This window comes from Flavobacterium pectinovorum (assembly GCF_006438875.1).
Taxonomy (GTDB): domain Bacteria; phylum Bacteroidota; class Bacteroidia; order Flavobacteriales; family Flavobacteriaceae; genus Flavobacterium; species Flavobacterium pectinovorum_A.
On the sequence record NZ_RCZH01000019.1, the window covers coordinates 1 to 57,671 of the forward strand.

The 57,671-nt window shown below is 33.1% G+C and carries 58 protein-coding genes; 12 read left to right on the forward strand and 46 right to left on the reverse strand.

Annotated elements, in window-relative coordinates; all coding sequences use genetic code 11:
• From EAH81_RS22205 to EAH81_RS22250, 10 genes are all read right to left on the reverse strand, one after another.
• Positions 1-870: transposase (locus EAH81_RS22205; RefSeq protein ID WP_241676633.1), on the reverse strand; the 870-nt coding region annotated here is incomplete at its 3' end.
• 43 nt (positions 871-913) lie between these two features.
• Complete coding sequence (locus EAH81_RS22210; protein ID WP_140511196.1) at positions 914-1,279, reverse strand: transposase family protein; 366 nt, start codon at positions 1,277-1,279, stop codon at positions 914-916.
• 150 nt (positions 1,280-1,429) lie between these two features.
• Positions 1,430-2,281 (reverse strand): neutral zinc metallopeptidase, encoded by an 852-nt coding sequence (locus EAH81_RS22215; RefSeq protein ID WP_140511197.1) that lies wholly within the window; start codon positions 2,279-2,281, stop codon positions 1,430-1,432.
• Positions 2,282-2,372: 91 nt separating this feature from the next.
• Positions 2,373-6,422: a PAS domain S-box protein gene (locus tag EAH81_RS22220; protein ID WP_140511198.1), complete on the reverse strand. Its 4,050-nt coding sequence runs from the start codon at positions 6,420-6,422 to the stop codon at positions 2,373-2,375.
• A 95-nt stretch (positions 6,423-6,517) separates the two neighbouring features.
• Complete coding sequence (locus EAH81_RS22225) at positions 6,518-7,312, reverse strand: hypothetical protein (RefSeq protein ID WP_140511199.1); 795 nt, start codon at positions 7,310-7,312, stop codon at positions 6,518-6,520.
• A gap of 119 nt (positions 7,313-7,431) precedes the next feature.
• Positions 7,432-8,760: an aldehyde dehydrogenase gene (locus EAH81_RS22230; protein ID WP_140511200.1), complete on the reverse strand. Its 1,329-nt coding sequence runs from the start codon at positions 8,758-8,760 to the stop codon at positions 7,432-7,434.
• A 76-nt stretch (positions 8,761-8,836) separates the two neighbouring features.
• Complete coding sequence (locus EAH81_RS22235) at positions 8,837-9,532, reverse strand: RluA family pseudouridine synthase (protein WP_140511201.1); 696 nt, start codon at positions 9,530-9,532, stop codon at positions 8,837-8,839.
• A 54-nt stretch (positions 9,533-9,586) separates the two neighbouring features.
• Complete coding sequence (panB, locus tag EAH81_RS22240; RefSeq protein ID WP_140511202.1) at positions 9,587-10,405, reverse strand: 3-methyl-2-oxobutanoate hydroxymethyltransferase; 819 nt, start codon at positions 10,403-10,405, stop codon at positions 9,587-9,589.
• 49 nt (positions 10,406-10,454) lie between these two features.
• Positions 10,455-11,654 (reverse strand): SH3 domain-containing protein, encoded by a 1,200-nt coding sequence (locus EAH81_RS22245; protein ID WP_140511203.1) that lies wholly within the window; start codon positions 11,652-11,654, stop codon positions 10,455-10,457.
• Between the two features lie 116 nt (positions 11,655-11,770).
• A complete protein-coding gene (locus EAH81_RS22250) occupies positions 11,771-13,198 on the reverse strand; it encodes an L-serine ammonia-lyase (RefSeq protein WP_140511204.1) in 1,428 nt (475 codons plus the stop codon).
• 313 nt (positions 13,199-13,511) lie between these two features.
• On the opposite strand from EAH81_RS22250, the gene EAH81_RS22255 reads away from it, so the two are divergent.
• From EAH81_RS22255 to EAH81_RS22275, 5 genes are read left to right on the forward strand one after another with little or no spacing between them, the layout of a single operon-like run.
• Positions 13,512-15,659, forward strand: coding sequence for a cation:proton antiporter (locus tag EAH81_RS22255; protein ID WP_140511205.1), 2,148 nt, complete (start codon positions 13,512-13,514; stop codon positions 15,657-15,659).
• Positions 15,660-15,673: 14 nt separating this feature from the next.
• Positions 15,674-16,165, forward strand: a complete 492-nt coding sequence (locus tag EAH81_RS22260) for a hypothetical protein (RefSeq protein WP_140511206.1) — start codon at positions 15,674-15,676, stop codon at positions 16,163-16,165.
• A 33-nt stretch (positions 16,166-16,198) separates the two neighbouring features.
• Complete coding sequence (locus EAH81_RS22265) at positions 16,199-16,942, forward strand: DUF2625 domain-containing protein (protein ID WP_194150833.1); 744 nt, start codon at positions 16,199-16,201, stop codon at positions 16,940-16,942.
• A gap of 53 nt (positions 16,943-16,995) precedes the next feature.
• Positions 16,996-17,421, forward strand: coding sequence for an SMI1/KNR4 family protein (locus EAH81_RS22270; protein ID WP_241676634.1), 426 nt, complete (start codon positions 16,996-16,998; stop codon positions 17,419-17,421).
• Between the two features lie 48 nt (positions 17,422-17,469).
• Positions 17,470-17,847: a VOC family protein gene (locus tag EAH81_RS22275; protein WP_140511208.1), complete on the forward strand. Its 378-nt coding sequence runs from the start codon at positions 17,470-17,472 to the stop codon at positions 17,845-17,847.
• A 110-nt stretch (positions 17,848-17,957) separates the two neighbouring features.
• Here EAH81_RS22275 and EAH81_RS22280 read toward each other — a convergent pair whose 3' ends face one another.
• The 23 genes from EAH81_RS22280 to EAH81_RS22390 all read right to left on the reverse strand — a co-directional run bounded on the left by EAH81_RS22280 (position 17,958) and on the right by EAH81_RS22390 (position 35,289).
• A complete protein-coding gene (locus EAH81_RS22280; RefSeq protein WP_140511209.1) occupies positions 17,958-18,638 on the reverse strand; it encodes a 2'-5' RNA ligase family protein in 681 nt (226 codons plus the stop codon).
• A 6-nt stretch (positions 18,639-18,644) separates the two neighbouring features.
• Positions 18,645-19,013 (reverse strand): iron chaperone, encoded by a 369-nt coding sequence (locus EAH81_RS22285; RefSeq protein WP_140511210.1) that lies wholly within the window; start codon positions 19,011-19,013, stop codon positions 18,645-18,647.
• A 252-nt stretch (positions 19,014-19,265) separates the two neighbouring features.
• Complete coding sequence (locus EAH81_RS22290; protein ID WP_140511211.1) at positions 19,266-19,733, reverse strand: SRPBCC family protein; 468 nt, start codon at positions 19,731-19,733, stop codon at positions 19,266-19,268.
• A 242-nt stretch (positions 19,734-19,975) separates the two neighbouring features.
• Positions 19,976-20,557 (reverse strand): TIGR00730 family Rossman fold protein, encoded by a 582-nt coding sequence (locus EAH81_RS22295; protein WP_140511212.1) that lies wholly within the window; start codon positions 20,555-20,557, stop codon positions 19,976-19,978.
• A 304-nt stretch (positions 20,558-20,861) separates the two neighbouring features.
• Positions 20,862-21,986, reverse strand: a complete 1,125-nt coding sequence (locus EAH81_RS22300) for a lactonase family protein (protein WP_140511213.1) — start codon at positions 21,984-21,986, stop codon at positions 20,862-20,864.
• A gap of 17 nt (positions 21,987-22,003) precedes the next feature.
• The gene (locus tag EAH81_RS22305) at positions 22,004-22,534 is read right to left on the reverse strand and encodes a GNAT family N-acetyltransferase (protein WP_140511214.1); all 531 of its coding nucleotides are present in this window, start codon (positions 22,532-22,534) and stop codon (positions 22,004-22,006) included.
• 205 nt (positions 22,535-22,739) lie between these two features.
• Entirely contained in the window at positions 22,740-23,837 is a 1,098-nt protein-coding gene (locus tag EAH81_RS22310; RefSeq protein ID WP_140511215.1) for an MBL fold metallo-hydrolase, read from the reverse strand.
• A gap of 6 nt (positions 23,838-23,843) precedes the next feature.
• On the reverse strand, positions 23,844-24,269 hold the full coding sequence (locus EAH81_RS22315; RefSeq protein ID WP_140511216.1) for a DUF1801 domain-containing protein: 426 nt from the start codon (positions 24,267-24,269) through the stop codon (positions 23,844-23,846).
• 11 nt (positions 24,270-24,280) lie between these two features.
• Positions 24,281-25,321, reverse strand: a complete 1,041-nt coding sequence (locus EAH81_RS22320) for a serine hydrolase domain-containing protein (RefSeq protein WP_140511217.1) — start codon at positions 25,319-25,321, stop codon at positions 24,281-24,283.
• 134 nt (positions 25,322-25,455) lie between these two features.
• Positions 25,456-25,824, reverse strand: a complete 369-nt coding sequence (locus tag EAH81_RS22325) for a nuclear transport factor 2 family protein (RefSeq protein ID WP_140511218.1) — start codon at positions 25,822-25,824, stop codon at positions 25,456-25,458.
• An 84-nt stretch (positions 25,825-25,908) separates the two neighbouring features.
• A complete protein-coding gene (locus EAH81_RS22330) occupies positions 25,909-26,589 on the reverse strand; it encodes an aspartate/glutamate racemase family protein (RefSeq protein WP_140511219.1) in 681 nt (226 codons plus the stop codon).
• A gap of 36 nt (positions 26,590-26,625) precedes the next feature.
• Positions 26,626-27,042 carry a hypothetical protein gene (locus tag EAH81_RS22335; RefSeq protein ID WP_140511220.1) on the reverse strand — a complete coding sequence of 139 codons (417 nt, stop codon included), beginning with the start codon at positions 27,040-27,042 and terminating at the stop codon, positions 26,626-26,628.
• 66 nt (positions 27,043-27,108) lie between these two features.
• A complete protein-coding gene (locus tag EAH81_RS22340; RefSeq protein ID WP_140511221.1) occupies positions 27,109-28,023 on the reverse strand; it encodes a helix-turn-helix domain-containing protein in 915 nt (304 codons plus the stop codon).
• A gap of 12 nt (positions 28,024-28,035) precedes the next feature.
• The gene (locus EAH81_RS22345) at positions 28,036-28,932 is read right to left on the reverse strand and encodes an NmrA family NAD(P)-binding protein (RefSeq protein ID WP_140511222.1); all 897 of its coding nucleotides are present in this window, start codon (positions 28,930-28,932) and stop codon (positions 28,036-28,038) included.
• Between the two features lie 93 nt (positions 28,933-29,025).
• Positions 29,026-29,511 (reverse strand): SRPBCC family protein, encoded by a 486-nt coding sequence (locus EAH81_RS22350; protein ID WP_140511223.1) that lies wholly within the window; start codon positions 29,509-29,511, stop codon positions 29,026-29,028.
• A gap of 276 nt (positions 29,512-29,787) precedes the next feature.
• Entirely contained in the window at positions 29,788-30,387 is a 600-nt protein-coding gene (locus EAH81_RS22355; RefSeq protein WP_140511224.1) for an NAD(P)H-dependent oxidoreductase, read from the reverse strand.
• Between the two features lie 270 nt (positions 30,388-30,657).
• Positions 30,658-31,248: a hypothetical protein gene (locus tag EAH81_RS22360; protein WP_140511225.1), complete on the reverse strand. Its 591-nt coding sequence runs from the start codon at positions 31,246-31,248 to the stop codon at positions 30,658-30,660.
• 69 nt (positions 31,249-31,317) lie between these two features.
• A complete protein-coding gene (locus EAH81_RS22365; RefSeq protein ID WP_161595844.1) occupies positions 31,318-31,827 on the reverse strand; it encodes a tetratricopeptide repeat protein in 510 nt (169 codons plus the stop codon).
• 111 nt (positions 31,828-31,938) lie between these two features.
• Complete coding sequence (locus EAH81_RS22370; RefSeq protein ID WP_241676635.1) at positions 31,939-32,376, reverse strand: GNAT family N-acetyltransferase; 438 nt, start codon at positions 32,374-32,376, stop codon at positions 31,939-31,941.
• A gap of 9 nt (positions 32,377-32,385) precedes the next feature.
• On the reverse strand, positions 32,386-33,066 hold the full coding sequence (locus EAH81_RS22375; protein WP_140511227.1) for a DUF4919 domain-containing protein: 681 nt from the start codon (positions 33,064-33,066) through the stop codon (positions 32,386-32,388).
• 74 nt (positions 33,067-33,140) lie between these two features.
• Positions 33,141-33,530, reverse strand: a complete 390-nt coding sequence (locus EAH81_RS22380) for a DUF1801 domain-containing protein (protein WP_140511228.1) — start codon at positions 33,528-33,530, stop codon at positions 33,141-33,143.
• A gap of 275 nt (positions 33,531-33,805) precedes the next feature.
• Entirely contained in the window at positions 33,806-34,705 is a 900-nt protein-coding gene (locus EAH81_RS22385; protein ID WP_140511229.1) for an arginase family protein, read from the reverse strand.
• Between the two features lie 92 nt (positions 34,706-34,797).
• Complete coding sequence (locus EAH81_RS22390) at positions 34,798-35,289, reverse strand: TPM domain-containing protein (RefSeq protein ID WP_140511230.1); 492 nt, start codon at positions 35,287-35,289, stop codon at positions 34,798-34,800.
• Positions 35,290-35,522: 233 nt separating this feature from the next.
• Between EAH81_RS22390 and EAH81_RS22395 the strand changes: the two genes are divergently transcribed.
• Positions 35,523-36,362, forward strand: a complete 840-nt coding sequence (locus EAH81_RS22395; protein WP_140511231.1) for a hypothetical protein — start codon at positions 35,523-35,525, stop codon at positions 36,360-36,362.
• A gap of 21 nt (positions 36,363-36,383) precedes the next feature.
• A complete protein-coding gene (locus tag EAH81_RS22400) occupies positions 36,384-37,547 on the forward strand; it encodes a thiol-activated cytolysin family protein (RefSeq protein WP_140511232.1) in 1,164 nt (387 codons plus the stop codon).
• Between the two features lie 98 nt (positions 37,548-37,645).
• On the opposite strand, the gene EAH81_RS28170 is transcribed toward EAH81_RS22400, so the two are convergent.
• Together EAH81_RS28170 and EAH81_RS22410 are read right to left on the reverse strand one after the other, a co-directional pair.
• Positions 37,646-37,753, reverse strand: coding sequence for a type I addiction module toxin, SymE family (locus tag EAH81_RS28170; RefSeq protein ID WP_140511233.1), 108 nt, complete (start codon positions 37,751-37,753; stop codon positions 37,646-37,648).
• 349 nt (positions 37,754-38,102) lie between these two features.
• Positions 38,103-38,459, reverse strand: a complete 357-nt coding sequence (locus EAH81_RS22410; RefSeq protein WP_140511234.1) for a winged helix-turn-helix transcriptional regulator — start codon at positions 38,457-38,459, stop codon at positions 38,103-38,105.
• A 111-nt stretch (positions 38,460-38,570) separates the two neighbouring features.
• Between EAH81_RS22410 and EAH81_RS22415 the strand changes: the two genes are divergently transcribed.
• Positions 38,571-39,710, forward strand: a complete 1,140-nt coding sequence (locus EAH81_RS22415; protein ID WP_140511235.1) for an MFS transporter — start codon at positions 38,571-38,573, stop codon at positions 39,708-39,710.
• A gap of 83 nt (positions 39,711-39,793) precedes the next feature.
• Here the strand turns inward: EAH81_RS22415 and lpdA are convergent, their stop codons facing one another.
• The 4 genes from lpdA to truA form a co-directional block, all read right to left on the reverse strand.
• Positions 39,794-41,182 (reverse strand): dihydrolipoyl dehydrogenase, encoded by a 1,389-nt coding sequence (gene lpdA, locus EAH81_RS22420; RefSeq protein WP_121329580.1) that lies wholly within the window; start codon positions 41,180-41,182, stop codon positions 39,794-39,796.
• A 348-nt stretch (positions 41,183-41,530) separates the two neighbouring features.
• Entirely contained in the window at positions 41,531-42,115 is a 585-nt protein-coding gene (locus EAH81_RS22425) for an NUMOD4 domain-containing protein (protein ID WP_140511236.1), read from the reverse strand.
• Between the two features lie 142 nt (positions 42,116-42,257).
• Complete coding sequence (locus tag EAH81_RS22430; RefSeq protein WP_140511237.1) at positions 42,258-44,012, reverse strand: ABC transporter ATP-binding protein; 1,755 nt, start codon at positions 44,010-44,012, stop codon at positions 42,258-42,260.
• 150 nt (positions 44,013-44,162) lie between these two features.
• Positions 44,163-44,903 carry a tRNA pseudouridine(38-40) synthase TruA gene (gene truA, locus EAH81_RS22435; protein ID WP_140511238.1) on the reverse strand — a complete coding sequence of 247 codons (741 nt, stop codon included), beginning with the start codon at positions 44,901-44,903 and terminating at the stop codon, positions 44,163-44,165.
• Between the two features lie 408 nt (positions 44,904-45,311).
• On the opposite strand from truA, the gene EAH81_RS22440 reads away from it, so the two are divergent.
• The gene (locus EAH81_RS22440) at positions 45,312-47,228 is read left to right on the forward strand and encodes an SPFH domain-containing protein (RefSeq protein WP_140511239.1); all 1,917 of its coding nucleotides are present in this window, start codon (positions 45,312-45,314) and stop codon (positions 47,226-47,228) included.
• Positions 47,229-47,575: 347 nt separating this feature from the next.
• On the forward strand, positions 47,576-48,070 hold the full coding sequence (locus EAH81_RS22445) for a metallophosphoesterase family protein (protein ID WP_083692918.1): 495 nt from the start codon (positions 47,576-47,578) through the stop codon (positions 48,068-48,070).
• Positions 48,071-48,077: 7 nt separating this feature from the next.
• On the opposite strand, the gene EAH81_RS22450 is transcribed toward EAH81_RS22445, so the two are convergent.
• From EAH81_RS22450 to EAH81_RS22460, 3 genes are all read right to left on the reverse strand, one after another.
• Positions 48,078-48,962 (reverse strand): sensor histidine kinase, encoded by an 885-nt coding sequence (locus EAH81_RS22450; protein ID WP_241676636.1) that lies wholly within the window; start codon positions 48,960-48,962, stop codon positions 48,078-48,080.
• 66 nt (positions 48,963-49,028) lie between these two features.
• Complete coding sequence (locus EAH81_RS22455; protein WP_140511241.1) at positions 49,029-49,691, reverse strand: response regulator; 663 nt, start codon at positions 49,689-49,691, stop codon at positions 49,029-49,031.
• A 160-nt stretch (positions 49,692-49,851) separates the two neighbouring features.
• Positions 49,852-50,262 carry a DUF4293 domain-containing protein gene (locus EAH81_RS22460; RefSeq protein ID WP_140511242.1) on the reverse strand — a complete coding sequence of 137 codons (411 nt, stop codon included), beginning with the start codon at positions 50,260-50,262 and terminating at the stop codon, positions 49,852-49,854.
• 183 nt (positions 50,263-50,445) lie between these two features.
• Here EAH81_RS22460 and rho point away from each other — a divergent pair, with 183 nt between their 5' ends.
• A complete protein-coding gene (gene rho / locus EAH81_RS22465) occupies positions 50,446-52,323 on the forward strand; it encodes a transcription termination factor Rho (protein ID WP_140511243.1) in 1,878 nt (625 codons plus the stop codon).
• A 316-nt stretch (positions 52,324-52,639) separates the two neighbouring features.
• Here the strand turns inward: rho and EAH81_RS22470 are convergent, their stop codons facing one another.
• The 4 genes from EAH81_RS22470 to EAH81_RS22485 all read right to left on the reverse strand — a co-directional run bounded on the left by EAH81_RS22470 (position 52,640) and on the right by EAH81_RS22485 (position 56,212).
• Positions 52,640-53,656, reverse strand: a complete 1,017-nt coding sequence (locus EAH81_RS22470; RefSeq protein WP_140511244.1) for a M28 family peptidase — start codon at positions 53,654-53,656, stop codon at positions 52,640-52,642.
• Between the two features lie 8 nt (positions 53,657-53,664).
• On the reverse strand, positions 53,665-54,675 hold the full coding sequence (locus tag EAH81_RS22475) for a DUF3667 domain-containing protein (protein WP_140511245.1): 1,011 nt from the start codon (positions 54,673-54,675) through the stop codon (positions 53,665-53,667).
• 179 nt (positions 54,676-54,854) lie between these two features.
• Positions 54,855-55,628: a dienelactone hydrolase family protein gene (locus EAH81_RS22480; RefSeq protein WP_140511246.1), complete on the reverse strand. Its 774-nt coding sequence runs from the start codon at positions 55,626-55,628 to the stop codon at positions 54,855-54,857.
• Positions 55,629-55,759: 131 nt separating this feature from the next.
• Complete coding sequence (locus EAH81_RS22485; RefSeq protein ID WP_140511247.1) at positions 55,760-56,212, reverse strand: Lrp/AsnC family transcriptional regulator; 453 nt, start codon at positions 56,210-56,212, stop codon at positions 55,760-55,762.
• A gap of 200 nt (positions 56,213-56,412) precedes the next feature.
• Between EAH81_RS22485 and rocD the strand changes: the two genes are divergently transcribed.
• Entirely contained in the window at positions 56,413-57,666 is a 1,254-nt protein-coding gene (gene rocD / locus EAH81_RS22490) for an ornithine--oxo-acid transaminase (RefSeq protein WP_140511248.1), read from the forward strand.
• Positions 57,667-57,671 lie beyond the last annotated feature (5 nt).

The following is a 57,671-nucleotide window of genomic DNA, read 5'->3' on the forward strand; positions in this document are numbered from 1 at the left end:
GCCCCTGAATTTTGACCTAAATGCTTTTATTTTTGCGTTGAAAGATTCTGCCGAAGCGTTGGTGCTTCTGTTGTCAAAATAATTCAATATGGTTTGATAATGATTTATAATTGTGCGAGAGATTGTACCAAAAGATTTAAATCCAGATTGATTTACTTTTTCGTGCCATTTGGCTAGTTTAGCAAAGCCTATGATTTTATCTTTTGTGTTCTCAAAGATTCCGCGGAGCTCTTGAGTTAGATTATATCCTTTTTGAATATCAGGATACAATTCAAATAGTATTGCAGCACGTTCTGTTTGATTTTTAGTCCATTTCGATTTTGTTTTGTACAAAAAATAGCGGCTTCTGGCTAGTAATTGTTTAAGAGTGTCTCCGTTAGGAAGTATCTTGGATTCGAAATTTACATTTGACTTCTTAGCGCTCTCTATGTTTTCATTTTCTAGATCTATAGCTTCCCAGCGATATTTAATTCTGATTTCCTGTAATGCTTCTGAAGCTAATTTTTGAACATGAAAACGGTCCGTAACGCGAACTGCATTTGGAAAACACTTCCTAGCAATCAATCCCATGTTTCCAGCCATATCCAAAGTGATTTCCTTGACTAGGTTTCGCTCTTTAACAGGGATTTTTTCAATAACTGCAATAACAGTTTCCGCTTTAGTTCCTGCAATCATAGCTATTATAGTTCCTTTTCTGCCTTTGCCGGATTTGTTGGTTAAAATAGTATATAGCTCACCATTAGAAAGGGAGGTTTCATCTATGGATAAACGTTTTCCAATATTTTGTGGAAAAACAAGCCATTTTTTTGCGTGGGATATTTGATCCCAGACTTTGAAATCACTTAGGAAATCTTTGTATTGACATTGCAAATTTCTACCGGAAACTCCATAAAAAGAAGCAATGGTATTGCAATCATTTGGACTGGAATCTATTGATCTCTTTTAAAAAAGACGCAAACTCCTGTGTTACACGAGTTCCGTCTGCTACTAAATTCCAATCTCTAAATACCACTTTTCCAGTATCTTCATTAAGCCATCTCCTACGAGTGATATGCAAATAAACTTGATGTCCACGAATAGGAAAATCCTGAACCGTTATCTCCTCAAAGAATCCTTTTGAACTTAATTTAGATTCTCTGTATTCTTTAGGTATTGAATTAATCTCTTTTAGATAAAGATGAAGTGTTTCACCTTCTTTTTTATAAGACGTGAGTTCAAAGTAGTCTACTATTATTTCAGGTAATAATAACTTAAGAAGGTCGATAAAAGAATCTTGCATTGGGGGTAATTTTAAAATACAAATATCTATATTTTAATATTTCTCCACAACAATATGTTTTGACCCAACTTATATTACTTATATGGTTCAATAAAAAAAAGCATGACGATTAAGTCATGCTCATTTGGTTATTATAGTTTGGTTTATGAATTATTTTATTTCTGCAAAAGTATCTCCTTGTTTAATATCTCCTGTTTTGAATCCTTTTTTAAACCAATACATTCTTTGTTCTGATGTTCCGTGTGTGAAGGAATCCGGAACAACATGACCTTGCATTTTGCTCTGAATTGCATCATCACCAACAGCATTTGCAGCGCTTAAGGCTTCGTCAATATCACCAGCTTCTATATATTGTTGGTTGTCATGTGCCCATACTCCTGCATAAAAATCCGCTTGTAGCTCCAATGCAACCGAAAGTTTATTGGCTTCCGCCTCGCTTTTTCCTTCTTGCGCCTGACGCATTTTGGCTGAGGTTCCTAACAGGGTTTGTACATGATGACCAATTTCGTGCGCAATAACGTATGCAATAGCAAAGTCACCACCTTTTGCACCAAATTTACTTTGAAGTTCCTCAAAGAAATCTAAATCCATATATACGATTTGATCTCCCGGACAATAAAATGGTCCTGATGCAGATGTTGCACCGCCACAATCAGTGTTTACAGAGCCTTTAAAAAGTACTAATTTTGGCTTTTTATAGGTGAGTCCTTTTTCTGTGAAAACTTTGTCCCAGGTGTCTTCAGTTTTAGCTAGAACAGATCTCACAAAATGTCCCATTTCTTCATCTTCCTTGCTTAAAGGAGCTGCTGCTTCAGTTTGCGTTTGTTGACCGCCTTGCAATTGTTCTAAAACAGGTGTTATCATTTTGGCATTTTCTCCACCAAAAACATTTACTAATAAAATGATAATACCAATGATTCCACCGCCAACGACTACTTTTCCACCAGAAACCCCTCTTCTGTCCTCAACATTATCACTTTCTCTTGTTCCTCTCCACTTCATAGTATATTGTATTATTGATTGTTATAAAATTTGTTGTACGAATTTATATATTTTTTTGAAAATATACTTCATTCAAACGATTAACTTTAATTTATTTTAACCATTTTGTCAATGCGTCTTCTACAGTTCCTTTCATGATTGGTTTTGAGATATAATCGTTCATTCCGGCTGAGATGCATTTATTTCGTTCCTCTTTTTCGGCTCCTGCAGTTACCGCAATTATTGGTATATCCCGACCATTAACGGTGTTTCTAATTGCTTTTGTGGTTTCGTAACCATTCATTATTGGCATTTGAATGTCCATAAAAACCAGATCAGGATTGATGCTTTCATATTGCTGTACGGCTTCGTAACCATTTTCACATTCGTAAATAAAAGCATTATTGTACAAGTTTTTAATTATAGTTTTCAAGAGCATCATATTGACTTTGTTGTCTTCTACGATCAAAAAAGTTATTCTTTTACTGTTTAATTCATTAGTGCAAGCAGATTTTGAATTTATCTTTTGTAGTTCGGCATTGTATTTTTCGTTAATGCTTTGGTTACTTGTTTTTAGATTTAGATCAAAATAAAAATTACTGCCAATATCTATTTTGCTTTCCAGTTGTAAGCGGCTTTCCATAAGGGCTAATAATTGGTTAGAAATGGTTAATCCCAAACCTGTTCCTCCAAATTTTCTCGTTGTAGAACTATCTTCTTGCGAAAAAGCCTTGAAAATCTTCTTTTGATTTTTTTCCAAAATTCCAATTCCCGTGTCAATCACAGAAAATCTGATGATGCAATTATTGCTTTTGTATTTTTCCAAAACCGAAACATTTAGCTTTATAGAGCCTACATTGGTAAATTTTACGGCATTCGAAAGTAAATTGATCAGAATTTGTTTGATTCTGACAATATCTGTCCAAATATATTTAGGAACATCCGGATCTACATTTAATTCTAATTGAAGGCTTTTTTGATTCGATTCATAAACAATCAAATCAAAAACCTGACCGAGCACTTTTTTAATATCATACAAATCGATAAAAAGTTCCAGTTTTCCGGCTTCAATTTTAGAAAAATCAAGGATATCATTTATAATCTCCAACAATGAATGTGCGGATTGATTAATGGTGGTCATGTATTTTTCCTGAATTTCTTCAAGATCCGTTTTCATCAATAGATGTGTAAAACCAATTATACCATTTAATGGCGTTCTGATTTCATGTGACATATTAGCCAGAAAATCTGATTTCGATTTATTGGCAGCTTCCGCTAATTGTTTGGCTTTTATGGCGTCTTCGGTTTCTTTTTTGTTTGTAATGTCAAAATAAATTCCACCAACAAATTCAATTTCATCACCTTTCTTGATTACATCACCAAATTCTTCTACCCAAATATACTCGCCAGTTTTTCGCTGAATGCGATATATGTTATGGAGCGGTGTTCCGCTTTGTAAATTATCAACCTGATTGTTGATTACTTCGTCTTTATCATTCGGATGAATTAGGGATAAAAACGATAAATTATTCTCAATAAACTCTGATTTTGAATAACCGGTTAAATTTTGAATTTCATCGTTCAGGAATATTTTGGTCGAAAAAGCATCAAATTTTGACAAATAAACGGTTCCGGGAATGTTATTGGCTATTAATTTGAATTTCTCTTCACTTTCAAGAATTTTATTTTCATTCCGATTTCGCTCTAAAGCAGATGAAATATTGTTGGCAAGAACCTGAAAAATATAGATTTCTTCTTCAGACCATCTTTTTTCATTTGTACAATCATCAAAACCTATAAATCCTGTAAAAATATCATTTATATACAGCGGTAAAATCAAAATCGATTTGATCTCATTATCAATTAATAGTTGCTTAAAAAAGGTGTTGTCAAGCTTTCGCGTAAGCGTATTAAGGATCTTTTTGTTTTTAGCGATTTCGTAAATTTCTTTTAAATTATCTTCTGTGAGTTGTGTTAATTTTGTGATTTGATGTGCAACTCCTTTTTTAGACCATTTGTATTTTTGACTGACAGTATTAGTTGTAAAATCTCTTTCGTAGTAATACATATGATCTACTTTTGCTGCTTTTCCAATTAAATCATACGTTTCCTGAAACATTTCCTGAGTCGTTTTGCTCAGTAAAAATTTCTCTGTACAAAGCGAAAGCGCATATAACAATTGACTTTTGAATTCTAATTTACGTTCCGCTTCTAAACGCATTTGCGACGAAATTGCCAGCGAAATAACATCAGAAATAGTTCGGGCATAATTGATATCCTCATTGTCCCATTCTCTTTGTTCTTCGGTACTTTCAAAACAAACAACGCCGGCTAATTGTCCGCTCAAAAAGATTGGAACATCAAGCATTGATTTAATATGATTTTTGGTAAAATAAAGCTTCTGAAATTCAGAGGTTTCCAGTTTATTAAAAACATCCGGAGCATTAATAATCGCTTTGTTTTTTAAAGTTTCAAAATAAATAGGATATGATTCCTTATCTAATATATTCTTGTCGCTTAAAGTTTGATTATCAAGGCTGAATAGGTTTTTACAAGTAATTAAATCTTTATAATATTTCCAGAAACTAACTCTGTTTGTTTGGCTTACAGTTGCGGCTTCCCGCACTATATAATCGATAACAGTGTTTAAGTTATCATATTTACTAAAATCGGTTGTGGATAGTTTTTTTGTCGAATTGTTGTAGGCTTCAATCTTTTCGAGACGTCTTTTTTTCTCGTTTTCTATGTTTTTAATTTCTGTAATATCTCTGGCAATTCCCGCAAATCCAATTGTTTCGCCAAGATCATTTTTACGAACAATAATTTTTTGTGAAATCCAGACTTCCAATCCGTTTTTCTTTATAACCGGAATTTCTATTGTTGGGAAATTATTTTCATTGATGACCAGATTTTCGTAAAAATCGACGGCACCTCTAATATAATTTTCGTGTATGAAATTTGAATAGTGTTTGGATATAATTTCATTTTCGGAATAGCCTAAAATTGAGAATCCAAATTCATTTACAAAAGTAAAGTGTCCGGCAGCATCAATTTCAAAAATGATGTCCGTGGCCGTTTGAATCAGATTTTTGTATTGATCCTGAACATTGATTTGTTCTGTAACATCTTGACCAATACTGATAATTAAGTCATCAGAGAATTTTTTGTCTTTCCATTGAATGTATTTATATTCGCCATTTTTACTTTTTAATTTCCGAATATAAAGTTTGTTTTCTTCATAATTTACAGGAAAATTATTTTCTATAAATCCTTCGTCTTTCGTTAATTTCCAGAAGTTAAAACCCATTACTTCGTCTGGTAAATAACCTAAAATTGGACTTATGGTTTCGCTGCAAAATAATATTGCTCCTTTTTGATTTGTAGCAATGGTCAATGAATTTCCTTTGTGAACGATTTCATTTGCAAACCTGAAATTGTCACGATTGTTTAATAAAACAGCATATTTTACCTGATTGATTATAAATATCAGAATGCAGAAATTAATTAATAATACAGAGGATTTTACGGGAATTAAATGTAAAGCAATTGTTGTAAGTAGAAATATAAATACCAGAGCAACGAAAAACCAGTAGATTTTTATTGGTTTTAGAATATTATAAGAGAAGAAAAACGAGATTAAAAAAACAATGACGGGAACTACATCATTTGAAAGATGGATAATATTGTAGCAAACATAGGATATATAGATAAAGAAGGAGAAAATAAAAATTTGCTGAATTCTATCTTTAAGCCATCTAATTTTGTCTGTTATTATATAAATAAGCAGAACTGAAAAACCTATGGAAACGTTTACAACTAGTAAACTTTTTGGTCTGATTTTAAAGATTTCATTAATAATTTCGATTAAAATGACTGCAATACCAAAGAACAAAATATACAATTGATATTCTTTGCCTGCAGTTTCGGCTTCTTTCTTTTTTTCAATAAAATAACCAATTCTGGCTTTTATTCGAAAGAACTGATAGACCAATAATGCAAGAAAAGCAAAGAGAGATAATCCTAAAGCAATGATTTTAGGATTGTTGTAAAAAATGATGTTGGAGTTGAAAACATACCAATTTGTTATAATTGATTTCAGGATATCGCTAATTAAGGCAATTCCTGAAATCAATGTATTGAAGAAACTATAGTTAACTACCATAGAATTCGGGGGGTATGTTGGTTTAGTAAAATAGCATTTTTGAAAAGTTCTAAAAAGAGTAGGTTAAGCTCTTTGTTTATTTAGAAATTTCGGTTTTATTCTAAATCTGATTGTCCGATTGAGTCGATTGCATCTTTCTTTTCTTCTTCACTAAAAATGGCGAAATAAGTAGCGTAAGTTATAGAACTATTAAAAACAACTGTAAATATTATTCCGATACAACATCCAAAAACACCTATAACTGAACCGACGAAACCGGTAACAAACAAGGCGAATATCAAAAATGGATTTTTACTTACTATAATTAAGCTTGATTTTATGGCATCTATTGCATTCAGTTTTCCAAAAACTACTAATGGAACAGCTAAAAATGTAAAAAAGGATATAAAGATTGAAATAGCATTTCCTAAAAGAATGATTCCAAGGCTGTCAATCGCAACTGAAATTGCATTACTGATCAATCCAATAATTAAAGTCATTGTAAACAACTGGGAAAAATACGGTGCTTTGTAATACGTAAACATAGTAGAAACATTGAACTCTTCATCTTTATCAGCGCAATCTGCCATTTTAAGAAATCCTGCTCCAAAAGGGGCTAGCAATGCTGCAAATGCTGAAAGAAAGGCTACTGAAAAAAGCTGCTCTAAATAGGTTAATTTCTGATTTTCGAGATTTTGAATAAAATCTTTACTCAAAGCCTGTACGCCATAGTAAGTAACAGCAACTCCCATAACCAGAACTGCCATAATTACAGAGAAGACCAATATGATAAGTCCGGAATAAAGGGCTATTTTTTTGTAGTTTTCGAAAGCGTAATTAAAAATGGTTCCAAAATCAATGGTATAGCCATTTTTTTTGATGTCTTCAATTTGGTCAAGTGTAGATTTCATTATATGTAAAATTGTTTTATATTTTTGTAATTTAAGCCGTTTAATCAGACGTAAATATAATATTTTTAATCAATTTCTAATGATAATCTACAAAACATTACGAAATCGTTTTTTTGTGCTTACATCCAGTCTAATAGACGTTTAATAGAAGCCAGTTTGTCTTTGTAAGGTGCATATCGCATTGGCAAATCAAGCCAGTTTCCTTTTTTTACGACAGCTTTGTGGTGAGAAAAAACATCAAAACTCAATTGACCGTGATAAGCGCCAATGCCACTATGACCAACACCACCAAAAGGAAGTCTTTTATTCGAAAAATGAACTACAGTATCGTTGATACAGCCGCCGCCAAAAGAATAAGTGGTAATTAGTTTTTTTGCAAATGATTTATTTTCGCTAAAGACATAGAAAGCAAGGGGTTTTTCGTAACGGCTAATTACGTTTTGAATTTCAGATTCGGTTTCATAAGTCAGGATTGGTAAGATTGGACCAAAAATTTCTTCCTTCATAACCGGACTGTCCAATGCTGGTTCTTCAAGTATTGTGGGAGAAATATACAGTTTGCTGGCATCTGTTTCTCCTCCAAAAACTACTTTTTCTTTTTCGATCATACTGTCCAGACGAACCCAGTTTTTAGTATTGATAATACGCGCAAAATCAGGTGATTTTTCTATTTTTTTGCCGTAAGCCTTGATGATTTCTTCCATTAAAAAAGAAAGGAAATTAACTTTCATATTTTTCTGAATCAGGATATAATCTGGAGCAATGCAGGTTTGTCCTGCATTTATGAATTTTCCCCAGACAATTCGTTTTGCAGCCAGTTTTAAGTTGGCAGTTTCATCAATAATGCAAGGATTTTTTCCGCCTAATTCTAATGTTATTGGAGTCAGATTTTCGGCTGCGGCTTTGGCAATGATTTTACCAACAGCAACACTTCCTGTAAAGAAAATGTAATCCCAGCGTTTTGCCAGCAATTTATTAGAAACTTCGACACCGCCTTCAAAAACTTCAACATGATTGACATGAAATGTTTTTTGGATAATTTTAGCAATTATAGAGGAGGTATTTGGAGTAAGTTCTGATGGTTTTAAAACAACTCTGTTTCCCGCAGCTACGGCAGAAATCAAAGGACATAACGCCAGTTGAAAAGGATAATTCCAAGGTGCTATTACCAGAACATTTCCGTACGGTTCTTTAAAAATATAATCTGTAGAAGGAAAGTTAAGAAGGGAAGGGAAAACGCGTTTTGGTTTTGCCCATTTATGAATATTTTTGATGGTGTCTTTAAGTTCCGAAATGACATAATTTGTTTCGGTTAAAACAGCTTCAAATTCGGGCTTTTTAAAATCATCGTATAAAGCTTTTACAATTAAATCTTCGCTTTTTTGAATGTTATACAACAATTTTTTGAGCGTTTCTTTTCTGTATCCGATGTCGTTTTTATAGTCCATTTTTATGATTCACTTGATTTTTGACTATGCAAGTTAATCGATAAAATTTAAAAAATTAACAATTGTATCATAAAAATCATAAAGCATTCCAAATTGTTTCGTCTGGAGTAGGCGCAATGATTGTAATGTTTTCTTTAGAAACAGGATGTACAAAAACTAATTTTCTGGCATGAAGATGAATTCCGCCATCAGTATTACTTCGGTCAAAACCATATTTTAAATCTCCTTTAATTGGAGATCCAATTGCTGCCAATTGCGCTCTAATTTGATGATGACGACCGGTATGCAAATTAATTTCCAGAGCCACATAATTTTGAAGTTCTTTGAAAACGGTATAATCTAAACTGGCGATTTTACTGTCCGGAACTTCTTTTAAATGTGCTTTTGAAGTATTGTTTTTTTCGTTTCTCTTAAGATAATGAACCAATTTGGCAGTTGTTTCCTGAGGTTTATTCTTAACAACTGCCCAATAGGTTTTTTGAGTTTCACGATTGCTGAACATTTCGTTCATACGTGTTAACGCTTTACTGGTTCTGGCAAAAACAACAATTCCGGTTGTAGGTCGATCCAAACGATGAATCACTCCCAGAAAAACGTCGCCAGGTTTATTATACTTGTCTTTAATGTATTCTTTTACAACATCAGATAATGGTTTATCTCCGGTTTTATCACCCTGCACAATATCGCCTACGCGTTTATTAACCACAATAATGTGATTGTCTTCATGTAAAATTTGTAGGTTTCCCTTGTTAGAGATGATCTTATTGGACAAAATAGATTTTTTTAGGATGTTGAATACTGAAAACTGCGACTGAAAACTGATTACTTAGTACTGTTCCCCTGCATTAGGAAAATCACGAGACTTCACATCAGTAACATATTTACCAATTGCCGAAGTCATTTGGTTGTACAGATCTAAATAGCGACGTAAGAAGCGCGGGCTGAATTCATTGTTCATTCCTAACATGTCGTGAATAACCAAAACCTGTCCGTCAACGCCACCTCCGGCTCCAATTCCGATAACAGGAATCGAAATACTTTCAGCAACTTTTTGCGCTAAATCGGCTGGTATTTTTTCTAAAACAATACCAAAACAACCAATTTTCTCTAATAGTTTTGCATCTTCGATTAGTTTTTCAGCTTCTTCCTCTTCTTTGGCACGAACGCTGTAAGTTCCGAATTTATAAATCGATTGTGGTGTTAAACCCAAGTGTCCCATAACAGGAATTCCGGCGTTTAATATTTTTTTGATAGATTCTTTTATTTCTTTTCCTCCTTCAAGTTTCACAGCGTGACCGCCGCTTTCTTTCATGATTCTAATAGCAGAACGCAAAGCTTCTTTTGGATCAGACTGGTAACTTCCAAAAGGTAAATCTACCACAACTAAAGCTCTTTCTACAGCGCGAACTACAGATGAAGCGTGATAAATCATTTGATCTAAAGTAATTGGCAATGTCGTTTCGTGACCCGCCATAACATTTGATGCTGAATCGCCCACTAAAATCACATCGACTCCTGCGGTATCAACAATTTTGGCCATTGTAAAATCGTAAGCGGTAAGCATTGAGATCTTTTCTCCGTTGCTTTTCATTTCGATTAATGACTTTGTTGTGATTCTTTTATAATCTTTTTTTGCTACTGACATTTTGAGTTTTTTTGAAGGTGTAAAAGTATTGAATAATTATAAATTGAAATCAGCAATAGAAGATTATTTCTACAGTAAATAACTTTCCGTCCCTGAATTCAATTGTAAATTCACTATCTTCTAATTGAATAGAATAAAAATGCGGTGCTTTTATAGAAGCACCAATATAAGTTCCGTATTTTTCGATAAAAGTTTTCTCAGACAAAGTGTTGTCTAAAAGTGCATTGGCATTAAAAACAACTTTATTGTTTTCGTTGATGAAGACTTTTGTAATTTCTGCCTGATTTTTGTTTTCATCTACAGAAGCCACTAAATCCGGATAATAATAAAAAAGTTCACTTAGATAAATGCCACATTCGTCACTTACAGTTGCTTTTTTAGAAGGTTTTCCAAATATCTTTACCAAATCTTTTTGAGTGAAATATAAAGATTTCGTTTTTGTGCCTTTCAGTATAAATTCTACTTTTTTGGTAAAAGCCGTAATTTCTTCCGGTTTTTTATGTTTTGACAATCCTTTGGCTATAGCCATATTCAGCTCCGTATCTGCAAGAAGTTTAGGATCGTTTAACTGTTTTACGACTTCGTAATATCTTTGATAAGCAGGCGTCAATGTTGTTTTGTCGCTATTCCACGCAAGTTCGACGATTCTTTCGCCAATGGTTTTGCGTTCTGTACTATTAGAAACATCCAATTTATCAAAATCTTTTACTAAAGCATTAAAATCAGGTCTTTTTCCGATGAATTTTCGAAGGGTAAATTGTGCATATTCATCATCAATACGACCATAAATATTGACCCATTCGTCTGGATTTTTAGGTAAATAATTTACAGCAACAGGATCTCCTGTATATAAAATTTCTCTGGTTTTTGAGTTCTTATCAGGTTGTGCTCTCGCTTTTAAACCGGCGACCAAAACAAAAAGATGATTCCCGCCATAATAAGCGTCACCGCCTTCTATAATTGGGTTTTCACTGTCTTTTATCTGCACATCTTTAGCATTTAATCTTTCGGCAATGAATTTTTCAGGAACATAACCTTCAGATAAATTATCTGCTTTTACTTTGTACCAGCCGTTTTCATTTTCTGAAAGTAAGCGGACTTCTGCACCGTATTTAAAATAACCCAAAAAATCACCCGAAGTACTTTTAGAAGTATATAATCTCGTATCTGAATTTAGAAAATAACGATCTTGAGAATGTAGTAAAACCGAGCAAAATAATAGTGCTAGAAGAAAGCAGTATTTTTTCATAAAGTAGTTTTTTTTGCCACGAATTGCACGAATCTGCACTAATTTTTATCTGCGGAAAGCTGATTTTAAATATTAATTCGTGTAGATTCGTGAAATTCGTGGCAACTTTTATCTTTTTAACAATCCGCCATATTTACGGCAATTGCCAATCCACCTTCTGAGGTTTCTTTGTATTTGGAGTTCATGTCTTTTGCCGTTTGCCACATGGTATCGATTACTTTGTCCAAAGGCACTTTTGCATTTTTAGAATCCGTTTCAAGAGCCAGTTCGGCAGCGTTTATGGCTTTTATGGCACCCATCGTATTTCTTTCGATACACGGAATCTGAACCAAACCGCCAATTGGATCACAGGTTAAACCTAAATGATGTTCCATTGCAATTTCGGCAGCCATTAAAACCTGAGCAGGAGTTCCACCCATTAATTCGCAAAGTGCTGCTGCAGCCATTGATGACGAAACGCCAATTTCGGCCTGACAACCACCCATTGCGGCTGAGATTGTAGATCCTTTCTTGAAAATACTTCCAATTTCTCCGGCAACCATTAAGAATTGTTTGATTTCTTTTTCGCCTGCATTATGATTTTCAATAACGAGATAATACATTAAAACCGCCGGAATTACACCCGCGCTTCCGTTTGTTGGCGCTGTAACAACACGTCCCAAAGAAGCATTTACTTCATTCACGGCAAGTGCAAAACAGCTTACCCATTTTAGGATCTGGCGAAATTTCACTTCGGTTTTTCTAATTTCTTCCAGCCACGTTTGCGGATTCGAATAATTGGATAAACCTATTAAGTTTTGGTGCATGTCAAAAGCTCTTCTGCGAACGTTTAATCCGCCGGGAAGAATCCCTCCGGTATGACAGCCAATGTACATACATTCTAACATTGTGTTCCAGATGCGCATTAATTCTGAATGAATTTCGGCCTCTGGACGCATTGATTTTTCGTTTTCATAAACAATCTCTGAGATCAATTTGTTTTCTGAAATCGTATAATTTAAAAGCTGAACAGCATTTTGAATCGGGAATGGAAAAGCACATTTTATTTCCTCTTTGATCTTGGCATTTGTGCGTTCTTCTTTAACGACAAAACCTCCTCCAATAGAATAAAAAGTAGATTCATACTCAGAATCATCTGCTTTATAAGCCGTAAATTTTAATCCATTTGCATGGAAAGGAAGAAACTCTTTATTGAAGACAATATCCTGAAGAAAATAAAACGGAACTTTATATTCGTTTGCCAGAACAATTTCGTTCGTATCTTCGATCGTTTTAATAATCCCGGCAATATTATCAACCGGAATATACTCAGGATCCTGACCACTTAAACCTAACATAACCGATAAATCAGTGGCGTGACCTTTTCCGGTTAAAGAAAGAGATCCGTACAAATCGACTTTTACTCGTTTAATCTGGTCTAAAATTGACTCGTCTTTCAGCTCTTCCAAAAAACGTTCTGCGGCTCTCCAAGGTCCTAAAGTATGAGAACTTGAGGGACCAACACCAATTTTAAGCATATCAAAAACAGAGATACATTCTTCCATTGCGTAATTTTTATTAAGACAAAGATAATTGAATAATGCAAAGATGATTTACTTTAAATTAGAAATCTTGCGATTTTGTTAAAATAAATATTAAATATTATTAATTTGGTAACGAATCAAATTTTATTACTTAATATGCGGTTTTCGTGAAAAGTTCGCATTTTTTTTAGGTATTTTTGTAATGAAGCAATCACTAGAGAATCCGATTTTTTAGTTTCGAACAAATCGGTAAATAATAACTTCTGAAATCTCATTTTAATTTGAAACTCCTTTCACGAAAAATTAAAATACATCAAGAAGATAAAATTATAATATGATAGAATTTTTCAAGCATTTCATACACGAATTCGAATTACCTCTTAGCAACCCAGTATTGATTTTTTCGTTGATACTTTTTATTATACTGTTGTCCCCTATTTTACTTAAAAAAATAAATATTCCCGGAATTATTGGACTTATTATTTCAGGAGTAATCATAGGACCTCACGGACTGAATATTTTGGCAAAAAACTCTGCTGTCGATTTATTTTCGACCATTGGACTTTTATATATTATGTTTATTGCCGGTCTTGAACTTGATATGAATGAGTTTAAAGCCAATAAAAATAAAAGTTTATTGTTTGGATTTTTCACCTTTATTTTTCCATTATCAATTGGTTTTCCGGTTTGTTATTATCTTTTAAATTACGATTTCAACGCCAGTTTTTTAACAGCTAGCATGTTTGCAACACACACTTTGGTTGCGTACCCAATTGTGAGTAAACTAGGAATTGCAAAAAATCAGGCAGTTGCCATAACAGTCGGAGGAACGATTTTAACCGATACTGCCGTTTTGATTATTTTAGCCATTATTATGGGAAGCAGTCAGGGAAATCTGAATCAGGCTTTCTGGATAAAATTAACCGTTTCATTGGCTATTTTCTCGGCGATTATGTTTTTGGTTATTCCGAGAATTGCAAAATGGTTCTTTAAGAAATTAGAAAGTGAGAAACATGCCCATTATATTTTTGTGCTTTCAGTTGTTTTCTTCGCAGCTTTTTTAGCCGAAGTAGCAGGAGTAGAGCCTATTATTGGAGCATTCGTTGCCGGTTTGGCACTGAATCCATTAATACCGCATTCGTCAGCATTAATGAATAGAATTGAGTTTATTGGAAACTCTTTGTTCATTCCGTTTTTCCTGATTTCTGTGGGGATGCTGGTAGATATTAGCGTGATTCTTAGCGGACCAACTGCTCTTATTGTTGCCGGAACTTTGAGTGTTGTGGCTATTTTTGGAAAATGGATTGCGGCATTTTTTACCCAAATTGTTTTTAAATATACGAAGACCGAAAGACAACTTATATTCGGATTAAGCAGTGCACACGCTGCGGCAACTTTAGCGGTTATTTTGGTTGGGTTTAAAGCTAAAATTCTGGATGAAAATATCTTAAACGGAACAATTATTTTAATTCTAATTACTTGTATCGTTGCTTCATTTGCCACTGAAAAAGCAGCTAAAAAGATCGCGATTTGCGAAGAAGAAGTTTCACATGAAGATGCACACAGCGACCAGATTCTGGACGAACATATATTGATTCCGTTAGCAAAAACTTCGGCGACAGCCAGTTTACTAGATTTTGCCCTTTTGATAAAAGATAAAAAATCATCTAATCCGGTAACTTTGTTAACGATTGTTCCGAATAACGATCAGGCGGAAATTAATATTTTGAAATACCGAAAAGCCGTTGATAAATTTGTAATTCAGGGATCTGCTTCAGAAGTAAAAATTAATACGATTGCCAGAATTGACCATAATCCTGCAAGCGGAATTGCCAGAACTTCTAAAGAAATCATGTCAGATATTGTAATTGTTGGCTGGCCTAGAAAAACAGGTTTCCTGGATAAAATATTTGGAGAAAACGTAGATTCAATCATCAATAATGTAGACAAAAGTTTATTCATTTGTAGGTTTCAAAAAACATTTATTGAAGAAAAAAGACTGGTATTTATTTGTCCGCCTTTTTCTGAAAGAGGAGTTGGATTTCATCTTCTGTTACAAAAAATCTGTCGATTATCACAGGAATTAAGCATTCCGATTGTGATTTATGCCGAATATAAAACGCACCAAACTATTCAGCAAATTGCAACTAAATTGAAGCTGAATGCCAAATTAGGATTTAAAAGTATTCTGGATTGGGAAAATTTTGATGCCATTTCAGATGAAATAAAACCAACGGATTTAATTGTTTTCAATTTATCCAGAAAAGGTTCTGTTTCGTACCAATCGATTTTTGATAAATTACCGCAAAAATTTGAAAAATTCTTCAACGATAATAACCTGATTTTGGTTTATGCGCAAGACGATCGCAAAGAAACTTCGATGGATGCTTATGAAGATTTTAGTGCAACACCATTAACAAAAGGTCTTGAAGCGATCGAGCAAATTGGTCGTGGTTTAGGGAACATTTTGAAGAAAGGATAGGTTTTGAACTTCCAATGAAAAAAGTACTTTTAATAGCTGCGGTCTTCGTTATTTTGATTTTAATATTTATGAATTCAATTCTTGGAAAGTTTCTAACGGGAACAGCAAGGATTATTGGTAAGGAAATTAAAAGCGAAATATATATTGATGGAAAAAGGGAAGATAAAGCTAAACTTTTTATATCAAAGTCAAATTTTGAAGGTAATGAAACACGGGATTATTTAATTTTATATTTGCGTGATGTAAAGAAAATTAAGGAATATCCTGTACTTGTAATTGATAGAAAGTATAATGATGTAATGATACCGAATGCAAGTAAGAATGATTACAATTTGGTTTTTAATTACTTATTTCAAAGTGATTCTGGGGCAAATGTTATGGTTTTTGTAAAGGATGATGTAAAAGGATTGGGATTTGAACCAGATTTGCGAATTGAAAATAATGTAATTAAATTTAAGATGTTATTTGCAAAAAAGCCTTCTGATATTATAATAAAAATTAGATAGTTTAATATAAAATAATTATTTAGAATTGAATTAATGACACTCAAGTTTCCCTTAATTACATTGCTGTTTTTAGCTTTTACAGTAACTGCACAAAACAAAATGAAAAGTGCTGAAGAACTTATAGATAAAAAAGATCCCGCTTGGGCAATTGTTGAAGACTGGATTAAAACGGCAAAAAACAAAGTTGAAATTTTACCAGCAGATGCATCAAAAGCAAAAGAAACATTATATAATACCCAAGTTACAACACATTCTTCAATGGGAGCAGTTATTTTCATGACTGGCGGAATTTTGGTTGATGACGGCTGGATTAGAATTTTGGGCTCGGGAAATTCAAAATTTAATCGCACACTTTCGGATTGGAACAAAGGAAAATCGTTTAAAGAGTTTGGTGAAAAACCTTCATTTGTATTAATTGCCGACGATGCAATTGGTGGTTTTTATCTTTTAAATGGTGGCGGATTAGGAACTGATTTGGGGAAAATTTATTATTTTTCTCCTGATAATCTAGAATATGAACCACTTGATATTACGTATTCTGAATTTTTAGGATTTTGTTTTAATAATGATTTAGACAAATTCTATGAAGGCAATAGATGGAATGGATGGAGAGAAGAAGTTTCGAAATTAAAAGGAGATGAGGTTTTTAATTTTTACCCGTTTCTTTGGACAGATGAAGGAAGTGATATCAGTAAAAATTCCAGAAAAGTAATTCCAATTGAGGAACAATATAGTTTAAATCTGGATTTACGAAAACAACTTGGTTTTGAGCAATAAACTTAGTTTTGAGATGTAATACTCAAATATAAAGGTAAAATAGAATTTAAATCATGGAAGATCTACAAGAAATAATTGTTAAATATAGTTTTCCTATAAGAGATATAAATACTTCTGTTACTATTTCTGAGGTTGAATCATATGCCAATTTAAAACTTCCTGAAGATTATATTTTTTATCTTGAAAACTATTTTGGAATCGATCAGTTTATTGGAGTTGAATTTATAAAACTATGGAGTTTAGAAGAAATTATTGAAGCCAATAAAAGTTATAATATTGTTGAAGAATTGACTAGAACTATTGGTATTGGTACTAACGGAAGTGGAGAATTTATTGGAATTGAAATCGATCAATTTGATAATGTGAAAATAATTCTCTCGCCTTTTATCGATTTAAATAGTAAATATAATACTGAAATAGGGACATCATTTACTGATTTTCTTGTCCGTCTTGATAATAAAATTGAATGGTTTTCTTAAATTTGATAGTCGTTAGAAACTTGGATATCAATCGTAAAATTCAATAAAATGAAACACAAAGCAGTATCAATCAGATCCTTTATTGGGGCCAAGGATTTTGAAATCTCCAGAAGTTTCTACAAAGATTTAGGTTTTGAAGAAGGAGTTTTGGACTCAAAGTTTTCTGTTTTTAAAACGGGAGATTTAGCCTTTTATCTCCAGGATTATTATGATAAAAGTTGGAATGAAAACACCATGATTTTCCTTGAAGTCGAAGATGTTGATTATTATTATAACGAACTTCTAAAACTCAATCTAACAGAAAAATACGGCGTAAAATTAACTCCAACTAAACATTTTGATTGGGGAAGCGAATGTTTTCTACACGATCCGTCAGGCGTTTTATGGCATTTTGGAAATTTCTCAGGGAAAGAGTATAAAAAATAGTTGCCACAAAGGTGCTAATTTTCACTAATTGTATTGGTGTAATAAAGATATTTACTTAAATTATCAAACATTTTAATTCGTGCTAATTCGTGAAATTCGTGGCGAAAAAACTAGATGTCAAAATATTCTAATTGAAGTGTATTTCTTTCTCTTTGATACCAATCATTATAAACCAATTCTATTTTATCAACCATAAATGTTCCGAAATCAAAATCACGGAATTTATCTGTAATTTCTATTAATTGTTTCGGATTTTGAAGTTTTTCCAGAAATCGCACAACCGTTAAATGTGCCGTTGAAATCGCATAACGTCTATCTATACTTTGTTCTAAAGTTGATTTTTTGAAATTCTCCCGCAATTTATCCCTTAGATTATTCAATGATTCATCTGTTGGAAAACCCTGAATCATTATAGCAGAAGGGGAAGCTGTAACACCTCTAAATTCGATTTTTATTTCGTTTAAATCAAGTAAACTTTTCCGGATAATTTCGACATATTCAGGAACCCAAATTTTATCTAAACTAAAACCTTCATAACACGAAATAATCGACATTACGGTAATATGAATGTCTGAATCAGGATAATAATATTGTGAAGGATCAATTGCTTTTAATTCGTCTAAAAATAACTGAATATTGGTTTTAATAGCTTCATTTGGTCGAATTAATAAGGTAATCCCAAAACGGGAATCTGTTTCGTCATTAATTTGAGAATCTAACGTGTATTTACCGGCTAAAATAATTTCAGAAGATTTTTTGTAGAGTTCGTTATAATGTTCTTGTAACTGCATTTAATCTTATTTGGTTTTCGCTTTTTCGAGATTTTCCTTTACCCTGAATTTTACAATTTTGGTGATTAACTCAAAAGGCATTGGTTCATTTAACGGAAATTGCACAGAACCTTTTCCGGATTTATATTTCGAAAGTTCTGCCGCAAAAGCTTCGTGACCGCTTGGCAAAGCATACAAACCAATATGATTTTTGAATGCAGCAAAATAAACTACGATTCCGTTTTGCTCAAAAGCCGGCATCGAATAACTGATTTTTTCTTTAGCATTCGGAGCCGCTTTCTGAATGGTCATTCGAATTTTCTCTAAAATCTCCTGAACATCATTTGGGAATGCTCCAATGTATTCGTCGATATTTTCTGGTTTTTTAGTCTCCATTATTATGCGATTTATTTTTAAAGTTACGTTAATGAATCTCTCGCAAAGTTTTTTTTTGTTTCACGCAGATTTAAAAAGATTTTGGCTGATAGAAGCAGATAATTATATAATATTAAAAAAAATCTGCTAAAATCTTTTTAAATCTGCGTGAAAAAAATCTTTCAATCCTTTTAATCTGTGGCTAAAAAATAAAACTTTTCGACTCTGCGGCTTTGCGATATTAAAGCATAAATAACTTAATTTATAATTTTTTTAAGCGAGACCTTTTGGAAATCTGTCCAGTACTAAATTTAATAGAATTTTATGTTCTAGGTAAGCTTTTGCTCCAGCTAAAACCAATGTAAAACCTTCAGTAGAATTACGAACCTGATCGATTATTTTATCTGAATCTCCTTTTAAACCGGAATTGGTAATGCTTACAAAAGTTTCATTTTCGTTTAACGGAGTAAAAATCCATTCGACTAAAGTTGACTCTTCCGGATTTCCCCATTCGAGTACAATCTTATGATTTTCCTGCAAAACATGAGTGGTAACGGTCAATGAAAAACCATACATTTCCCATGTCCATTCGGTTTTTGTGTCCTGTTCTAATTTTCCGGAACCTTTGGTAAACCAAAATTTACTTGTAATTTCCGGATCAATAAAAGCCTGAAAAACTTCGGAAACAGGTTTTCTAATTAGCATCTCGGCTTTTGCGAATTTATTGTTTTCTGTTTTCATTTTTTATGTGTGAAATGTTTGTTGTAAAAAGTAAGTTGTAAATACGAAATCAAAAAAAACTTTAATCTGATATATTTTTTCGGACCACTAATTTAAGAAAGAAATCTCAAATAGGTTTATAATAAAAAAAAATCCGAACAGTTTAATTCGCCCGGATTAATCAATGTTATAATTTATCTTTTATTCCCATATTGAAGTTTTGTTGTATAAAGCAATTTTCAGCTTAAAAATAATTACGATTCTTAGGACTTTTCTTTATCAATCCACTTTCCAACAGTTGGCGGTTCATAATTTCTCATCTGATTTAATAAATCGTCGATGTTATCACTAACCAGAAGCATTTTTTGATTGGCAGCTTTCAGTAAGCCTTTTTCAGTCATTGTTTGGGTTAATTCGATTAAAGAATCGTAGAATCCGTTGATGTTTAAAATGGCGATTGGTTTTTTATGTAAACCTAGTTGCGCCCAGGTCAGCATTTCAAAAAGTTCTTCCAGAGTTCCAAAACCGCCCGGAAGTGCAATTACACCATCGCATAAATCGTTCATTTTGGTTTTTCTTTCGTGCATGCTTTCAACCAAAATTAATTCGGTTAAACCAAGATGTGCGATTTCTTTCGATCGTAGAAAATTTGGAAGAACTCCAATTGCTTTTCCGCCTTCATTAAGAATGCCATCTGCAACAGCGCCCATTAAACCCACATTTGCGCCGCCATAAACTAATTCTATATTTTGTTTTGCAAGTGTTTGTCCAAGCAAAGTTGCTTGTTCTTTATAAATTTCTTCGGTACCAAAACTGGATCCACAGAAGACTGTTATTCTTTTCATTTTTTATTGTTTTATATTTTTTTTGCCACGAATTTCACGAATTTTCACTAATTTTTTTGCCATAGATTAAAGAGATTGAAAAGATTTTTATCTGCTGAATCTGCAAAATCTGCGTGCTGTTTTCAGCAAAGTAACCACAAAGTTTGTCATTTCGATCCTGAGGCTTCGGGAGGAGAAATCTTCGCAAGAAACTCCGTGCAGAGAATCGCCAATCTTTATCGATTCACGAGTGTGATTTCTCCTCCGTCGAAATTGACACAAAATGAGAATAAAAATCAGTTAAACCCGCCTAATCCGTGGGCAATTAAATTTGTTTAATCTGAATGCACGAAACATTCTCCATCTTAACCTCTTTTCCTATTTTTTTAAGCAATCCTGTTTTTGAATTTCTTTTAAAAACTACTACATTTCCTGTGATAACATTACTTGCAACCAAGAATTTTCCGCTTTCATCGATCGCAAAAATTCTCGGATGTTTTCCTAGAGTCGATTGATATCCAATGTTTTTCAAAAGACCATTTTCATCAATAGAAAAAATCGCAATATTGTTTTCTTTTCCTCTGTTTGTCGCATATAGAAATTTTCCGTCAGGCGAAATATGAATGTCCGAACTTTCAAAACCTTCGGTAATTTTATCCGGATGTGTATTAATGCGTTGAATTTTTGTCAAAACGCCATTTTGATATTGATACACGCTTATTGCTCCAGCCATTTCTTCGATGCAATAACCATATTTTTGATTGGGATGAAAAGTAAAATGTCTTGGTCCGGCTTCTAAATCTGTTTTTAGAAAAGGATGATCTGTTTCGACCAAAGGTTGTTTTTGAGTTTCATCAAAACGATAACAACGTATTTTATCTGCACCAAGATCCGGCATAAATAAGTAATCGTTTTGAGGCGAAAATACAGTCGAATGAATATGTGATCTGGCTTGCCTTTCTTTATGAATACTTCCGTCCATGTATTGAAAATTTTGAGCAATAGAATCTATTTTTCCATTTTCTAAAAGCGGATGAACCGAAACGCTTCCTTCTGTATAATTGCCATTTACGAGCCATTTCCCGCTTTTATGAACAGATACATAAACGGGATTCTCGCCACCACTTCTTTGACTGTTCAAAAAGGTTAAAGTTTTATTCTCCGGATTAAATTCAAAACTGCTGACACTTCCTGCATTTGGCGTTTTGGTATCGGTGCAGGCGTACAAGTATTTTCCGTTTGGAGATAAAGTCAAATACGACGGATTTACAATATTCTTTGCAGAAGTTATTTTGCTCAGTTTCCCATTTATGGTATCTAATTGATAGACCTGAATTGATTCTGCTGTTTTATCACGATTATAAGATCCCAGAAAAACATAGGTATTTTGTGAGAACACATTTATAGCAACCAGAAGTGCAATCGCTACGAAAGATATTTTTAGTTTCAAGGTTTTATAAATATTAGTTATGAGTCAATTTTTAATCTAAATCCAAAAACTGCCAATTCTCCCTGCATAAAATCTAAATCTTCGGATCTTTCAAAACCTAAATTTTCATACATTTTCCATGCATTTTTCATTGCCAGAGTAGAGTGTATTATAAGTTGTTGTCGTTTATAATCAGTTGCTTTTTTGATGCATTCTTCTGTCAGGAATCTGCCAATTCCTTTTCCGCGTGCCTTAGTATCAACGCCTAGCAATCGGAAACCGCCTGAATTTTGTTCCTGAGTTGCAATTCCGCCAGAGCCGTAATGTTTCATATCATTAAAATAAACAACGGCACCAAGAATCGTATTGTTTGCATCAACAGCGACTAAAAGTTCCGTTTCAGGATGGTTGGTAAAATCACCAATATTGGCCAGCATTTTATAATAATTGGGCATCTCATTTTCTTTCGGAAAACCTTCTAATTGCGAATAAACATTGATAAGCAATTTTCCAATTTCTTCAAATTCTGAAGGGAAAGCGTTTCGAACGATATAGTCTGATTGATTCATTTTTTGTTTTATTAGTGATATAATGTTGAATTTATTTCACGCAGATTTTGCAGATTAAAGCTGATTTTTATTCTCATTTTTGTCATTTCGATCGAAGGAGAAATCACATTACGGATTTAGGGTTCGTTGCTCTCTGGATGTGATTTCTCCTTCGATCGAAATGACAAACTCAGCGTGTTTCAATCTATATTCTATAATCTATAATCTACCTAACTCCTTTCCACCATTGTTTAAATTCTTGTTTTTCATTTTTTAGCTCCACTAATTCTCCAATCATTGGTGTGACTAACGGGATCGGATTTTGTGAAGCTGCGTTTAATTCTGTTATCTTAATCAAAGGTTCATCCCAGGGATGGAGCGATAATGAAAATTTTGACGAATGAACCGGAAAAACTCTTTTTGTGTTGAGATCTTTCATGGCTTTTATTACATCTTCCGGTAAATTATGAATGTATTTCCACGCAGGATTGTATTGACCGTTATCGATAAGAGCGATATCAAAAGGACCATATTTTGCGCCAATTTCGGCAAAATGAGTATCGTAACCGCTATCACCGCCTAAATACATTTTAAAATCTTTGGTTTCCAAAACAAAAGAAGTCCAAAGCGTATTGCAACGTTTAATGCTTCTGCCGGAAAAATGCCTTGACGGAGTGGTATAAAGCGTAATATTTTGATCGAGAGCTACTTTTTCGTACCAATCTTTTTCAATAATATTTTCAGTTGGGAATTTCCAAAATTCAAAATGTGAACCCACACCAAGAGGGCAGACTATTTTTTTGATTTTAGGTTTTAATTCCATTATAGTTGTATAATCCAGATGGTCATAATGATCGTGTGTAATCAGTAAATAATCAATTTCGGGAAGATCATCGGCGGTATAAATATCAGTTCCTTTAAAGGCTTTTGTGGTTCCGATAATTGGAGAGGCGTTGCCACTGAAAACAGGATCTATTAAAAAACGTTTTCCTTCAAGCTGAATGAAATAAGAAGAATGCCCAAACCAAACTAAAACATCTTCGTTAATATCAAGTTCCAGTAAATTTGTTTTTATAGATGGGATTATGTCAGTCGGAACTTTTCTGTCTACTTTTTTAAATAAAAAATCTGATATTACATCAAAGTAGCCATAACCTTCTGCAAGTTCAGGCGTAGGATTTATATTTTCGAATTTTCCGTTTTTATATTGCGGAGATTTTTGAATTAAAGCCAGTCTTTCTCCTGATGGCCTTTTTCCATATCTTGGATGTAGTAGAAAGAACGAAAGTATTGCGATTAAAATAATAAGTATTGTAATGACCATGGTGTCTTAATTTGAGGGATATAATTTATTTAAGTATTCAACTGAACGGGCAATCATTTTCTTAAGGATTTCAATATCTATATCGGCTACTTTTTTGATGTAAATGCAGCCTTTTGATGCTTTGTGTTTTCCAAGTTTCGAAAGCAATTCCTCCTTTTCATCAGCCGAAGCATAAGCATATAGTGAAATCGCTGTTTTTCTGGGCGAGAATCCTACAAGTGGTGCATCGCCTTCGTGTCCGCTCGCATATTTATAATGATAACTTCCAAAACCAATAATACTTAGTCCCCACATTTTGGGTTCAAAAGCGGTAACTTCCTGGATTATTCTAATGAGTTCAAAAGAGTCTTTTTTTTTAGTTTCATCATCAACAAAAGCACTTATAAAATCAATGACACTGCTTTCTGTTTCTGTTGTTTTATTTTTTGCCATGTCACTTATTTTTAATTCAGCAAATTGCTTTTCAGCAGCATATTTTTGATTTTAATTTCCGAAGTATAAAACAAATCACGATTTTGATTCATTTGGTTTTCTAAAATAATTAAACTTACATCGCTTTCTGGAAAATACAAATTTACTGAAGAAAACCCATCACCTAAACCAGTGTGACCCACATATTTTACAGGTTCATTATCTACGATTCTAAAACCATATCCGTAACCTATCTTTTCTTTTCCAAAGAAGCTATTTTGGGCAGTTATATTATACTTAAACAGTAGTTGATAACTTTCGGGTTTCAGCAGTTTTCCTTTATGGAGATTTTTATTCCAAATGGCTAAGTCGCCGGTGGTCGAAACAATTCCGTTAGAAGAAGTGCTTTCTAAAGTAATCATCGTTTTTGATATTATTTTAAAAGAATTATTGTTGTTAATATACCCAGTAACTAAATTTTTAATTGGCGCAGCAGAAAAGCAAAGTGTGTTTTTCATTTTTAGCTCGCTGAAAAATGCATTTGCTATTTTGGCATAACTTTTTTTAGTAACAGATTCAATTATTTTTCCCAGTAAACTATATCCTAAATCACCATATTTAAAATCAGTTCCAGGTTTAAATAGCAGTGGTTTTTGTAAACTGATTATTCCGTGCGTATGATTTAAAAGTTGATGAACGGTAACTGAGTCTGCCCAGGTTTGAGTAAGTTCCGGTAAATATTTTTTTATAGGTGCCTGCAAATCAATTCGTCCTTGTTCTACTTCTTTTAAGATTAAAACGGCGGTGATTTGCCTTGTATTCGACATGATTTCAAATTGACTGTCCGTTTTTAAACGTTTTCTGGTTTCAAAATTAGTAAAACCATATGCTTTATTATAAACTGTTTTTCCGTTTTTAGAAATCAGAACTACTCCATTAAATATTGGATCGCTAATTTTTATTAAACTATCAATTTGAACGGAATAATTGTCTTTTTTCTGAGCAAAAGAATTACAACTTAATAAAAGGAAAAGGAAGGAAAGTAAAGAGGAAATTCGAAGAATGGAATTCATTTGGTTATTGGTTGTTTTTTTAGTTTCAAGTTTTCAGTCTCAGTTTTCAGTCTCAGTTTTCAGTCTCAGTTTTCAGTTTTCAGTTTTAGCTGTGATTGAGACTGCGACTGAAAACTGAAAACCGCGACTAAATACTAAAACATTCCGTTTTCGTTAATCGTTTCTTTCGGAATAGGCTGACCTAAATCCCAAAGTTCTACAATTTTGTCTGATTTAATTTTGAGGATATGAACTACTGCAAAACCTAATTCGGCAGGTGTTTGTTTTAAGTGAGAATGTACAGCAACAAAATTTCCATCTTCAAGGATATGATGAATTTTAAAAACTTTGTTTGGGTTTGTTCGTGTTGATTCTTCCATTGCCAGCATTAAAGTTTCGGCATCACCTTTAAAATAGGCATTATGATGTTTGAAATTCTTGCCTACATAAAGTCGGAAAGCTTCGTGACAATGCCCTTTTGCTGCGAGTTTTAAAAATTCCTGGGCGATATCTTTCTTAGTCATGATTTTAGAATTTAAAAAGCTAACTAAGTTATGAAATTTACTTCTTGCAATAAGAAACAATTGTGGTTTTATTGGGTTTTATTTTTAGGATAGAATAAAGTCGACAATGGCTTCTGAATGGATTTTTGTGGTATCAAAAACAGGAACTGAAAAATCAGATTGATCGATTAACATCGGAATTTCGGTACAACCCAAAATAATGCCTTCGGCTCCTTGCGAAATCAATTCGTTGGCAATTTTAAGATAGTTTTGTTTTGAATCCGGATTTATAATTCCTCTTCCTAATTCTTCTTTTAGGACATATTGTATATAATCACGCGTTTCTTGTTTTTCAGGAATGAGTACATTCAATCCAAAACTTTTGAGGCGATCTTTATAAAAATCCATTTCCATCGTAAACGAAGTTCCCAAAAGTCCAATTGTAGTAATGTTTTTTTGAGTTATTGCTTTTGCCGTTTCAGTCCCAATATGAATTAGAGGTAATCCAACTTCTTTCTCTAATTGGTCTGCATAAAGATGTGCCGTATTGGCGCATAAAACAAGTCCGTCAACACCACTTTTTTTTAGACTCAAGCAGGCATTTAGTAAAAGCTCGTAAGAGTCTTGCCAGGTTTTTTCCTGTATATCGCCGAAGTTCAAGGAATAAATCAGGCATTCTGCAAATTGCAATCCGCCTAGTTTTTTATTGACGCCTTCGTTGATTAATTTATAATAATCGATGGTCGAAACCCAGCTGATTCCGCCAACAAGTCCAATTTTTTTCATTGATTTTTATTCGGATATATGAATGCCAAAGAGGTTTTATGATTTTGTTTTAGCAAATAATTTTATTGCCAGATATGCCATTGGAATATAAGCAAAAACTAAATCTACAATTGTAAACCAAAGTGGAGAAGGCAAGGTGTAAGTGTTTACAATACCACCTATTAAAAAGAAACCGCCAATTACGAATGCGAGTTTTGTTTTATGCGTTGAAGCAATTAAAACGGTAGCTATTGTACCGGCAAAAGTTCCGATAGCGTGTGCTAAAAATGGAAAGAGAAAGTTTTTTGGTTCAAATAGGGGCAGAGCAGTTTTTAAGCCTTCTGCTGTGGAAATGTCAATACCATTCGGAGCCGGAATAATAGAGATACCCAGTAAAAGAATGAACATATTTACAATACATCCCACAAAAAGGCCAATAATAACGGCCAGAACATTTTTAAAAATCGGATTCATTTCTTTCGTTTAATGGTAACGAATTTATGAAATTTAAAACTTGTATTTGTTGAAACGAGGTTTTAATTAATTAAAAGATTGCCTAAATTCTAAAGGCGAAACATTTGTCTTTGTTTTAAACAATTTGCTAAAGGATTGCTGATGTTCAAAACCCAGTTCAAACGCAATTTCACTGATCGATAAGTCAGTTGTCGACAGTTTTTCTTTGGCTTTTTCGATTAATTTATCATGAATGTGTTGTTGCGTGCTTTGACCTGTAAGCTGTTTTAATAAACTGCTTAGATAATTTGGCGAAACATTAAGGTTTTCGGCAACATATTGAACTGTAGGTAATCCATTTTTTGATAAAGAATCGTCTACAAAATAATCTTCTAATAATTTCTCTAAACGTTCCAAAATCTTATGATTGCTTATTTTTCTGGTGATGAATTGTCGGTTGTAAAATCGTTCAGAATAGGTCAGTAACAATTCGATTTGGGCAATAATCACGTCCTGACTGAATTTATCAATATTGGATTGATATTCGTGCTGAATGTTTTTGATGATACCAATAATCATTTTTTCTTCTTTATCCGAAAGATGTAAAGCTTCATAAACGCAATATCCAAAATACTCGTATTGTTTTATTTTCTTGGCAAGAGGCGTATTCCACAAAAAATCAGGATGGACCAATAAGGACCATCCTGTATGCTGAAGTTCTGCATTTCCTTCTATAGAAAAAACCTGACCCGGCGCAATAAATAGCAAAACACCTTCATTAAAATCATATTCCTGCTGACCATATCGCATAGTCGCATTTGCATGTCGTTTTAATGCAATCGAATAAAAATCAAGCATCAGACTTTTTGGTTCCGCTTCGTTCAGATGTTTAAGATCTTCAAAGTTATAAACGCTCACTAGAGGATGTTCAGGCTTTGGCAAATCTCTAAATTCATGAAATTCGCTGATACTTTTAATACGATGAGGTTGGTGATTTGCCATGCTGTAAGTTACTTAATTTTGATTGTATAAAACAGCAAATTCTTTTGCATATTCTGCCAGTTTTGTTTTTCCCATTACGGCAGGTCTGTTTTGGAAATAATCTTCGGCAAGTAAACCGTTATAAAGTCCGGCATACATTTCGACCAAACCGGCGGCAATTTTTGGCTGCATTCCAACTTTTACCAAACCGTCCAGAGTTTCCTGATCTGTTGTTAAAACCCATTTTAAATCTGGTTTTCCAATCGCGTTTCCTATAATTTGAGCTGTTTCATAACCTGTTAATTCCTCGCTTCCTACATAACGAATTTTTTTTCCGTCAAGCGGAGTTGTGATTTCGTCTGCAATAGCTTCGGCGATATCATTTGGAGAAACCCATGGAATCATTCTGTCTGCGCCATAATTTGCAGCAATAAAACCGTGATTTTTTATAACCGGAATATAGGCCAACAAATTATAAAAGAATGAGGTTGGACGCATAAAAGTAATCGCAACATCTGAAAGTTTATTCAAAACACTTTCAATCTCATTATAACGCTGAATTATTCCTGAATTTTTCTCTAAATGAGCACCAACACTACTTAGAAATACAACACGTTTTACACCTGAATTCGTAATTGCTTCTGCATAATTGTTTCCTATTTTGCGTGTAAAAGCATCTAAATCCATAGTAGGATCAAAATAGTTGGCTCGAGGAATCATGCAATAAACGGCATCTGCGCCTGTAAAAGTCTGCGTTAGAAACGCTGCATCTTCTACAGATCCAATTGCTGCTTTTGCGCCTAAAGTTTCAATTTCTTTTTGTTTTCCGGAATCGCTGGTAATTATCGTAACCTGATGTCCTTTTTGTGCCAATTCTGTTGCCAATGGCTTGCTGATGTTCCCTAAAGAACCTGTAATTATAATTTTCATAATTGTATTGTTTTGTTGGTACAAAGTTGCGTAACAACAAAACAATAGCTTTAGCCAAATCTACGATTGTCGTAGTCTAAAATAGGAACAAGACTATTTTGCCGATAATTTCTTTTCATTTTCTGTCTGGGGTTTTCCGTCTGCATTAGGTTCACCTTTTCCTGTTGTAATTAGCTTTTTTAAACTATTTTGAATGTAGTTTGTCCAGGCGCCTCTGCAAATTTCGAAACATTCGTATTCCGGAACCAAGCCAACATGTGTAAAACAAAGTTCGGTTTTACCGTCTTTTTGAGAGATCTCAAAAGTAGGTTTTGTACCGGTCCATTCGGTTTCATCTTTGGTCATTTTAAAATAATTATCTTCAACGAACCAAACGATTTTCTGATTCGGAATCACTTCGATTAATTTTACTTTACAGCGATGTATATCTTCATAATGATAGTTGAATTCGTCATTAAGTTTAGCCGTAGAACCTTCAATTTGCTCTGACCACCAACCGCGAACATTCGTAACAGCGTTAAAAACTTCCTGAGGAGATTGGTCAACGATTAGAGTTGTCGTAAAATCTGATGCACTCATAATTAATTGTTTTTAGAGATTAGTACAACAAATTTACGATCTAATTATCAATATGTTAGGGTGTTAAGCTGACAATTGTAAGGGGGATTTAGGACAGAATTAGGATTTTAGATTTCTGACTTTAGATTTTAGATTGTTGGACTCAATCTTGTCAGAAATGACAAAAAATGCGTTATAAACCTAACAGGTTTTCAAAACCTGTTAGGTTTGTCGTTGTAAAACTGTTAATCACAAATCATGCTTAAATTCTTCGTCCAAAGTTCATCTGACGATTTTTTATTTTTCAAAGTAATTTTTAATTTTCTCTGCAAGGGCATCAACTTGAGAAAAATGTTTTTCTATCACTTTCTCCAATTCCAAAGTTCCGCCCAAAATCAGCATTTCTTTATTTTCAAATCGTTTTCCAAGGCGATCTTCGAGCATAATGGTTTGCATGCTTTGCGCCATTTCTATTTCTTCGAGAAACTCGTTTGGATGTCCCGCAGTACAGATTACAATCCCAACCGGAATTGTTTTTATTTTTCTCGAAGTTTCATTTTGTCCGTAAGCATATCCAACGGAGTAAACACGATCAAACCAACCTTTTAGTTTTGCCGGACAATCGCTCCACCAAACCGGATATAGAAAAATAATACAATCGGCTTTTTCGATTTTTTCTTGTTCTGCTAAAACATCGCTGGAAATTGGGAGATCTGTTTTTGCAAATCCCTCTCTTTCGTATTCTTCTTCAGACATGTCGCTCTGAAAATTCATCGCATATAAATCAGAGATTTCAACGTTCCAGTTTTGTTTCGCCAAGACGGATTTCAGATGTTCTAAAACCTGAAAAGTATATGACTTTTTGCTTGGATGACAATAAACGATTAAAATATTCATATGTATGTTTTAAATTTAAAAGTACATCAAACTAATAAAGAGGTTTTTAAGTACCTTAAACGATTATTGAATTCAACAAAAATAAGAGATTTTATTTTTTTAAGGAGCAGAAAAAATAATTTCATCAAGAACACTTGTCCCGATTGAAACGATATCCTTTTTCCCGCTAAAGAAGCAGGAAAAAGGATATCGTTTCAATCGGGGCTATTTCAGAAATCTATCATTTACAAAACCTTTGATTTTGCAGCTTAAAAAGAAATTCTATTTTTCTTAATTGGCTTTTATCAGGAGTAATTTTCTGCCTTCGTTAATCATTCTCACACCATATGAAATCGTTGCAATTGCACAACCCAAACTAACCACAACGTTTGCAAGATTGACAGTCGTTGTTTTTTGCGTTATCAAATAAATACCGATAAAAGCGAATAGGCAAGTCCAGGTTCCCATATAATAATCGAAAGTTCGGTTGAAAATTTTTGCTAACGGAAAAAAGTGTAAACCCACAGCTAATGCAAAAAACGAAATAAACAATTCGTCATGATTGATGTTCATCAAAACATTCTTGGCAATAAGTATTCCCAAACCTTCTAAACCAAAGATGATTAAGAACCATTTTTCTTTACTTTTTTCTTCGGCAGTTTTTTCTTCGAAACTATCAGTCAATGTCTTTTGTACTTTGGTAAACGTAAAATAAAAGTACAAAAAAGCTGTAATGATAAAGCCTAAGAGAACTCCAATAAGTCTGTAATCTTTATTTTCCAGATAATATTCCGCTATAAAAGTCCAAATTATGGTGTTAATAATCATGAAGAATAAGCCTCCAATTGGTTTATCGATGTCTTTTTTGGTAATTGGTTTCATTTTGGTTACTGTTGGTTTTAAATGATATTTTTTTAATATATAGGAAAAATTTATATTTCGTAAAATATTTTAAATAGAATCTTTGAAAGTTGGACGTTTAATTTCTTTTGATATTACTGCATTTATTTTATTTTGAATATTTTTATTAATGCTATCGTTTGGTTCCAATTTTACTGCTTTTTCAATTATTTCCTTCGCAATTTCATCTTCTCCTGCAATTAATAAATTCATTGCATGATTTCCCATTAAGGCAAAATTATTAGGACTTCTTTGCAATGCTTCGTTAGAATATTCAATTGCTTTGTCAATTAAATTTAGATCCATAGCAACCAAAGAAGCTTCTTGTGGAAGATTATAATTTTCTTTTTCAATCTCTAACGCTTTTTCAAAATATAACAATGCTTTTTCATATTCACCAAAACGTTGATATATTTTACCAATAAAAAATAAACTTGGAAAATGCTCAGGGAAAATAGCCAAAGCATTCTCAAAATGGCGTATAGATTTTTTAGCTCTCCTCTTTTCAAAAAAACCGATTTTTTTTGGTCTGTAATTTTCTAAAATTACAATTCCTTCCATTTTTTTTATGGCAACTTCATAATTATAATTGAACTGATTTGCTTCTTGTTCGGTTAATTCCATATTTGTTATTGTGTAATTTATAATATTATTTTAGAGTTGAAATATTAATTATAATCCTTTTAATAATTCAAATAATATATATCCGCCATGCTCTGATTGCCCTCTTTCTACTGCGAAGAAACCTTTTTTTAGGTAAAATTCAACTGCTTTTGTGTTATTTTCGAGGCATTTTAAAGTAATTGGAAGTTTGGTTTTCTTAATCGCGGCTTTTAATAATTGAGATCCAACGCCTTTTCCCTGATGGTTTTGATCAATATACAAATGATGAATAAAATTATCCTTCATCCAGATCGAAATAAAACCTACAGGAATTTCATTAAGAATAGCAACCAAGATAAGTTCTCCTTTTGTATAGCGGTCAAAATCTTTTAGTTGAAATTCTAAAGGATCAAGCCAATAAAAGGTATTTTGGCGTTCTTTTAAAAATAAATTTCTTAAAGTATCGTAATCACTTTTTCTAATCGATACTATTTTTATTTGATGCAAAGGAATTATCTATTTTAGGGATTTTGATTCATTTTCGAGCATTTTTTCGATATTAAAGAAAATGCCATCTACGTTATATTTGCCTTTTTCGAAACTTAAATAATCGCAATTGCCAACGAGAGATTGCGATTTAGATTCGATTTCGAAAACATTTAGCAATACATATTCGTGTTCGACTAGTATAACATGAAAACCAGTTTCGCATTTTTTTCCATCTCCGGTAGAAAAAATAGCATTCATGATGTTATGGAATTTTAAGGACGTCATATCAGATGATTTGTCATCTCCTTTTAAATGATAAACATAGGTAAGAAAATTGAGTTGTCTTAAATCAAAAGGAAAATCACTTAAAGAATGATTGGCAAGTTTTATGATTTCGTCATAATCCTGTGGTTCGAGTTTTTGCTTGCTATAAAATTCACGAAGTTTTAATTCGTCTGGTGATTTCCAGAAAGCATTGTACTTAGGCTGAAAAACATAGCCCAGATATAAATGCTGATAATCATCTGTGGTCAAAAGTGTATCGTTACTAACAAATCGTTCCATTAATTTTGGATAATAAAAGGGAGATTTTTTGTCTTTTATCTCTTTTTCTATGGTTTTATAATTCGGGATTTTAAAATTATCTTCTTGTGAAAAAGATGTGATCGTTATTAATAATAGAGTTAGGAGTAAAATTTTTCTAATCATGGTTTGTGGTTTAGATTTTGACTGAAATAATACGTATTATCGAAGTTAGAAGGATTTTTGTCTTTAGTCTTTTGTTATTTTAATCTTTCTAATACTCCTTTGCGTTTTACGATGTTTTTATAATCCCATTGTATTTCTATTGCTTTTTTGAGCCAGAGTTTTAAGTCTTCATTGTTTATTTGTTCGGGAGCTGTATAACGGATTTCTGAAGCTTTGAAAGAGCCTTCATTTGCAAGTTTTTCTTCGTCAAAGGATTGTCCGCTCCAGAATAATAATCGAATACAATTTTTGAGTTTACTGTAACCTACAATTGGATTTCCGTCCAAAAACCAAACCGGATGTGCGTGCCAAATTTTGTTTTCGGCATCAGGCAGGTTTTCGTTGATTATAATTGCTAAATGATCGCAGATTTCCTTGTCTGAGCTACTTTGCGAATTATTATATTCTCGTATAGTAGGATTCATGATAATTGATTTGAATAATTAGCTTTTAACATGATTTTGAAAAGGTATTCTAATAGCTAAAATAGTCTTTTTTATTAAGAAAGTTTAATCTAAAAAGAGATTGTTTTTGTAGAAACGGCTCGCGTGAAGGATAGAGGCGGTATCCTTTTGTGAAGTGGAACGGAATAAAAGATATAGCCGAAAGCCTGACCCGGAGGGACACGCCCAAATAAAAAAAATCCGACTTGCTTTCACAAATCGGATTTGATATTTTATGTTGAATCTTGTTATTAAATTTAATTAGTAAACGAGATAAAAGTACGGGTAATATTGGTTACAAAATCTTTTGTGTATTGACCTGTTGGATCTAAATCCGGATCAAGAATTGTTATTTCCAATCCGCTTAGTTTTTTACTTTGAAATAAATAGGAGGTAAGTTCGTTAAACTCCTCATAAGTCAAACCATCCGGCGTTCGACTGTCTACACATGGCATTATAGAATCGTTGAGAACATCGACGTCTATATGAAGCCAGAAACCATCGAGATTTTTGTTTTCAACTTCAGAAAGGAATGATTTTATACAATTTATAATGCCTTGTTTTCGTAATTCGTGAAGGCTTATATAGGTCGCTGAAGAATTTCTGATTTCATCTTCGTATTCATCATCATATTCGCGATTGCCTACACACCAGAGATTTTCTTCTTTTATATAAGGAGATAAATTAAGAATATTGGTTAGTTTTTCAGGTCCGTTTCCGGTTACAATAGACGCTGCCATTCCGCCAATTCCGCCAGTTTCGGATAGGGAAACATCCATGAAATCAGTGTGTCCGTCAAGATAAAATAAGCCGTAATTGCCTTTTTGCTTTAACGCAATTGCAGGGCCTAAAAGAATGCTGCAATCACCGCCAAGTACAAAAGGAAACTTGTTTTGACTCAATAAATTATTAATTAAATAAGCTTGTTCTCGGGCATAATCGACTAATGAATTTGCGTTGAGAATTTGCGTTTCGGTATCTCTAATATTGGAATATTTAGGAGGATCGAGTCTTAGAATGTTTTTGGGATCAATAGCTTTATGCAAATTATGTTTCCATAACCAATCTGGTAATTTTTTTACTCCGGGTTCTTTTCCGGATTGAGGTTCTTTTAAACCTAAATTAGATGGAAATTCAACAATGCATATTTCTTTCATGACTTCTTATTTAGTTATAAAGTTATTAAAATATGATTTACATCTAAGTAAAAAAGAACTGACTTTTATAAAGGAAATAATCTCTTGTGTTTTTATTCTAAATTTTTGATTAACTGATGTGTACCATCCAATAAGCCTTTGTAGTAATCTCCTTTTTTTAATTCTGGAATTATATAAGCAGATACAATATCTTTTATTTCCTGATCGCTCATTTTCGTAGTTCTTTTGTCGGTTCCCTGAACTCTAATTTGTCTTAATTGTTTGCTAATCACAATTAAAACGGATGTGTCTATTTTTAAATTAGACATTAAATATTTGTCTAATTCTAACGAATAATCGGCCAGATCAGCATATGGAGTAATTGAAGAGGTTGTTACAATCACGATTTTATTTTTACTTTTTGTTTCGCTTGATTTTAAAAAATCGTTTAAAGTCTTGACCTGATCTGAAGTAAGAATTTTTTCGAAATCATTTACATAATTGTATGATTTTGCAAAAATAGTTGAAGATTCGGTTTTTGCTTGTGCAAGTAAGTTGTGGGATAAAAAAAGGGAAATGGCTAAAAAGAGCACTATTTTTTTCATGGCAGATTTGTTTTGGGCGTTGCAAAATTAGTGCTTTATTATTAAAAATCAGCTTTGAGATTATTACCATAATTAAATTTTTATTTTTATAGAATTGCATAAAAAAATCCGATCTGTTTTCAAAAATCGGATTTTTTCAGCACCTCTCAAAAAAAAGCTTATTGTGTTATTTTAAAAACTTATTGCGCACGAAAACGATATAGTAAAGACGTTAATTTGAAAGAAAATTAACTATGAGAAAATATTTATTTTTTATTCTTGTTAGTCTCGCTTCGTGCAGCGACGAAAAAAGTTCATCAGAAACTATTCAGCAAAATGAAGCCAATTTTGCTTTATCTAAAAATAGTGAACGAACAGTTTGGAACAATATTCAAGTAGGAGAAAGGGTAAAATTTGATGTTAAAATCAAAAACTTCGATTCGTCTACTGATGTAGTTTATGTATTAAAACCAATAACAGCAGATGCGACTAAACATCAGCAAAACAAAATTGACTATAATTTTCAGGAAGAAGTAAAAATTCCTTCCACAAATGCATCTGTAAAAGATAGTGTCCTTACAAAAAAAACGCAAGACAGCATTATCCTTAAAAAAGCAAATTCTTCTTTTTTTGTTTCGATTTTAAAGGCGGGAAATTTTGTACAGCAATACGAGCTTCGCAAAATGCAATCGAACAAATATGTTGCGGGATCAACACAGGAAATGTTGTTTTCTGCGGTAAAAATTGACGTATATACCAGAAATGTGCAAACAGATAATTCTACTATGTTTTCAAGTTCAAAGCATAGTCGTTACTATGAATTTACTATTGACGATGGAGATCAGACAAATGATGTCTATTTAACAGATAGTGATTCTAAACAAAACACCTATACAGCATTATACAATGGTAAAAAATACGACGGAAATATTGTTATAAATAATGTAATGACATTTAGTGAGAAAGTAAACACTGAAAAAGGCGCACAAATAGTACCTGACTGGATATTAGCTGAACTTAAAATAACACAAAAGAGAAATCATGAACCTGATAACATCATTTCATATTATAATTTGAATATTAAACAGAAATAATAACTTTTAAAATAAACTAACATGAAAGACCAAATGAAAAAAAATGTAATTGTGGCTTTAGCTATTAGCGCCGCATTATTTACTTCTTGTAGTAGTGATAATAATAAAGAGGCAGATTCTGCTGCTTTAGATAAATTACAACCTGTAGTTTTTGCAGCTAAACCGGATAATGTGCTAAGTTCTAAAAAAACCGGATTACAAGAACTAAATCCTACGACAGGTAATAATGAATATGTTTATCTTACAGAAGTAGAAAAACAAACAACACTTTCGCCTTTGTCCATCATAAACGAGGCAAATCTAGATGTAATTTATCCCGGAAGTATTTTGCGCGGCTCCAGTTTTATGAATGCAACTTATGATCCGCTAGTACTTAAAAATTCTTTTAAGCCTGTTACTTTATCAATGTCTTTAAGAGGAGATTTATCTGTTAGTGCACAAACGTTACCTATTCCTAGTGAAGTAAATACGGTTATAAATGGTTTAGTTAGTAAAAATAAAAATCTTATTGACTATAATGCTGTACCAACATATTATGAATATCAAAGTGATGAGATTACAACCGAAAATAGTTTTAAAAAAGCACTTGATGCGCATTTAAATGTAAACGTATTAGGTGGTTTAGTAAAGGCAAATTTTGGTTATACTCAAAATAGCGGTTCAAGCAATATCAAGTCTTATGTAATGGTAAAAGTGAGACAACGTTTGTATAGTATGACTATTGACCCAAAATATTACCGAGACTGGATTGACGGAGATATTAATGGAAACAATTTTGGAACTCATGAACCTGTTTATGTGAGTAATGTTGATTATGGCCGTGTTGCTTATATATTAATTGAAACTGCAAAAGATGAATCTTATAACAATATGATGGTTAAAGCGTCAGTAGGTGTGGCTTTAAAAGTTGTAGATATTGGTATAGACGTAAATTATTCTGAAGAGTTTAAAAAATTATTTGCTCAAAATAAAGTAAAGGTTATGATTGTTGGAGGACCTTTGGCTTTGGGAGGAAAAGTAAATGATTATAATAGTTTTGTGAGTTTTTTACAAGCTCCAAGTTCTTCAGATCTTGTTTCTTCATCTGCGCCAATATCATACAAAATACGTAGATTAAAAGACAATACTGAAGTAGAAGTAAAAGATATGTATACAGAACAATTTAAAGAATTAAAAGCAAATTAAACGAGTTAACATCATTATTAAAAATCCGATTTGTGAAAGCAGGTCGGATTTTTTTATTTAAAAATTTCTATTATCATAAATATTGGAATTTAATAATCTCATTTCTGTTCTTTTTCAATAGTAATAATCAGCTTATTTTTCTTTTGTTCGATGTTTATCATTTCCCCTTCTTTAAAACCGAGTTTTTTAAGCCATTTACCCTTCAAGTGTAATTACAGGAGTTGTGGTAGCTTTATAAATTCATGCTTTGTATTTTGTATGAATTTTTAGTTTTCTAGAATTTTTCATTGTCATATAATTACTTATTCTTTTTTAGCTCGCAAGCATGAATCAAATGTCAAATAATTTTGTGAGAATGTTGTCATATTAAAAGTTGACAAGTAAGTTTTTAATAATATTTGTAATATTTTGTGTTTGAAAATCAATAATTTGTATGTTTTTTTCTAAATACATTAAGAAATGATAGGAACATTTCCAATTTAAAAAATCCGATCTGTTTTCACAAATCGGATTTTTTAAATTGAAAATTATATAATCTCGAGAGATACGAAGCATTTATTTTAAAGGCGGATATTCTATTCCTGCTTCTTTAATAAGATCATATCCATATTTCATTATTACTTCGATTACCGGAATAGCTTTTTTTCCTTTTTCCGTGATATTGTATTCTACTTTTGGTGGTACCTCCGGATAAACGGTTCTATGAATCAATCCTTTACTTTCCAACTCTTTTAATTGACTGGTAAGCATTTTGTCTGTGATATGAGGAATGTCTTTCTTTAATTCGCTAAAGCGTAAAACATTGTTTTGTAATCTCCATAATATGGGCATTTTCCATGTGCCGCCAATATGTGCTATTGCAAATTCTATAGGAGTATAATAAAGTTTTCTGTCGTGAAAAAAATCAGGCATTTTTCTAAGTGTTTAAAAATCAATTAACTTTCAAAAGGGTAAGTGTATTACATAAATGTAAGTAACGTATAAGTTATTTATTACTGCTGCAAATTTGCAAAAAATAAATTTATGAAACGTATACATTATCTATTAGCCTTAGGAACATTTGGAATTGGAACAACTGAATTTGGAGTAATTGGAATTTTGCCTCAAATAGCGGCCGCTTTTTCTGTTACAATTGAAAAAGCAGGACAGCTATTGAGCTTGTTTGCTTTAATTGTAGCTGTGTCTGGTCCATTTGTAATGCTTCTAATGTCTTCAGTGAATAGAAAAAAATTGATGCTATTTGTCTTAGGTATTTTTGCTATTTCAAACCTTCTTTCTGTTTTTGCGACTAGTTTTAATATGCTTTTAATTGCCAGAATATTGCCAGCATTTTTACATCCGGTTTTTTGGTCAATTGCTCTTTCGATTGCTGCAAATAGCTTGTATGGTGAAACATCTTCAAAAGGAGTTGCTATTGTTTTTGGTGGATTTACAGTATCTAGCGTTATCGGAATTCCACTGGCAACCTTAATGGCTTCGGTATTTAATTGGCAGTCTTCTTTTGTGTTATGTGCTGTTATTAATATTTTATCTTTTGTGGGAATATTGTTTTTTTTGCCTTCAATTAAAATTGCTGAAAAACAAACGGTATCCTCACAAACTAAAATTCTGAAAAAGCCTATTTTATGGATTAGTTTTACTTTATCATTTTTGATGATTGCGGCGATGTTCTCCACTTATGGTTTTATGGCGGTTTTTTTAGCCAGAGTTACTAAAATGAACGGGACACAAATTAGCTGGATGCTTTTAATTTTTGGTTTAAGTGGTGTTGCGGGCAATTGGCTTGCAGGTTTTTTGTTAAATAAGAGTATTTTGAAAACCGCTTTTATGTTCATTATTGCTTTAATGTTAATTCATTTGCTTTTGTATTGTTACGGTTTGTATTTTGTTCCAATGATACTATTAATTGCAATTTGGGGTTTTGTGCATACGGCAGGTTTTTTAATTAGCAATGTGAATCTTACTTCATCAGCTCCTGAATCTCCGGAATTTGTAAACAGTATTTTTACTACTTGTGGTAATGCCGGAGTAACTTTCGGGACCATACTTGGTGGATATTTTATATCTGGTTTTTCTGTTCAAAATGTTATTTGGTCTAGTATTGGGTTACTTATAATGGCACTTCTGGTTTGGATTCTAAAAAGATTTGGCAATTTCGAATAGATTAAATAAAAAAAATCCGACTTGCTTTCACAAATCGGATTTTTCAAATTGAAAATTATATGTAACCGTAAAACGGTTTTGTATTACAAGTGAATTACTTCGCCGTAAGCATCAGCCACAGCTTCCATAACAGCCTCGCTCATTGTTGGGTGAGGGTGAATAGATTTTAAGATTTCATGACCTGTAGTTTCAAGTTTACGAGCTACAACTGCCTCAGCAATCATATCTGTAACTCCGGCACCAATCATGTGACATCCTAACCATTCACCGTATTTTGCATCAAAGATTACTTTTACGAATCCGTCCGGAGTTCCGGCAGCTTTAGCTTTTCCTGAAGCTGAGAATGGGAATTTACCAATTTTTAATTCGTATCCTTTTTCTTTAGCTTGTTTTTCTGTTAAACCTACAGAAGCGATTTCAGGAGTTGCGTAAGTACAACCAGGAACGTTTCCGTAATCGATTGGGTCTACGTGTAAACCAGCAATTTTCTCTACACAGTTAATTCCTTCAGCAGAAGCTACGTGAGCCAAAGCTTGTCCTGGAGTAACGTCTCCAATAGCATAATATCCGGGAATGTTAGTTGCGTTGTAAGCGTTTACTAAGATTTTATCTCTGTCAACAGCGATTCCAACTTCTTCTAAACCTATGTTTTCAATGTTAGTTTTAATTCCAACTGCCGAAAGAACGATGTCAGCTTCAAGAACTTCTTCACCTTTTGCAGTTTTAACAAATGCTTTTACTCCCGCACCCGTTGTATCAATACGCTCAACAGATGAGTTAGTCATAATTTTAATTCCGGCTTTTTTCAAAGAACGCTCAAATTGTTTTGAGATATCTTCGTCTTCTACAGGAACAACGTTTGGCATAAATTCTACAATAGTAACCTCAGTTCCCATTGAGTTATAAAAGTGTGCAAACTCAACTCCAATTGCACCAGAACCTACAATAATCATAGATTTTGGTTGTGTTGGTAATGTCATTGCCTGACGGTATCCAATTACTTTTACACCATCTTGTGGTAAGTTTGGTAACTCACGAGAGCGAGCTCCGGTTGCGATGATAATATGGTCAGCGCTATATTCAGTAACTTTATTGTCTTTATCAGTAACGTCAAGTTTTTTACCTGGTTTTAGTTTTCCAAAACCTTCAATAACGTCAATTTTGTTTTTTTTCATCAAGAACTGAACTCCTTTGCTCATTCCTTCAGCAACACCACGGCTGCGTTGTACAACTGCCGGGAAATCTTTATCGAACTCAGAAACTTTCAATCCGTAGTCAGAAGCGTGTTTTAAGTAATCAAAAACCTGAGCTGATTTTAATAATGCTTTTGTTGGGATACATCCCCAGTTTAAACATACACCACCTAAGTTTTCTTTTTCAACTACAGCTACTTTAAAGCCTAATTGTGAAGCTCTAATAGCTGTTACATATCCGCCAGGACCACTTCCTAAAACAATAACGTCGTATTTCATTTTTTTGGTTTTTAGTATTTAATATCGAAAATGAGGTTTAATTCCGAAACTCATTGATCGATTTATTCTTTTGTTATTTGTGATTGCGAATTTAAGGAATTATTTTAAAAAACACTTCAAATTTTATTTTTACCCACACCGATTTTGATCTTTTCACAGAGATGGGGCAAATTGTTAAGTGTTAATTGTGAATTATTAATTGAAAATTCAAATTTGGAAATTAAATCTGAAATTAAAATGTTTGTCAAAATACACGAAGCCGAAGGCTTTCGTATTGAAAACTCTTCGACTTCGTTTAGAATGTATGATAACATTAATAATTTATAACTAATAATTTATAATTAAAATTTAAACTTTAACATGTCCCCAGTTTTCTCCACTGGCGATTCGTCTGATTTGCATTTCGCTTACGCCAAATTGTTTCGCGATCATTTTAAGACGTGTTTTTTGTTCCGGTCGGGCAAGAATTTTCTTGATTAACATCACTTTTGTGGTGGTTAATTTTCGTCCGTCGGCTTTTAGGTTATGTTCGATAAGGTTCTTTTTAGCCTGAATCACTCGCGGACTTTTGCGGCTGTGTTCCATCATCTCCGCTTTTGTCGCCCAACGTAGGTTTTTTTCATCATCGTTACTTCGGTTGTAATCCATATGAAGGACATAAGTTTGCTCTTCGGATGTTTTCGGAATAAAATACTGAGCAACTAACTTATATAAAAAGAGGTATTTGTTGACAATTTTGTCATCTTTTTTTACTTTAAATCTAAAAGTTGGATATCCATCACTTAGTCCGCCTTTCAGGAGACGTCCGTTTTCCATTTCATCAGTGAAGCTTATTAATCTGCCTCTGTTCGAAATGGCATATCTAAGTTGTAATGAGGCGTTTATTTCTATTTCTTTGAATTTTTCGTCTGGATAAAATCTGTTTTGTGGCATTTTCTTTTGCATTTGAATTTTGTCTCTCAAAGATAAAAAATTCAAAAACCATAGTAGTTATATAATTTCGCTCAGATATTACATTTATGATTCCTATAACGCTAATTTAACTTTTTTAAGAAATTTTTTAGCATTTGAAAATCTAATTGGCGACCGAAAATTGCGAATCGTATAGATTTTTGTAATATCCGTCGATTTTATTAAGCAATTCGTGGTGCGTTCCTTGTTCCACAATCAATCCTTTATCCATAACTACAATCTTATCCGCATTTACAATTGTAGCCAATCTATGCGCAATAATGATCGAAGTTCTTCCTTTAGTAATCGTTTCTGTGGCGCGCTGAATCAATTCTTCAGAATAGGTATCAATCGAAGAAGTAGCTTCATCCAAAATTAAAATACTGGGATTACTCACATATGAACGTAAAAAGGCGATTAATTGACGTTGTCCTGAAGACAGCATTACACCGCGTTCTTTTACGTCGAAATCATAGTTATCCGGCAAGCTCATAATAAAATTGTGTACGCCGATTTTCTTGGCAGCATCCAAAACTTGCTCACGCGTAATCTCAGGATTGTGCAAAGTAATATTGTTGTAAATCGTATCAGCAAACAAAAATACATCTTGTAAGACTACCGCAATTTGTTTTCGAAGAGAAGCCAAAGTATAATTCTCGATATTATGACCATCGATAAAAATAGTTCCGCTATTGATTTCGTAAAAGCGATTCAGTAAATTAATAATAGTAGATTTACCTGCACCCGTCGAACCAACAATTGCAATCGTTTGTCCGGAAGCAACAGATAAATCAATGCCTTTTATTACTTCTTCTTCGGGAATATAACTAAAACGGACTTGTTTAAATTCGATACTTCCATCAAAAACAGGAGCTTCAAGCGTTCCCGTATCCTGAATATGATCCTGAGTGTCGATAATATCAAAAACACGATTGGCAGCAATCATTCCTAATTGCATCTCGTTAAATTTATCCGCAATCTGGCGTAATGGATTAAATAACATCCCAATAAACATCGTATAAGAGAACAAATCTCCGAAAGTTGTAAAATGATCTCCATTCAGGATTTTAAATCCGCCATAAACAACAACTAATCCCAAAGTAATAGACGAAATAATATCGGCAATAGGGAAAAATATCGAGTTGTAAAGAATCGTTTTGATCCACGCAACTCTATGTTTGTCGTTGATAACTCTAAAGTTTTCGGCTTCAATTTTTTCACGATTAAAAAGCTGAACAATTTTCATTCCCGTAACACGTTCCTGAACAAACGAGTTCATATTAGCAATTTGCGTACGCACTTCTTCAAAAGCAACTTGCATTTTGCGCTGAAAAATTCTAGTGATATAAACCAAAATAGGCATTGCAACCACCACAATCCAAGTCAGTTTCCAGTTCATGTAAAACATAAAAATAAGAACAACCAGCATTTTCATCAAATCGCTTATAATCATAAACAATCCCTGACTGAAAATACGTGCAATCGATTCAATGTCCGAAACTGATCTGGTAACCAATTGTCCAACCGGAACCAAATCAAAATATTTCATTCTAAAACTCAAAATATGCTTGAAAAGTTTGGTTCTGATGTCTTTTACAATATCCTGACCCAACCAGTTTGCCCAGAATACAAAATAAAACTGAGAGAAAACTTCGCATAATAGAACCACGCCCATTAATATAATGTACATCAATAAACCATGCTTGTCATGCGTCTTGATATAGCCGTCGACCGTTTGTTTTAATAAATAGGGGCGAAGTGCGGCAAAAATCGAAAGGGAAACTGCAAAAATAATAACGCCATAATAGCGCCATTTATAAGGTTTAGTATATTTTAAAATTCGTTTGAATAATCCGGTATCAAATGCTTTTGCTTTCATTTATTTTTTTTGGAGCTATTTCCTGCTTTCCGTTTCAAGTTTTTCTCAAAAATATGTTTTTGTATTATTTTTATAAAGCTTCCGTTGGTCGCTCTATAAAAATTACAAAAATTATATTTTTTTCAAAAAAGCTTTTCACTTCAATCAGGGCTATTTTATGATGTAATCGTAATCAATTTCGGTTAAATACAATCCGTGTGCCGGAACCGAGAACCCGGCTTTTTCTCTGCTTTTACTCGCGATGATATTTTCAAAATCAGTCAGAGAAATTTTGTGTAAACCAATGTTTACCAAAGTGCCCACAATAGAGCGAACCATATTCCGTAAAAAACGATTTGCCGAAATGGTAAAAATCAGCTTATTATTTTCGTGTTTCCAATAGGCCTCAAAAATCGTGCAATCAAATGTGTTTACATCTGTATTTACTTTCGAAAAACACTGAAAATCGGTATGATTCAGTAAGATTTTTGCAGCTTCATTCATCAAAGCTACATCTAATTTTTGATTAAAATACCAACTCAATTCCTCCAAAAACGGATTTTTAACAATGTTGATATGATATTCATACGTTCGCTTTGTCGCATCAAATCTACAATGCGCATCATCATGAACCGGAATAAGATCAAAAATTGCAATGTCCTTTGGTAAATACGAATTCAGTTTGTGCACTAAATTCGAAACATCAATAGGAGTTTCAAAATCAAAGTGACCGTACATTTCCTGTGCATGAACACCAGTATCCGTTCGTCCGGCACCCATAACATTTATAGGAGAATTTAATAAAACCGAAAGCGCTTTGTTTAAAGTTTCCTGAACAGAAGATGCATTAGGCTGAAATTGCCAACCATGATAATGTGTTCCGTTATAGGCGAATTGAATAAAATATCTCAAGGTGAAGGTTCATAGGTTCTGAGGTGCAAAGGTACAAAGATTTTTTTCTTTATAGGTTCAAAGTCGCAAAGGTGCAGAGGTTCAAAGTTTTTTTCTGTAGAATATACTAATACTCATCCATGTGAAATAGATGAATTACTAAATCCCTCCTGTTTTGTGTTTGTGAATAGAAACCTTTGAACCTTTGCCTCTCTGAACCTATGTACCTTCCTCTAAAAACTGTTAACGTCCAAAATACCAATCATAGTTTACCCAGCAAAAAATCGTGTCACAAATTGACAATTCCATCGATTTAATCAAAGGTTTTTTTTAACATTTTTTTTAAAAAATTGGCAAAAGTTAATTTTTAAAATATTTCATTTTAACAGGAAGTATTTCTATTATGTTTGTAGCTTAAATATCAAAACTATGAATGAAATTACTTCTTATTGGTGGATAATTTTAATCCTATTCTCTATTATTTTTTACAAATTTATTTTACGTGTTTTCTTCGGAATGGTGATGGTTCCGGAAGATAAAATTGGTTTAGTCACCAAAAAATTCGTTTTGTTCGGCGCAGACAAATCATTACCGGATGGTCGAATCATCGCAACAAAAGGAGAGGCTGGTTATCAGGCAAAAACGCTTGCTCCGGGTTTATACTGGGGAATGTGGATCTGGCAATATTCAATTGATATGTCTGGATTTACAGTTATTCCAGAAGGTAAAATTGGATTGGTTTTAAGTAAAGACGGAAAAGAAATTCCAACAGGACGAATCTTAGCTCGAAAAGTAGACAGTGATAACTTCCAGGATGCTACTTTTTTCTTAGACAATGGTGGGCAAAAAGGGCGTCAAACGGCTTTTATTACCACAGGTTCGTATCGTATAAATACGTTCTTGTTCGAAATTGTAATTGCAGACCAAATCAAGATTTACGAGAACATGATTGGTATCGTGACAGCTCTCGATGGAGATCCAATTCCGCAAGGACAAATTGCCGGTAAATTTGTTGAAGGTCATAATAACTTTCAGGATTTTGACAAGTTTCTGGACACTGGCGGAAATCGTGGTTTACAACCGCAAGTAATGTTAGCAGGATCATACTATATTAATACATGGGGAATTCAGATCGAACAAAACCCAATGACAGATGTGCCTATTGGATATGTAGGAGTTGTGATTTCTTATATTGGAGAAGACGGACAAGATGTTACAGGTGATACCTTCAAACACGGAAATATTGTTTCGAAAGGACAGCGTGGTGTCTGGATGGAACCACTTGGACCAGGAAAATATGCTTTGAATAAATACACGACTAAACTAGAAGCTGTTCCAACAACGAATTTAGTTTTGAACTGGGCAAATGCCAGAAGTGAATCACATGATTTAGATAAAAATTTATCTACGATTACCGTTCGTTCAAAAGATGGTTTCCCTTTTAATCTTGACGTAGCTCAGATTATTCATGTTCCTGCTGCCGAAGCACCAAAAGTAATTGCCCGTTTTGGAAGTATGAACAACTTGGTTTCTCAGGTTTTAGAGCCTACAATTGGTAACTATTTCAGAAACTCGGCTCAGGATAGCGATGTGATTTCGTTCTTATCGACAAGAAAAGAGCGTCAGGAATCAGCAAAGAGTCATATTAAGTTAGTTCTTGACGAATACAATGTAAACGCAGTTGATACTTTGATTGGAGATATTGTTCCACCAGATTCATTGATGAAAACTTTGACAGATAGAAAATTAGCTGAAGAAGAGCAAAAAACATATCAAACGCAAAGAATGGCGCAGGAACAACGTCAGGGAATGGAGAAAGAAACTGCTATTGCAGATATGCAAAAAGAAATCGTTCGCGCTTCGCAAAGTGTTGAGATCGCACAACGTACTGCAGATGCAACGGTTAAAAAAGCAGAAGGAGATGCAACCAGTTTAAAACTGAATGTAAACGCTGAAGCGGAAGCAACAAAAATGCGTGCAAATGCAGAAGCCGAAGCTACAAAAGCAAGAGCAGGAGCACAGGCTGAAGCTACAAAACTAAATGCAAGCGCAGAAGCAGAAAGAATCTCTAAAACTGGTCTTGCCGAAGCAGAGAAAATTATGGCAATTGGTAAATCTACAGCTGAATCGTACCAACTTCAGGTTAGTGCAATGGGAGGTGATAACTTTACCCGATATAAAGTGACCGAAGAAATTGGTAAAGGAAACATCAAAGTGATTCCGGATGTCTTAATTACTGGAAACGGTGGATCTGATGGTTCGATTAGTGGTTTATTAGGTTTGAAACTAATGGAAATGATGGATACCAAAGATTCTAAAGATGGTAATAAAAACATTAAAAAATAATAGTTATCAACGTGTTTAGATTTCCTAACAGGTCTCCAAGGCCTGTTTGGTATAATTGTAGATGTTCGTAATAAATAAAGAATACCTAACAGGTTTTAAAAACCTGTTAGGATATACAAATCCGGTCTGCATCAGTAGATCGGATTTTTTTATGTTTAAAAATAAAAGAAAACCTTATGAAAGACGCACTGCTGTGCGTCTCTACAGAAAAAACATTTGAACCTCTGTTCCTTTGCAACTTTGTACCTATAAAAGAAAAACTCAGAACCTTAGCAACTCAGAATCTTAGAACCTTTAAAAAAACCTTTGTACCTTTGCACCTCTAAGCCTCTACACCTGTAAAGAAAATGAAAAAAATCCTCCTCCTTTCCGATACTCACAGTCATATTGACGATACCATTTTAAAATATGTAAATCAGGCTGACGAGGTTTGGCATGCGGGAGATATTGGTGATTTGAATGTTACGGATACTATAAAAAAACTTAAACCTTTACGCTGTGTTTACGGAAACATCGATGACGCACAAGCGAGATTGGAATTTCCTTTGCATAATAGGTTTCTATGCGAAAATGTTTCTGTTTGGATTACGCATATTGGTGGTTATCCGGGTAAATATAATCCTGCGATAAGAGAAGAGATGGCTTTAAATCCACCTAAATTATTTATTTGTGGACATTCCCATATTCTGAAAGTAATTTTTGATAAAAAGAACAATTTGTTACATATGAATCCAGGTGCAGCAGGAAAAAGCGGTTTTCATCAAGTTCGCACAATGCTTCGGTTTGTAATTGATGATGATAAAATTAAAGATCTTGAAATTATTGAAATAGGAAAAAAGTAAAATTTAATTAATGAGGTAGAGGAACTTGTATTTTGATAGCGGTTCCTTCGTTTTCTTTTGAGATAATAGAGATTGTTCCTTTGTATTTTTTAATTCTTGCTCTAATTCGGTTTAAGCCAAAACCTTCGGCTTCTTTTAATTTTTGAGTTTTAAAACCTTTCCCGTCATCGTGAATCATAATTGTGAAAAGATTTTGTTTTTCGGACAATGAAATTTCGGCATTTTGGGCATCACTGTGTTTTATGATATTATTGAATAGTTCGGTTACAATAAAGTAAAGCTTCATTTCAAATTTTTCAGTATATCTTTTTTCGGTCGAAATGGTACTTGAGTACCCAAAATGAATACTCGAATTGGAGTTTCTTTCACACAAATCTTCTAAGGCATAAATCAATCCAAAGCGTAGTAATAAGGTAGGGACTTGCTCGTGTGACATATCTCGCAAAAGGTCATGAGCTTCTGCTAAGATACTTTTTGCTTTCTGAATTTCTTCAGATTTTATATTATTCTGCATCGTAAAAGCATTCAAATGTAGTCCCACAGAAGATAGTAAGGAATTAATATTATCATGTAGAAATGATGCGATTTTTTTTCGTTCAATTTCCTGACTGTCGATTCCGGCATTTATAACGTTAAGGAGTATTTTTTGCTTGATATCTTTCCGTTTAATTTTTTCTTTTAGCTTATTATTTTGATAATAAAGATAGAATAAGAATGATAGTATGATTACAAGTATAATTGATAAGCTTATTATTTTTTTATTACCTAATTGATTTATTTTTTGTGGTTCTGAAATATCGCTTTTATTGGAAATCTCAGTGGGGATATTGCGAGATTCTATGAAGTGATTTTGCTGACTAAACACAAAATTTCCATTGGAAGAAATAAACATTAAAAGCGTTATAAAAACTCTGAAAATAGACATAAAACGATAGGAGAAAAAAAAATTAGAATCAGATTAAGAATTAATCAAGTTGTTTTTTAGTGCATATTTTACAAGACCAATTGTGTTTTTAGTTTGTAATTTCTTCATGATATTTTTTCGGTGAGTTTCAACGGTATGGATGCTAATGAAGAGTTGTTCACTAATTTCTTTTCCACTGTATTCAAGTGAAATTAAAGTAATAATTTCGATTTCTCTCGAGCTTAAAATCTGATTTTCAGTATAGATTTTCTTATTTAATTTAGTATTGTTTTGTGTGAAACTAAAAAATATTTTTTCTCTTACAGCATCACAATAATATTCCTGACCCTGATAAACGGCTTCAATAGCTTCGATAATATTTTCGCCGGCACATTTTTTTGTGAGGTAGCCTTTAGCACCTAGTTTCATTACTTCTTTTATGATTTTTAAATCATCATAACTGGATAGGATAATTACTTTACAAAGAAATCCTTTTTGACTAAATTCTTTAAGTACTTCAATACCGTCCTTTTTAGGCATACTTATATCTAAAACTAAAACATCAGTGTTATTTTGCATAACATCCTGATATATAGTAGTGCCATCCTTAGAATTACCTATGACTTCAAAATTTTCGACTGTATGTAATAAGTTTGTCAAACCATCAATAAGTACCTGATGATCATCGGCAAGATGTATCCTTATTTTATGTTTCATTAGTGCTTTTTGGAAATAAACAGCAAATTTATCAAGGATTTCTCTTATGGGATTACCCTTAAAAGGTTAATTTATATCTTGATAGGGTAAAAACAAGGCACAAAAAAACCCGAATATAAAATTCGGGTTCTCTTCGCACAAAAAATTTAAGTTTATAGGTCTACCTCAAACGGTCTACAGATTTTACGAGATCTTCATCCTTCTTGATGGCTTTATTAGCTAAAACTAATAATACGATAGAAACAATAGGTAGAAACATCCCAATACCTTTCTCAGAAACCGCAGTTTCTCCAGATAAATTTAGAGATCGATATACAAATAATCCTAATAAAATTAAATTTAATATTATGTTCAGTCTGTTCATTACAAACTGATTTTGTCTTTTTTTGAATGAAATGATACTCACTATAGTAAGCATCGTACTTAATCCAACTATTACAGTATATATAGGATCTTGATTAAAATAAAATAATGCTCCGCCTTTTAATGTCCATAACGGAATAAAAAGCATCAAAACACTTGTTGCAATAAATGCAAGAATTAAATATATAGTCTGAATTCTTTGTATCATTATTTGAAATTGTTTTACAAAAATATATTTTCTTTTTTTAAAATACTATTGTATGATTAAATTTTATTCGTATTATTGCATCATAATACCGTAAGCACTTCATACTGCGGGCAATTGAAATAAAATATCTACCTATTCTTTTTACAGTATTTCCTTTAAAATAATTAAATTCATAGAACATTCATGTTTGATATTTCTGCATTAAAAGAAATGAAGCTTTCTGAGCTTCAAGAAATAGCTAAGTTAGCTAAAACTATAAAGTTTAATGGCGTTAAAAAAGAGACTTTAATAAGTCAGATTTTAGCACATCAGGAAGCGACTGTAGCACCGCCAGTTAATGCTGTGGCCGAAAAAGAAGAGGACGATAAGCCTAAAAGAGCAAGAATAGTTCCTGCAAAAAAAGTCGCTATTTCAAAAGCTGCTCCGGTTTTAGAATTTGATGAAGTAGAAGAAACTCCTGAAAAAGTTAAAACTCCTGCGATTTCAAAAGCAACTCCAAAAGCTCAGCAAGCTCCAAAAGCAGAAGAAATACAACAAGAAGAAGCTACACAAGAAGTTCAGGAAGTTCAGGAAGTTCAGGAAACTCCTGAAAACAATGAAATACAAAAAAAAGGACCAAAAATTGTAAAGTTTAATAAATCAGCTTACGAGAAAAAGGTTGCTCTGCAAAAAGAAAAAGAAGCTACTAAAGAAGTAGGTTCTGAAGAAGCTGGAGAAACAGCTCCTGAAGATCACAATACTGTAGGAGAAAATAAGGAAATCATAGAAAAAGCCGAAATTACTGCTCCGGTAAAAAAGATAAATCCAAATCAGAACAAAAATCAAAATCCAAACCAAAACCTAAATCAAAATCCAAATGGGAACGGAAATGGAAATGTGAGTAACGGAAATCAAAACCCAAATCATAAAAATAAAAAGAATAATTTCAGAGATTCAGACTTTGAGTTTGACGGAATTATCGAAAGTGAAGGTGTTCTTGAAATGATGCCTGACGGATACGGATTCTTACGTTCATCAGATTATAATTATTTAGCCTCTCCGGATGATATTTATTTATCAACTTCACAAATCAGATTATTCGGTCTTAAAACCGGAGATACTGTAAAAGGAGTGGTTCGTCCTCCAAAAGAAGGCGAGAAATTTTTCCCTTTAGTTCGTGTACTTAAAATCAATGGTCACGATCCGCAAGTTGTTCGTGACAGAGTTTCTTTTGAGCACTTGACACCAGTTTTTCCTTCTGAAAAATTCAAATTAGCCGAAAAAGGCAGCTCAGTTTCAACTCGTATTATCGATTTATTCTCTCCAATAGGAAAAGGACAACGTGGTATGATTGTAGCACAGCCGAAAACGGGTAAAACAATGTTGTTAAAAGACATTGCAAATGCCATAGCAGCAAATCACCCTGAAGTTTATCTTATTGTTCTTTTGATCGATGAGCGTCCTGAAGAGGTTACAGATATGCAACGCAGCGTTCGTGGAGAAGTTATTGCTTCTACATTTGACCGTGAACCACAAGAACACGTGAAAATTGCGAATATCGTTCTTGAAAAAGCAAAACGTCTGGTAGAATGCGGACACGATGTTGTGATTCTTTTAGATTCGATTACACGTTTGGCAAGAGCTTACAATACAGTTCAGCCTGCATCAGGAAAAGTTTTAAGTGGAGGTGTTGATGCAAATGCATTACAAAAACCAAAACGTTTCTTTGGAGCTGCAAGAAATGTAGAAAACGGCGGATCATTAAGTATCATCGCAACTGCATTAACTGAAACAGGTTCTAAAATGGATGAGGTTATCTTTGAAGAATTTAAAGGAACTGGTAACATGGAGCTTCAATTGGATCGTAAAATTGCCAATAAACGTATTTTCCCTGCAATCGATCTTACTTCGTCAAGTACACGTCGTGATGATTTATTATTAGACGAAAAAACATTACAAAGAATGTGGATTATGCGTAAGTATCTTTCAGATATGAACCCGGTTGAATCTATGGATTTTGTAAACGAACGTTTCAAGAAAACAAGAAATAACGAAGAATTTTTGATTTCTATGAATGACTGAAAAAAGGGACAAAGGTTCTAAGGTTTTTCTTTTGGAATCTATAAATATAAAAAGAGGGATGAGTTTTAAAACTCATCCCTTTTTGTTTTTGTAAACTTTAGACTTGTAATAGACTATTGTCTATTATATGTTGTTTTCAATTTTTTTGTAATTCCTGAGGATTAATAATCGACACAATATTGTCAGACTGAGCGAAGTCGAAGTCCTACAAAGTGATTCAGTATTCGAATATTCCTCTCAGACCTTTGCGACTCTAGAAAGACGCACTGCTGTGCGCCTCTACAAAAAAAACTTTGAACCTTAGCAACTCAGAACCTTATTTCTTATCAACTACAGGTCTATTTTCTCTATTTGCTAAATCCCAGGCAACAACAAATGCAAGTTGTGTTCTTTTTGTCAAAGCATCGTATTCTATTTTTTGAGGTTCGTCGCCTTTTCCGTGGTAATCTTCGTGAACTCCATTGAAGAAGAAAACAGCTGGAATACCATGTTTTGCAAAGTTATAATGATCAGAACGCTCATAAAAATGGTTTGGATCTTTAGGGTCGTTAAATTTAAAATCTAAATCTAATTTAGTGTATTTGTCATTTTGCGCTACAACAGCATTGTGTAAATCGGTAGATAACCTGTCAGCACCAATTACATAAACATAATTGTTTGTTTTAGCATGTTCTACATCACGACGACCAATCATATCAATATTGATATCAGTAATAGTATTCGCAATTGGAAACAATGGATTTTCTGAATAATAACGAGATCCGTGCAAACCGTGCTCTTCACCAGTTACATGAAGAAATAAAATAGAACGTTTTGGACCGTGACCTTGTTTTTTAGCTTTTGCAAATGCTTTAGCCATTTCCATAACAGCAACCGTTCCGGAACCGTCATCATCAGCACCATTATAAACCTCACCATTTTTAATTCCAACGTGATCGTAATGTGCTGAAATTACTAAAACTTCGTCCGGTTTTTCAGAACCTTCGATATAAGCCCAGATATTTTCTGAATCCTGTAAGTTTTCATTGCGCTTTGCGTTTAGGTATGCAGCGGGAATGTGTTGGTAATAATCAGTTGCTCCTTTAGGAAATGACACGCCATTTTTTTTGTATTGGTCAATCATATAAACACCTGCTTTTTTCTGACCTTTTGATCCGGTTTCACGACCTTCCATTTCATCAGAAGCTACGACATAAAGCATTTTTTTTAGATCTTTCTCCTTAATGACTTTTATGTATTTAGTCGGGTCTGAGTTATCTTTAGAAGCAACAGCTTGCATGTTTTTACAAGAAAACGCTGAAGCAACTAATAATAGAACTACAATTTTTTTCATTGATTAGTTTAGTGTAAGTTGATAAATATATATAGCATATAAAAAACGAGTAAAAATAGGATAAAATTAAAGTTTATAAAAAATAAGATTACACTTTTAACAAATGAAACTATTCTGCTTTCGCCGTAAAAACGATGATGTGCCGGATAAAAATAATAAGACATCCATATTATACCCACAAAATTGATAATATCAGTGACTATTGCCATTGGGCTGTCTTCTCCAAATAAGCCAATTACTTTGTTGACAATGAATAAGATGAGAAATATTAAAAGTAAAAAGGAGAAGTAATGCAAAGTAAAAATACCATGATCAAAATAGTACCATTTCTTTTTATTATGAAAAATCCATAAGAAGAAAGCGAAGAAAGGCATTATAATGAACAGAATTTTGGGGATATTATGAAGAAAAGATTCTATGAATTTTTCAATGATTTCCTTTTTAGTATTGTGTTCGGTGACATGAACAGCCTTTTCGTAAATCCAATATTGAAATTCTGTAATTTTTTCGCTTTCCTTACCATACTTTTGAATAGAGTCGATCTCTTTCATTGACTTTAATTGAAAGTATTTTTTATCGAGCTGTTTCATCGTTTTTTCCTGCAAGTAGTTTTTATCACGATGCTTTTCAGTTTTGTCTTTGCTGGATTCTTCAAAATTTGAACTAATTTCTTTTTCACCTTTGTTAAGATTCTCAGTTATTTTATTTGGAAACAAGGCAATTAAAAGAAAAGTAATAAAACTGATAAAAATATACAAACGAACAGGAGCCAGATAAGACAATCTTCTACCTGAAAGATATTCTTTAGTTAGAGTAGAAGGTTTAAAAAGTAAGTTTTTAATGGTTTTCCAGAATGCATTTTCATAATGCGTCAAATCTTCAAAGAAATGGATAAACAAATGATGAAATGTTTTTCGGCTATCAGTATTTTCCTGTCCGCAATTTGGACAAAATTTTTGTTCAACAACGTGCCTGCAATTTAAGCACGTTTTGTCTTTTCTAATCGGACTGTGTGACATTGGTTATTATTGATTGATTTGGTTTATGGTTTAGTTTATGTTTTTTTGCCCACGGATTTGACGGATTAAACGGGTTTACGCTGGTTTCTTTTTGCCACAGATTACACAAATTAGCACAAATTTTTAGAATAATAATCTGTGCCAATCTGTTTAATCCGTAACATCCGTGGGCTATTTTTTTATTTTTTCAATACTTCATTTAGAAATAATTGTAAATGCTCAAATGCTCTTTTTGCAGCAACGGGATTATACGCAGCGCCTTTAGAATTATCGCTTCCGGCTTCCGGATTTGTAAAAGAGTGAACCGCATTTGCGTAATAAATCATTTGCCAATCGGCTTTAGAATCGCGCATTTCTTGTTGAAAAGCGGTAATTTCTTCTTTAGATTCAAACGGATCATCAGCGCCGTGGCAAATCAAAACTTTGGCTGTAATAGGTTCTACAGGGCGACTTGCATCTCTGGCTAAGCTGCCATGAAATGAAGCAACTCCTTTTACATTCAAATGTCCGCGGGCAGCTTCAAGAACTCCAGTTCCTCCAAAACAATATCCAATAGCCACAATATTATCTGCATTTGCACCGGATTTTATTAATTCCTTTAAAGCTGCATCGATTCTTTTTTGGTATGCTGCAAAATTGGTTTTGTAAAAGCCAGCTTGTTTTCCGGCTTCCGAAGTATTTTTAGGATAGTTTCCTTCACCATAAATATCGGCGATGAAAACGGTATAGCCTAATTTTGATAAATTTTCAGCAATATCTTTTGATGCTTTGTCAATTCCCAGCCATGCAGGCAAAAGTAAGATTCCAGGGTTGTTACTGCTTTTTTTAGCAGCTTTTATAGATAAACCGTTTAATACCTGATTTCCATCGGCGTATTTTACAGGTTTTAATTGTGCGTTTATAGCGTTAGAAAATAATATAGTAGCAAAAAGTAGCAGAGCAGAATTTTTCATGATTTCACAATTTTTAACAAATATCAGAAATATTATGTTACAAAAAAACCTCAAAAGTGATTTCTTCTGAGGTTTATAACATTTGTTTTCTGAATTATGAATCCATTGGAATTTAAATTATTCTGAATGTTTTATAAAGTAATATTTCGCTTAAAAGCACATCCTAATTCTATCATAGAATCTGTTTTTGCAATGCCGGGAATATTATCAATTTTTTCATATAATATCCTACGCATGTGTTCGTGGTTTTTTGCCGTTATTTTTAGGTAAAGCGTGAAAGATCCGGTTACAAAGTAGCATTCGGTAATTTCAGGAATTTCTTTTAAAGCCTCAATAATTCTTTCAGAATCTGAATCTTTATTGAGCGTAATACCCGTAAAAGAAGCCCAATCGTAGCCAATTTGTTTTTCGTTTAAAATAGGTTTGATGCCCGTTATAATTCCTTGTTCAAACAAACGATTAATACGTTGGTGCACCATAGTATTTGAAATTTTCAAATTAGTAGCAATGGTAGAATAGGCAACTCGTCCATCTTTTTCTAATTCTTTTATAATTTTAATGTCAAACTCGTCTAAGATATCCATGCACTATTTTTTTCGTTTAATTTATGTAAAGATAAAAATAACTATGATTTGATGTTTAAAACCAAAAGATAAAATGACTTATAATTGTGTTAAAATAAGTTATTTTGTTTTTATAAAAGCTATTATTGAGTTAAAACATGTTGATTATTGCTTTTAAATAAATAAATTTTATATTTTTGCTTCAATAAAAATAAATTATCATGGGACATAAGCAAGAAGTACTTTCATCAAAGTCTGAGGTTTTGATCGAAAAAGAAAACAAATACGGAGCTCACAATTATCATCCACTTCCAGTTGTATTAGAAAGAGGAGAAGGTGTATATGTTTGGGATGTTGACGGAAAAAAGTATTATGACTTTTTATCGGCTTATTCTGCTGTGAATCAAGGTCACTGTCATCCTAAAATTGTAAAAGCGATGACGGATCAGGCACAGAAATTGTCTTTGACTTCGCGTGCTTTTTACAATGATAAATTAGGAGAGTATGAAGAATATGTAACCAATTATTTTGGTTTCGATAAAGTATTACCAATGAATACAGGTGCAGAAGCGGTTGAAACAGCTTTGAAACTTTGTAGAAAATGGGCTTATGAGGTAAAAGGAATTCATGAAAATCTGGCACAAATTATTGTTTGTGAGAATAATTTTCACGGAAGAACGACAACAATTATCTCTTTTTCAAATGATGAAACTGCCCGTAAAAACTTCGGTCCCTTTACAGACGGATTTATAAAAATTGAATATGATAACCTAACGGCTCTTGAAAAAGTTTTAGAATCGTCAAAAAATATAGCAGGATTTTTAGTAGAACCTATTCAGGGTGAAGCCGGAGTATATGTTCCGTCAGAAGGATATTTGGCGAAAGCAAAAGCATTGTGTGAGAAACATAATGTATTGTTTATTGCAGATGAGGTTCAAACCGGAATTGCCCGTACCGGAAAATTATTGGCCGTTCATCACGAAAATGTGCAACCGGACATCTTAATTTTAGGAAAAGCAATTTCTGGAGGAGTTTATCCGGTTTCTGCAGTTTTAGCAAATAACGAAATCATGAATGTGATTAAACCAGGTCAGCACGGATCTACTTTTGGTGGAAATCCTGTTGCTGCTGCTGTTGCAATCGCAGCTCTTGAAGTGGTTAAAGAAGAAAACTTAGCTGAAAATGCAGAACGTTTAGGAATCATTTTAAGAAAAGGATTAAACGAAATCAAAGAACGTAACAACCTGATTACTTTAGTTAGAGGAAAAGGTTTATTGAATGCAATTGTAATTAATTGCGGAGAAGATTCTGATTTGGCTTGGGAAATTTGCCTAAGATTCAGAGATAACGGATTATTGGCAAAACCAACGCACGGAAACAAGATTCGTTTAGCGCCGCCATTAGTAATGACAGAAGAGCAAATTCAGGAATGCCTTGAAATTATCGAAAAATCATTGGAGGATTTTAGAGATTAGTTGGT

Coding starts and splice junctions, on each gene's coding strand:
- EAH81_RS22210 (WP_140511196.1), bottom strand. CDS start 1,279: ATGCAAGATTCTTTTATCGACCTTCTTAAGTTATTATTACCTGAAATA.
- EAH81_RS22215 (WP_140511197.1), bottom strand. CDS start 2,281: ATGAAGTGGAGAGGAACAAGAGAAAGTGATAATGTTGAGGACAGAAGA.
- EAH81_RS22220 (WP_140511198.1), bottom strand. CDS start 6,422: ATGGTAGTTAACTATAGTTTCTTCAATACATTGATTTCAGGAATTGCC.
- EAH81_RS22225 (WP_140511199.1), bottom strand. CDS start 7,312: ATGAAATCTACACTTGACCAAATTGAAGACATCAAAAAAAATGGCTAT.
- EAH81_RS22230 (WP_140511200.1), bottom strand. CDS start 8,760: ATGGACTATAAAAACGACATCGGATACAGAAAAGAAACGCTCAAAAAA.
- panB (WP_140511202.1), bottom strand. CDS start 10,405: ATGTCAGTAGCAAAAAAAGATTATAAAAGAATCACAACAAAGTCATTA.
- EAH81_RS22245 (WP_140511203.1), bottom strand. CDS start 11,654: ATGAAAAAATACTGCTTTCTTCTAGCACTATTATTTTGCTCGGTTTTA.
- EAH81_RS22250 (WP_140511204.1), bottom strand. CDS start 13,198: ATGGAAGAATGTATCTCTGTTTTTGATATGCTTAAAATTGGTGTTGGT.
- EAH81_RS22255 (WP_140511205.1), top strand. CDS start 13,512: ATGATAGAATTTTTCAAGCATTTCATACACGAATTCGAATTACCTCTT.
- EAH81_RS22260 (WP_140511206.1), top strand. CDS start 15,674: ATGAAAAAAGTACTTTTAATAGCTGCGGTCTTCGTTATTTTGATTTTA.
- EAH81_RS22265 (WP_194150833.1), top strand. CDS start 16,199: ATGACACTCAAGTTTCCCTTAATTACATTGCTGTTTTTAGCTTTTACA.
- EAH81_RS22270 (WP_241676634.1), top strand. CDS start 16,996: ATGGAAGATCTACAAGAAATAATTGTTAAATATAGTTTTCCTATAAGA.
- EAH81_RS22275 (WP_140511208.1), top strand. CDS start 17,470: ATGAAACACAAAGCAGTATCAATCAGATCCTTTATTGGGGCCAAGGAT.
- EAH81_RS22280 (WP_140511209.1), bottom strand. CDS start 18,638: ATGCAGTTACAAGAACATTATAACGAACTCTACAAAAAATCTTCTGAA.
- EAH81_RS22285 (WP_140511210.1), bottom strand. CDS start 19,013: ATGGAGACTAAAAAACCAGAAAATATCGACGAATACATTGGAGCATTC.
- EAH81_RS22290 (WP_140511211.1), bottom strand. CDS start 19,733: ATGAAAACAGAAAACAATAAATTCGCAAAAGCCGAGATGCTAATTAGA.
- EAH81_RS22295 (WP_140511212.1), bottom strand. CDS start 20,557: ATGAAAAGAATAACAGTCTTCTGTGGATCCAGTTTTGGTACCGAAGAA.
- EAH81_RS22305 (WP_140511214.1), bottom strand. CDS start 22,534: ATGAATCAATCAGACTATATCGTTCGAAACGCTTTCCCTTCAGAATTT.
- EAH81_RS22310 (WP_140511215.1), bottom strand. CDS start 23,837: ATGGTCATTACAATACTTATTATTTTAATCGCAATACTTTCGTTCTTT.
- EAH81_RS22315 (WP_140511216.1), bottom strand. CDS start 24,269: ATGGCAAAAAATAAAACAACAGAAACAGAAAGCAGTGTCATTGATTTT.
- EAH81_RS22320 (WP_140511217.1), bottom strand. CDS start 25,321: ATGAATTCCATTCTTCGAATTTCCTCTTTACTTTCCTTCCTTTTCCTT.
- EAH81_RS22325 (WP_140511218.1), bottom strand. CDS start 25,824: ATGACTAAGAAAGATATCGCCCAGGAATTTTTAAAACTCGCAGCAAAA.
- EAH81_RS22330 (WP_140511219.1), bottom strand. CDS start 26,589: ATGAAAAAAATTGGACTTGTTGGCGGAATCAGCTGGGTTTCGACCATC.
- EAH81_RS22335 (WP_140511220.1), bottom strand. CDS start 27,042: ATGAATCCGATTTTTAAAAATGTTCTGGCCGTTATTATTGGCCTTTTT.
- EAH81_RS22340 (WP_140511221.1), bottom strand. CDS start 28,023: ATGGCAAATCACCAACCTCATCGTATTAAAAGTATCAGCGAATTTCAT.
- EAH81_RS22345 (WP_140511222.1), bottom strand. CDS start 28,932: ATGAAAATTATAATTACAGGTTCTTTAGGGAACATCAGCAAGCCATTG.
- EAH81_RS22350 (WP_140511223.1), bottom strand. CDS start 29,511: ATGAGTGCATCAGATTTTACGACAACTCTAATCGTTGACCAATCTCCT.
- EAH81_RS22355 (WP_140511224.1), bottom strand. CDS start 30,387: ATGAATATTTTAATCGTTTATTGTCATCCAAGCAAAAAGTCATATACT.
- EAH81_RS22360 (WP_140511225.1), bottom strand. CDS start 31,248: ATGAAACCAATTACCAAAAAAGACATCGATAAACCAATTGGAGGCTTA.
- EAH81_RS22365 (WP_161595844.1), bottom strand. CDS start 31,827: ATGGAAGGAATTGTAATTTTAGAAAATTACAGACCAAAAAAAATCGGT.
- EAH81_RS22375 (WP_140511227.1), bottom strand. CDS start 33,066: ATGATTAGAAAAATTTTACTCCTAACTCTATTATTAATAACGATCACA.
- EAH81_RS22380 (WP_140511228.1), bottom strand. CDS start 33,530: ATGAATCCTACTATACGAGAATATAATAATTCGCAAAGTAGCTCAGAC.
- EAH81_RS22385 (WP_140511229.1), bottom strand. CDS start 34,705: ATGAAAGAAATATGCATTGTTGAATTTCCATCTAATTTAGGTTTAAAA.
- EAH81_RS22390 (WP_140511230.1), bottom strand. CDS start 35,289: ATGAAAAAAATAGTGCTCTTTTTAGCCATTTCCCTTTTTTTATCCCAC.
- EAH81_RS22395 (WP_140511231.1), top strand. CDS start 35,523: ATGAGAAAATATTTATTTTTTATTCTTGTTAGTCTCGCTTCGTGCAGC.
- EAH81_RS22400 (WP_140511232.1), top strand. CDS start 36,384: ATGAAAGACCAAATGAAAAAAAATGTAATTGTGGCTTTAGCTATTAGC.
- EAH81_RS22410 (WP_140511234.1), bottom strand. CDS start 38,459: ATGCCTGATTTTTTTCACGACAGAAAACTTTATTATACTCCTATAGAA.
- EAH81_RS22415 (WP_140511235.1), top strand. CDS start 38,571: ATGAAACGTATACATTATCTATTAGCCTTAGGAACATTTGGAATTGGA.
- lpdA (WP_121329580.1), bottom strand. CDS start 41,182: ATGAAATACGACGTTATTGTTTTAGGAAGTGGTCCTGGCGGATATGTA.
- EAH81_RS22425 (WP_140511236.1), bottom strand. CDS start 42,115: ATGCCACAAAACAGATTTTATCCAGACGAAAAATTCAAAGAAATAGAA.
- EAH81_RS22430 (WP_140511237.1), bottom strand. CDS start 44,012: ATGAAAGCAAAAGCATTTGATACCGGATTATTCAAACGAATTTTAAAA.
- EAH81_RS22440 (WP_140511239.1), top strand. CDS start 45,312: ATGAATGAAATTACTTCTTATTGGTGGATAATTTTAATCCTATTCTCT.
- EAH81_RS22445 (WP_083692918.1), top strand. CDS start 47,576: ATGAAAAAAATCCTCCTCCTTTCCGATACTCACAGTCATATTGACGAT.
- EAH81_RS22450 (WP_241676636.1), bottom strand. CDS start 48,962: ATGTTTATTTCTTCCAATGGAAATTTTGTGTTTAGTCAGCAAAATCAC.
- EAH81_RS22455 (WP_140511241.1), bottom strand. CDS start 49,691: ATGAAACATAAAATAAGGATACATCTTGCCGATGATCATCAGGTACTT.
- EAH81_RS22460 (WP_140511242.1), bottom strand. CDS start 50,262: ATGATACAAAGAATTCAGACTATATATTTAATTCTTGCATTTATTGCA.
- rho (WP_140511243.1), top strand. CDS start 50,446: ATGTTTGATATTTCTGCATTAAAAGAAATGAAGCTTTCTGAGCTTCAA.
- EAH81_RS22470 (WP_140511244.1), bottom strand. CDS start 53,656: ATGAAAAAAATTGTAGTTCTATTATTAGTTGCTTCAGCGTTTTCTTGT.
- EAH81_RS22475 (WP_140511245.1), bottom strand. CDS start 54,675: ATGTCACACAGTCCGATTAGAAAAGACAAAACGTGCTTAAATTGCAGG.
- EAH81_RS22480 (WP_140511246.1), bottom strand. CDS start 55,628: ATGAAAAATTCTGCTCTGCTACTTTTTGCTACTATATTATTTTCTAAC.
- EAH81_RS22485 (WP_140511247.1), bottom strand. CDS start 56,212: ATGGATATCTTAGACGAGTTTGACATTAAAATTATAAAAGAATTAGAA.
- rocD (WP_140511248.1), top strand. CDS start 56,413: ATGGGACATAAGCAAGAAGTACTTTCATCAAAGTCTGAGGTTTTGATC.